Below are 41,185 nucleotides of genomic sequence, written 5' to 3'. Positions count from 1 at the left end.
ATCATGGGGCGCATGTCTGCCAACCCTCAGGACGCGCTGCCGATCCGGCTCACCGTCGACGACAGCGATTCCCCCTCTGATGTCGTGGACGCGCTCTTCCTCGGGCGCTTCACGACGGGCGAGCAGCCGTACTCGCGCACCCGCACCCTGGACCGCGTCAAGTCCGGTTCGACCCTGATGCCGCCGGGCGCCCGGGTGCTGCGCACCGCCCGCGGCGACGACCGCAGCGCCGTCCTGGCGGAGGGCGACGGCTGGACGCTGCTGGTGTCCCGCTGGAACCGGGGCGCGGACGTGACGGTCACCGCGGTCGACGCGGAGCTGGCCGACCGGATCCTCGCCGCCGCGACGGACGGCGCCCAGGACGAACCGGAGCCGCAGCCGGAGAACGTCACCATGGGGTTCTGGTACCTGTCGCCCCGGCGCGGCCCGCACCGCACGACCCGGCAGATCGCGGCGGGCGCCTGGGACGAGGTCCGGCCCAACTACACGGCGCCGGTGGCGGACGCGCTGGACGGCCTGATGAAGGTCACGCCCGACGACATCGCGGGCCGCCTGCTGCTCCTGCACGGCCCGCCGGGCACGGGCAAGACGTCCGCGCTGCGCACACTGGCCCGGTCGTGGCGTGACTGGTGCCAGGTGGACTGCGTCCTGGACCCGGAGCGGCTGTTCGGTGACATCGGCTATCTCATGGACATCGCGATCGGCGAGGACGACGGCACGGAGAAGGGCCGGTGGCGGCTCCTGCTGCTGGAGGACTGCGACGAACTGATCCGCGGCGAGGCGAAGCACGCGGCGGGGCAGGCACTGTCGCGGCTCCTGAACCTGACGGACGGTCTGCTGGGGCAGGGCCGGAACGTCCTCGTGGGGGTCACGACCAACGAGGACCTGGAGCGCCTGCACCCCGCCGTGGTCCGCCCGGGCCGCTGCCTGGCCCGTGTGGAGGTCGGCCCGCTGACGCGGTCGGAGGCGGTGGCGTGGCTGGGCCGCGAGGACGGCATCGGCCGCGAGGGCGCGACGCTGGCGGAGCTGTACGCCCTCCGCCGCGGCACCAGCCCCACCACCCTCCCCGCGTCCCGCCGTGAATCCGCGGGCCTGTACTTGTAACCGGCCCGGGGCGCCGCCTGCCCGGGGCGCCGCCGACCTGCCCCGTGTGCGTCAGGGGCCGTAGACGGCTCGCAGGGCTTCTGTCGCGGCGGATCGGGCCTCCGCGTGGGTGAGGCCCAGGCGGCGGGCCTCCGCCGCGAACGCCGCCGCGGCCGCCGCGGCGCGGCGCTCCGCGGCGGAACCGGCGGCGGCGACGAACGTCCCGGCGCGGCCACGTGTCTCGATCACCCCGTCGGTCTCCAGCGCGCGGTACGCCTTGGCGACGGTGTTGGCCGCGAGGCCCAGATCCTGGGCGAGTCCGCGGACGGTGGGCAGCTTGTGGCCGACGGGCAGCCGGCCGCTCCGGGCCTGCTCGGCGATCTGGGCGCGCAGTTGCTCGTACGGCGCCGCCGCCGATTCCTGGTCGAGGACGATCTTCAAGGTCACGTGGCGATTGTCCCGCACCGGGGGAAAAGAAGAGGCGAGCCGTGGGCGGCCCGCGTAGCGTGCCCGTACATGACAGTGATCGTTCGTGACGTCCGCCCCGAGGACGCCCCGGCCGTGGCGGCGGTGCGGCAGGCGTCCGTGCCGTACCTGGTGAGCACGGCCGAGTCCCTGCTGTACGGCCTGGAGAACGCCAACCCGGCGCAGAGGTACCGGCTGCTGGTGGCCGAGCTGGACGGTGAGGTGATCGGCACGGCGCACGTCGGGATCGCCTACGACAGCCGTGACCCGGGCCAGTCGGCCACCACCCCGCACGTCCACCCGGACCACCGGGGCCGGGGCGCCGGCGGGCTGCTGCTGCGGGCGGCCGAGGAGCACCTGGCGGCGCACGGCGCGACGGCCGTGTACGCGATGGCGGCGGACCGCCCGGAGGTCCGCGCGTTCGCGGAGCGGCGCGGCTACCGGCCGGCCCGCTCGGCGCACTTCCAGCGGCTGGACCTGGTGAACGCCCCGCTGCCCGAGCTGCCGGACCCGCTGCCGGACGGGGTGGAGCTGCGCACGGCCGCGGACTTCGCGGCCGATCCGCGCCCGCTGTTCCTCGCGGACGCGGAGGTGACGGCGGACGAGCCGTCGGACATCGCCACGGAGCTCGCCGACTTCGACGACTGGCTGCGGCACACCTGGCGCAACCCGCTGGCGGACCACGAGCTGACGTCCGTGGTCCTGGTGGACGGGGAGGTCGCGGCGTTCACGATCGCGGAGGTGGACGGGCGGACGCGCTACGTCACGGGCATGACGGGCACGGTGCGCGCCCACCGGAGCCGCGGCCTGGCGAAGCTGGCCAAGACGGACTCGCTGCGCCGGGCCCGCGCGGCCGGCTACACGGACGCGTTCACGAACAACGACGCCGGCAACGGCCCGATGCTCGCGGTCAACGAGTGGTTCGGCTACGAGAGGTGCGCGACGGAGGTGACGTATGTCAGGGCGCTCGGTTGAGGTCGTCCTGCTGAAGGCGGGGCGCACGAAGATCCGGTACGCGGCGGAGGTCGTCTCCGACGACGGTACGGTGCTGACGGTCCGCGCGGCGTGGGCGGGCGAAGGGGTCCGGGACTTCGGGTTCGTACGCTTCGAGCCGGGCGATGTGTTCACGGAGCACTACTGGCGGGACCGGTGGTACTCGGTGAAGGAGGTCCGGGCGGCCGACGGCACCCTGAAGGGCTGGTACTGCGACATCACACGGCCCGCGACGGTCACACCCGGCGAGGTGGTGGTCGAGGACCTGGACCTCGACCTGTGGGTGTCGGCGGACCGGAGCCTCGTACTCCGCCTGGACGAGGACGAGTTCGCAGCGAGCGGCCTCACGACCCGCGACCCGCAGGCAGCGACCCGGGCCCGCGAGGCCCTGGACACACTGGAGCTGCGGGCCCGTCAGGGCAGCGACCTGCGGTAGCGGACACGGTCGTAGGGGCCTTCGGCACGCCGCTCCACGACGTCGTCCGGTGGTGCGGCACCGGCGTTTTCTGAGGGGGCTCTTAGCCGTTCCTTAAGCCGACCATAAAGATCGGCTTCTGGGGCTCTGAGCAGGCGATTTCATGGGGGCGACGGGCTAGTTTGCTGATCGTCGGGCCGGTCGGGCCATCGGTGCTGTCGGGGGGCCGCGCCGGTTTGTCCGTCCGCCGCCCGTCGCCGCCCCGGGCCGTTCCCCCGGGGCCGAACCCCCCACACCCGCGTTCCGCGAAGGAGATCCCTCCCCATGTCTGCTTCTGCTTCCCGTACCGCGGCCGCGACCGCGGCTCTCGCGTTTGCCGCCGTTCCGGTGCTGCTGGTCGGGCCGGGTGCCGCGCCCGCCGTCGCGCACGGTTCGATGACGGACCCGGTCAGCCGGGTGGCCGCGTGCCACGCCGAAGGGCCCGAGAACCCCCGGTCGGAGGCGTGCAAGGCGGCCGTCGCGGCCGGCGGCACGCAGGCGTTCTACGACTGGAACGAGGTCAACATCGGGGACGCCGCGGGCCGCCACCGCGAGATCGTCCCGGACGGCGAGCTGTGCAGCGCGGGCCGCGACAAGTACAAGGGCCTCGACCTGCCGCGCGCCGACTGGCCCGCCAGTCCGCTGAGCGCGGGCGGTCACACGTTCCGCTACAAGGCGACGGCCCCGCACCGCGGTTCGTTCGAGCTGTACCTCACCAAGGACGGCTACGACCCGTCCAAGCCGCTGACATGGGCGGACCTGGAGGAGAAGCCGTTCGCCACGGCCAAGGACCCGAAGCTGGAGAACGGCGCGTACGTCATCCGGGGCACCGTCCCGGAGAGGTCGGGCCGGCACCTCGTCTACTCGATCTGGCAGCGCTCCGATTCCCCCGAGGCGTTCTACACCTGCTCCGACGTCGTGTTCGGCGGGGCCGCGGCCGACCCGGGGCCGACGGCGTCCGCGCCCACCGACCAGCAGATCGCCGACAACGCCGACAAGTCGACCGTGGACCACGGCGGCCACGGCGGTGACAGCCACGGCGGTGACGCCCGGCCGTCGACCGCGCCGAGCAGTGCGGCGCCCGGCACGACGGCCGGCACGACGCCCGGCAACGCGCCCGAGCTCAAGAGCGCCGGCGCGCCCTCGCCCGTGGCGGCCGACCCGAGCCCCGGCGGCACGCCGGACCTCGCCGCCACCGGTGGCTCCGGCAGCACCCCGTACCTGGCCGTCGGCGGTGCCGTCGTGCTGGCGGCGGGCGCCGCGCTGCTGTTCGGAGCCGCCCGCCGCCGGATGTCCTCCTGAACCGTCAGCCCAGGACGGACGCGCACGTCGTCGGGGTGGCCCGCGCCGGGTCGAGGGCGTTGGCCACCTCGTGGAACGCGATCCGGCTGAACAGCCCTATCGCCACGTGCTCGGAGAAGTCGACGGGGCAGAGGTCCTGGAGGAGTACGTTCCGGACACCGGGCCCGTCGAGGAAGTTCGACCGGTAGGGCGTGGCCACCTGGTCGTACTTGGTGGCGATGACGGTGTAGCGGACGCCGGGGACGGTGTCGCCGCCCTCGTTGAGCTTCTGGAGAAAGGCGGAGCCGGGCACCTGGTCGGCCAGGCCGGGCGTCTTCTCGTCGATGAGGTCGGCCACGCCGGGGAAGTGCGGCAGCAGCCTGGTGAGCCCCATCAGGGAGGCGCCGTGGTTGTCGGGCGCGAGGCCGACGAGGGCGTTCACCTTGTCGGCGCCGCCGAGGAACTTGAGGTAGTGACGGGGCATCATGCCGCCCTGCGAGTGGCCGACGATGTCGACCTCGGCGGCGCCGGTCGAGGCCAGGACCTTGTCGACGTACGCGTCGAGTTGCTCCGCCGACTTGGCGATCGGCCCGAGGCCGTGGAAGAACGGCACGCCGGGGAGCTGCCCGTAGTCGAGCGAGAAGACGCAGTAGCCGCGCCGCACCAGGTAGGGGGCGAGGCCGAGCCAGTTGTCGACGGAGTTGCCGAAGGTGCCGTGCACCAGGACGACGGGGCGCGGGTGCGCGGCGGACGGCTTGCAGCCGTAGTCGTTCCAGCCCGAACCGGGCGCGCTGTCGGCGCTCGCCGCGCCGGAGGGGAGCAGGATCGCGGCGGCCGTCAGGAGCAGGACGGTGAGCGCTCTGAGGGCGCGGCGGATCCGTATACGTGGGGGCAGCATCGAGTGGTCTCCTCGCGGCTCAAGAAACAGGGCGATGGCGGTACGCCCCAGCGGCCCGGACCACTGATGGGGGTCGCACGGCACCCGGCGTGGGGCGCCGTGTGTCGTGCTTCGGCCAAGTTACGTACGAGTAGCGGTAAGAGGGAAGTTACGCGTCGGTAAAACTTGCCCCGGTGCCGCCGCGGCCGCTATGCGGCGAGGGAGCCGGGGATGATCACGCCGGGCCCGAACCGTGCCCGCGCCCGGTCCGCGACCTCCTCCAGGCGGCGGGCCTTCTCGTCGGCCGGGTCGAGGGAGAGCTGGTGCGCGGCCTGCTCGGCCCGCATCAGGCCCTCGGCGCGCAGCGCGAGGCCGCGCACGCGGGCGCGCTGCAGTCCGAGCCCGTCGTAGAGGGCGTACGCGACGGAGGTGAGCGCCGCCGAGTGCGCGGTCGGCTCCGGCAGGGTGCGCTCGCGGGTGGTGGTGGTCCGGTCGGCGTACCGGACGGTGAGGGTGAGCGCGCGGCACACCTGGGCTTCGCCGCGCATCCGCGCGCCCAGTTCCTCGGCCAGCGAGAGCAGCGCGCGGCGGTGCCGGTCGCGGTCCAGTTCGTCGCGCGGGAAGGCGCGTTCGGCGGCGACGGAGCGTGCGGCGCCGTTCGGGACGACCGGGGTGCGGTCAATGCCCCGCGCCCTCTCCCACAGTTCGCGCCCGGCGCGTGCGCCGACGATCCGCTGGAGCACGGCGAGCGGGGCGTCCGCGACCCGCCCGACCGTGTCGAGGCCGTACGCGCGGAGGGTACGGGCGGTGGTGCGGCCCACGCCGTCGAGCGCGTCGACCGGCCGGTCGCGCAGGAACACGGCCGGGTCGTCGCCCACCACCCGTGTCGTGCCGGGCCCGGCCTCACGCGCGGCCATGCGGGCCAGCATCGGGTTGGGCCCGGCGCCGATGACGCAGTCCACGCCGTACAGGGCGAGCGCCCGGACCCGGATCAGCGCGGCCAGTTCGGCGGGGCCGCGCCCGAAGTACCGTACGGCGCCGCGCAGATCGACGAGTGCGGCGTCCGGCGGTTCGGCCTGCACGACCGGCGTGAACTGGCCCAGCAGCGCGAGCAGGTGCGGCAGCATCGCCTCGGCACCGCCCCCGGCGCCCACACCCGCGGCCCCGCCCGCGGCCCCGCCGCCCGCGCCCGCGCCCCCGGCGACATCGGCGGCCGGTGCCGGCGGCTTGAAGCGTACGTAGAGGATCATGCGCACCTCACCCCGCGCTTCCCTGGCTCTGGTGCCATAGCTTGCGCCCCGGTGCGGCGGCATCGCCCGCCGGGCGCAGGTCGGCCCAGGGGTGCATCTCGTACCCGGTGGGCATCGTGATGCGGCGGTCGGTGCCGGAGGCGGGGCCGGCGGCAGGACCCGTGGCGGCCGGGCCGGGTTCCGCCAGGCGGGCGGCGACCGCGTCGAGGCCGCCCTGGTGGCGCAGTTCGACGAGTTCGGCGAGGTTCCAGGCGGCCGAGCCGACCACGCTGAGGCTGCGCGGGCCGCGCCGCTGGACCACCCCGCGCACCAGCAGCAGCCAGGAGTGGAAGACCGTGTGGGCGCAGCGCTCGTGGCTGTCGTCGAAGAACGCCAGGTCGACCAGGCCCGTGCCGTCGTCCAGGGTCGTGAAGATGACCCGCTTGCCGGAGCGGATGGGCGGGGTCTGGGTGGCCGCCTTGGCGCCCGCGACCAGCACGGTCTGGCCGTGCTTGGCGGTGCGCAGCCGCTGGGCGGTGACGACGCCGAGCTCCTCCAGGAAGGCCTGGTGGTCGGTCATCAGGTTCCGGGACGCGTCCATGGACAGAACGCCCAGCTCGGCGCTGAGCCGTTCGGCGTCGGTTAGGTCGGGCAGCCCGAGCGGCGCGGACCTGCGGCCGCCGGCGAGCGGCAGCTGGTCGCCGTACGAGCCGGTGCCGCGCTGCATACGGCGGAGTTCGGCGATGTGGAGCAGCAGGTCGCGGCGGTTGGCGCCGAACGCGTCGAGTCCGCCGACCTGGGCGAGCCGTTCGGCGACGGGCCGGCTGGGGCGGGCCCGCTCCCAGAAGTCCAGCAGGGACGCGTACGGCTGCCCGGCCTCGATACGGGCGGCCTCGGCCTCGCTGATCCCGTGGACGTCGGACAGCGCAAGCCGCAATCCCCATGTACGGGACGAACCAGACACACGATCAGACACCAGTTCGATACGGTGTGCGGTCCCCGACCGGTTCACATCCAGCGGCAGCACCGGAACGCCCTGCCGCCGCGCGTCCGCCAGCAGCAGCCGCTTCGGGTACATGCCCGGGTCGTGGGTGAGCAGCCCGGCGTAGAAGGCCGCCGGGTGATGGGCCTTCAGCCACGCCGACTGGTAGGTCGGCACGGCGAACGCGACCGCGTGCGCCTTGCAGAAGCCGTACGAGCCGAACGCCTCGACGATCTCCCAGGTGTGCGCCACGACCTCGTCCGCGTACCCCTTCCGCCGCGCCTGCCGCGCGAACCACACCTTGATGCGCCCCTGCGACTCGGGGTCGGAGAGCCCGCGCCGTACCGCGTCAGCCTCCTCGCGGCCGCAGCCGGTCATGATGTCCAGGATCTTGATGATCTGCTCGTGGAAGACCACGACCCCGTACGTCTCCGCCAGCGCCTCCTCCAGGTCCGGGTGCGGGTAGCGGACGGGTGCGCGGCCGTGCCGGGCGGCGATGAACGGGCGGACCATGTCGGCCGCGACCGGGCCCGGCCGGAACAGCGAGATGTCGACGACCAGGTCGTGGAAGGTCGACGGCTGGAGCCGGCCGATCAGATCGCGCTGGCCCGGCGACTCGATCTGGAAGCAGCCGAGCGTCTCGGTGGACCGGATGAGCCGGTACGTCGCCGGGTCGCCCGGCCTGACCCGCGCGGGGTCGTCGATGTCGATCCGCTCCCCCGTCGTGCGCGCGATCTCCGCGACCGCGTGCGCCATCGCGGACTGCATACGGACGCCGAGGACGTCGAGCTTGAGCAGCCCGAGCTCCTCCACGTCGTCCTTGTCGAACTGGGACATGGGGAAGCTCTCGCCGCTGGTGGGCACCACGGGGGTGCGGGAGAGCAGGGACGCGTCCGAGAGCAGGACGCCGCACGGGTGCATGGCGACGCCGCGCGGCAGCGCGTCCAGCGCCTCGACCAGCTCCCACAGCTTCCCGTGCCTCTCGCGCTCGCCCGCCAGGTGGCGCAGCTCGGGCAGCTCGTCCAGGGCGGCGCGGGCGTCGCGGGCGCGGATGTGCGGGAAGGCCTTGGCGATGCGGTCGATGTCGGCCGGGTCCATGGACAGGGCGGCGCCCACGTCCCGTACGGCGTGGCGGACGCGGTAGGTCTCGGGCATGGCGACGGCGGCGACCCGCTCGGGCCCGAACCGGTCGAGGATCGCGCGGTAGACCTCCAGGCGGCGGGCGGACTCCACGTCGATGTCGATGTCGGGCAGCGCGGGCCGCCGCACCGAAAGGAACCGCTCCATCAGCAGGTCCTGTTCGACCGGGTCGGCGTGGGCGATGCCGAGCAGGTGGTTGATGAGGGAGCCGGCGCCCGAGCCGCGCGCGGCGACCCGGATGCCCATGTCCCGTACGTCGTCGACGACCTGGGCGACGGTGAGGAAGTACGTGGCGAACCCGAGCCGTTCGACGGTGCGCAGCTCGTCCTCCAGGCGGGCCCAGTACTCCCGCTTCCGGTCGTGGCGGCGCAGCACCATCCCGGCGGCGCAGCGGGAGCGCAGCACGCGTTCGGCGGTGCGGCGGTGGGCGCCGACGAGGTGGGGTTCGGGGAAGTGGACGGTGCCGATGCCGAGGTCGTCCTCGGGGTCGACGAGGCAGGCCGCGGCCGTCTCCTCCGTGAGGGTGAGCAGCCGGTGCGCGGAGTCGCGGCGCAGCCCGGCGGCCTCCGCGACGCGCTCGGCGACGCCGGCCATGGCGGCGGGGTCCTTGAGCCAGCGCTCGCCGCTGTCGAGGCCGCGGCGCGGGTCGACGGGCACGAGGCGGCGGGCCGCGTCGAGGACGTCGGCCACCGGCCCCTGGCCGGGGTCGGCGTACCGTACGGCATTGCTGAGGACGGGGCGTACGCGCTGGTCGGCGGCGAAGCCGAGGGTGCGGGCGGCCTGCCGGAGCGAGCCGGGCCCGGTGCCGGTGCGGCCGTGGTGGACGACCTCCAGGCGCAGCGCGTCGCCGTACACCTCGCGCCAGGGGGCGAGGAGCCGGGCGGCGCGGTCGGGGCGGCCCGCGGCGAGTGCGCGGCCGACGTCGGAGTCGGGGCCGAGCAGGACGGTCAGGTCGTCGCCGTGGTTGTCGGCCCAGGGCAGCAGGACGGGGGCGCCGGTCGCGGTGGCGGCCGAGGTCCCGGCCGCCGCGTGGGCGGCGCTGATCAGCCGGCACAGGGCGGCCCAGCCGCGCCGGGAGCGGGCCAGGAAGACCGCGCGGGGCGCGGACTCGTCGACGAAGGCGCCGCCGCGCACGGGGGTGCGGCGCCGCTCGGTGGGGGCGGCGGGCTCCGGTGCGGCACGGTCGCCGAGCGCGAGGCCGGCGCCGAACAGGGGCCGTACGCCTTCCTTGGCGCAGGCCTGGGCGAACCGTACGGCTCCGGCGACGGTGTCGCGGTCGGTCAGCGCGACCGCGTCCATGCCCCGTTCGGCGGCACGGGCGACCAGCCGCTCCGGGTGCGAGGCCCCGTATCGCAGGGAAAAGCCCGAAACGGTGTGCAGATGCGTGAACCCGGGCACCCGCACCTCCTGGATCGATCCGAACCTCACCTCCCCCTCCACCACCATAGACCAAGTTTCGAACGTCTGTACGACATCATGGGTGTCCGCCATTCGGACCCGCCCCACCTGCGAAAACGGGCCGCGACCCGGAGCGTGGGGGCATGACGCTCGCCTCCGAGGTGCGAAGCGCCGTCACGCCCAGGGCCGCGCTGCTGGTCGTCGGCGTCCTCGCGCTCCAGCTCCTGTTCATCGCCTCCTACGTGGGCGCCCTGCACGACCCCACGCCCAGGAACGTCCCCTTCGGGGTCGCCGCACCCGGCCCCGGCGGGGAGCAGGCCGCCGAGCGGCTGAACCGGCTGCCCGGCGACCCGCTCGACGCGCGGGCGGTGACCGACGAGGCGGACGCCAGGAAGCAGATCCTCGAACGGAAGATCTACGGGGCCCTCGTACTCAACCCCGAGGGCACCACCGACACCCTGCTCGTCGCCTCCGGCAGCGGAACGGTCCTCGCCTCCGCCCTGGAGCGGATCGTCACGGCGGCGGAGCTGCCCCAGCGCCGCACGGTCCGCACCCTCGACGTGGCCCCGGCGTCCGGCGACGACTTCAACGGGCTGTCCGCGTTCTACCTCGTCGTGGGCTGGTCCGTGGGCGGCTATCTGCTCGCCTCGGTCCTGGCGATCAGCGCGGGCGCCCGGCCCATGAACATCCAGCGCGCGACCATCCGGCTGGCCGTCCTCGCGCTCTCGGCGATCCTCGGCGGCCTGGGCGGCGCGCTCATCGTCGGGCCCGTACTCGGCGCGCTGCCCGGCAGCGTGGCGGCCCTGTGGGGCCTGGGCGCGCTGGTGGTCTTCGCGGTCGGCGCGCTCACCCTCGCCCTCCAGGCGCTGACCGGGATCGTCGGGATCGGCCTGGCCATCCTGATCATCGTGGTCGCGGGCAACCCGAGCGCGGGCGGTGCCTTCCCGTACCCGATGCTGCCCGACTTCTGGCGGGCGATCGGCCCTGCCATGCCGCCGGGCGCGGGCACCTGGGCGGCGCGCTCGATCGCGTACTTCAAGGGCAACGCGATCTCGGGCTCGCTCCAGGTGCTGTCGATCTGGGCGGCAGCCGGCGCGGTGGTCACCCTGGTGGTGTCGTCGCTGCGCCGCGACAACGGCACGCCGGGCAAGCCGATCGGCACCTGACGCGGCGGGGCCCGCACGGTGAACCATCGCACCGTACGGGCCCCGCGCTCCGAACCGCCTGTCAGCCGATCTGCGCCCCGTACGCCTCCAGGGCCTCCGTCACCGGCTGGAAGAACGTCGTACCGCCGGAGGTGCAGTCACCGCTGCCGCCGGAGGTGAGACCGACGGCCGCGTCGCCCGAGAAGAGCGAGCCGCCGCTGTCGCCGGGCTCCGCGCAGACCGTGGTCTGGATGAGGCCCTCGACGATCTGGCCGTTGCCGTAGTTGACGGTCGCGTCGAGGCCGGTGACCTCGCCCTCGTGCACCTGCGTGGTGGAGCCGCTGCGGGTCACCCGCATGCCGACGGTCGCATCGGCGGCCTGGGTGATCTCCTGGGAGCCGCCGTCGTACAGGTTGACCGCGCTCGGGTGCTCGACGTCCTTGTCGTACTTGACCAGCGCGAAGTCGTTGCCGGGGAACTGCGAGTCGACCATCGTGCCGACGGGCTCGCCGCCCCGTGTGTCCGACCACGAGGAGCCGGTGTCGCCGCAGTGGCCGGCCGTGATGAAGTGCGGCTCGCCGTCCTTGACGACGTTGAAGCCGAGGGAGCAGCGGCCGCCGCCGCTGTGGATGGCGTCGCCACCGGCGACGAACGGCGTGAACGTGCCGGCGGCCCGCTTGAGCTCCGCCTTGCCGCCGAGCCCCTTCACGACCTGGTCGAGCTTCTCCCAGGACGCGCCCTTGACAGTGCTGTCGGCGGTGACGACGACCTTGTTCGTGACGGGGTCCACGGCCCACGACGTGCCCGGGATGGTCGCCCGGGTCTTCAGCGTCTGCCGCGCCGACTTCAGTTCGGCGAGTGAGTGCTCGACGACCCGTGCGGTGCCGCCCGCCTGACGGACGGTCGCGGCGGCGCCCTCGTCGACGACGGTGACCACGAGGGTGCGGGACTCCGCGTCGTAGTAGGCGCCGGCGGTGTCACCGTCGGTGAGCTTCGCGTCGAGCGAGGAGGCCAGCTTTCCGGCCGCGTCGGCGGACAGGACCCGGGCCTCGAACTGCGGTACGTCGTCGCTGGCGTTCGCAGTCTGGAAGGTGACCGCCGCTCCCAGCAACGCCACAACGGCGCCACCGGAGACGGCCGCACGCTTCCTGGATATACGTCGGTGCTTCAACATCGACCTCCTGTGGGGGCCGTGCCGGGCGCGTGGGGTGCCCTGGCACGGAGGATGGGCCGACCACTATTCCGATACCAACGGGTAGCACACAAGGTCGACTTCAGGACGCGCACACGATGCGCACACCGCGCCCCCGGCGCACCGGGCTACCCCCGGTCACCAGTGGTCGGTTCCGACTGCGAACACCGCGTGCGACGGGGCCCTCGGCGGGGTGTGAGGACTAGTCCTGTCCGGTTCCTTCTCCGTTTCCCTCCGGTTCCTGATGGGACATCATCAAACGAGGCGGCGAAGGAGGCGGGATTCGTGCGAGGGCGGGTGCGCACGGCGGACGGCCGGCATCTGATGGTGGAACGCCTGGGCGACCCGCGCGGCAGCCCCGTGTTCCTGCTGCACGGAACGCCCGGCAGCAGACTCGGCCCGGCGCCGCGCGGGATGGTGCTGTATCAGCGCGGTATGCAGCTCATCGCGTACGACCGCCCCGGGTACGGCGGTTCGGACCGGCTGCCGGGCCGCACCGTCGCGGACGTGGTCCACGACGTGACCGCCATCGCCGACGCGCTCGGCCTGGAGCGGTTCGCCGTGGTGGGCCGCTCGGGCGGCGCCCCGCACGCCCTGGCCTGCGCGGCGCTCCTGCCGAAGCGGGTCACCCGGACGGCCACGCTCGTCACGCTTGCGCCCCGGGACGCGGACGGGCTCGACTGGTTCGAGGGCATGACCGCGCACAACGTCCGCGAGTACGAGGCCGCGACGGTGGACCCGGACGGGGTCGCCGCACGCCTCACGCCCCGTGCGGAGGCGATCCGGAAGAACCCGGTCCAGCTTCTGGAGGACCTCCACCGCGAACTGACGCTCCCGGACCGGCTGGTCGTCAAGGACGCGGGCGTCCGCTCCATGCTGCTCCGCAACTACCAGGAGGCGCTGCGGACGTCCCCGTACGGCTGGATCGACGACGCGCTGGCGTTCTGCGGCCCGTGGGGGTTCGACCCGGCGGACATCCCCGGGGAGGTCCTGCTCTGGCACGGCGAACAGGACGTGTTCTCCCCGCCCGGCCACTCCCGCTGGCTGGCGCGGCGCATTCCCCGCGCCCGCGCGGTCCTTGAACCGGCCGCCGCCCACTTCGACGCGTTGCACGCGTTGCCGAGCGTCCTGACGTGGCTGCTGGCCGCGGCCTGAAGAGGAGTCCGGGCGGCAGTTCTTTCCCCTACCCCGCCCCTTCCCGAATCGGGGGCTCCGCCCCCGAACCCCCGCTCCTCAAACTCCCCCAAGCTCTTCGAGCAGGGGGTACCCCCACAGGCGCGACAACGGGGTCTGGGGCGGAGCCCCGGTTCGGGAAGGGGCGGGATAGGGGACAGAACCGGTACCGGATGCCGTCACACCGCCAGCGGCTCCAGGTCGCGGTGGACGCGGCGTTCGTCGCGGGCGAGGCGGGTCAGGGCGTGGTCGTCGCCCAGGAGCCGGGACAGCTCGCCGGCCGTCTCCGCACGCAGCCGCCCCGCCTCCCCCTTCCGCCCCAGCGCCCCCAGCGTGACCGACATGTTGGACGCCACCGCCAGCACCTCCGGGTGGTGCGCGCCCAGCACCTCCCGCAGCGCCCCCACCGCACGCCGCTCGATGTCCAGCGCCTCCTCCAGCTCCCCCAGGTCCGCCTTGGCGTTCGCCAGGTTCACCGTGCAGAACAGCGCGTGCGGATGCCGCTCCCCCAGCACCGCCCGCATCGTCCCGAGCGCCCCCCGCAGGAGCTGCTCGGCGACCTCCGGCGCGCCGCAGCCCCACTGGTAGATGCCCAGGTTGTTGATGGCGGCCAGGGTGTACGGGTGCCGTTCGCCCGGCACCTTCGTGTACTGGTCGACGACCTCCTGCGCCAGGTCCCGCGCCGCGACCGGCTCCCCGGCCGCGTACAGGTCGGCGGCGAGGTTCAGGTCGCAGGCCAGCGAGTCGGGGTTGGCCGACGTGTACTTGGCCCGGTACCGGTTGCGGGTCGCCGTCGTCAGGCGCCGCGCGTCCTCCATGAGCCCGGCGCGCCGCAGCGACACGGCGAGGCTCTTGCCCGCCGCCAGCGTGCCCGGGAACGTACGCCCCAGGGTCTCCTTGTACGCGGCGTACGTACGGCTCAGCAGCGCCACCGAGTCCTCGTACCGCCCCACCTCCCGCAGGTCACGGGCGAGCGACGTCGCCGACGACAGGGTGTACGGGTGGTCGGGTCCCAGCACCTCCGTACGCCGGTCGAAGACGTCCTGGTCGATCTCGCGCGCCCGCGCGTACTGCCCGACCATGCGCAGGTTGAGCGCCAGGTTGTTGGCGGCGGCCAGGGTGCGCGGGTGGGACTCGTGGAAGATCTGCTGGAAGCCCTCGTGGGCCTCGGTCGCCAGCTCCATGGCCCTGCCGTACTGGCCGAGGGTGCCCAGGTCCATGGCGAGGCCGCTGGTCGTCATGTACGTGTGCGGGTGCGAGGGGCCCAGCACGGCCTTCTGCCGTTCCAGGGTGACCTCGTCGAGCTCCTTCGCCTCCACGTAACGGCCCTGCGACCGCAGGATGTTGGAGAGGTGGAAGCGCAGGTAGAGGTACTGGAGGTCGTTGTCGCCGAGCATGTCGCGCCAGGCGTCGCGCAGTTCCGTGGCGAGCGTCCACGCGGACTTCCAGTCGCCGCGCTTCCACAGGTACCGCACCCGGTCGATGAGGAGCCGCCGGGTCTCGGGCTCGTCGCAGAACCGGGCCTCCGATGTCGCCAGGTGCGGCCAGATCGTGGCGAAGGCGGGCCAGGTCGACGGGTTGTCGATCGGCTCGTCGTCGTCGGGCCTGGCCCCGGCGAGCACCCGGTGGACGGCGTGCCGTGCCTCGTTCTTCTCCTCGTCGGTGAGCTGGGCCCGGATGACGGCCTGCACGAGCCGGTGGACCTGGATGGAGTTGGACACCTGGTCGACCTTGGCCAGCGCGAACCGCCCGATCTCCCGGATGACCCGGCCCAGCACCAGCTTCTCCTGGAGCGACGGGTCGTACGGTTTGAGCGCCTCGATCATCTCCTTGCTGTACAGGAGGTTGGCGTGGATCGGCTCGGGCGCGAAGAACGCGCAGAGCTGGAGCAGCCGCACCGCCGCCGGTGAGCGTTCCTTGAGCCGTTCGATCGACACGTTCCAGGTCGCCGCCACCGGTTCCGGGTAGCCGGCCGGCTGGTTGAGTGCGAGTGTGCTGGCGGCGGCCTCCTCCAGCTGCTCCAGGTACGCGGAGACCGGGGTCGCCGTCTCCGCGATCCACGCCGCCGCCTGCTCGACGGCGAGCGGCAGGTCGCCGACGGCCTCCGCGACCCGGTCGGCGTCCTCGGCGCTGAGCCCGCGTGCGCGCCGCTGGAGGTGTTCGACGGACTCCTCGCGGAGGAACACGTCGATGGGCAGGGCGTCGCCGTGGCTGGACCAGGCCTGGTTGCGGGAGGTGACGAGGATGTGGCCGCCGCTCGGGAAGTACCGTTTGAGCTGGTCCGGGTCGTCGGCGTTGTCGAAGACGAGCAGCCACCGGTTGGACGGCACACCGCGCCGCAGCAGGTCGACGGCCTCCTGCGAGGCGGTCGCCATGTCCTCGCCGACCTGCGCGCCGAGCCGTACGGCCAGCTCGGCGAGCCCGGCGACGACGTCGTCGGGGCGTTCGGCGGAGATCCACCACACGAGGTCGTAGTCGGCCATGAAGCGGTGCACGTACTCGAGGGCGACCTGCGTCTTGCCGACGCCGCCGAGCCCGTACAGGGTCTGCGGCTGCGGCAGGACCACGGCCATGCCGACGCCGAGCTGGTCGCGCATCCGCTCCAGGACGACGGAGCGGCCGGTGAAGCCGGGGTTGCGGGGCGGAGCGTTCCAGATCTTGGGGACGGTCCCGGGGAACCGCGGCCCGGGCGAGGCCACGGCGTCCGCGTGTTTCACGGGCCGGTCGAGTGCGCGGAGCAGCACACCGGTGGCGTGGACCTCGTCGAGCCGGAACAGGTCGACGGGGTTGCGGTCGATGTACGGGGCGGTGAGGCGTACGTCCCCGACGCGCAGCGGCAGCAGGTGGCGGCGCCCGCCGCCGGGTTCCTCGGCGGCGGCCCGCCGCCAGAACTCGACGGCCCGCGCCGACTTGAGGTAGGCGCTGGAGAGCAGCACCACGGTGCGGGCGGCGTTGTCGGCGGCCGCGTACGGATCGGACCCGCCGGACGCCCCGCCGGACGCCCCGCCGGACGCGCCGCCGGACGCGCCCGGGGCCGTCCCCGGGGCCGTTTCCGGGTCGGCCGACACATCGCGGGGGACGACGCGGAATCCGGCGCGGGTGAGGACCGACTCGATCCAGTCGGCCCACATGCGGTTCTCCGCGACGTAGGACAGGAAGAGGTCGGTGGGCAGGGCGGGGCGGCGCCGGGTGAACGCGTCGCGGATGCGCAGCCGCACCTCCTCCTCGACCGTGGGCATGGCCGTGACCTGGTGGTCGGTGACGACGGCGGTGAGCCGTTCGAAGGCGGACAGCAGCGAGTTCGCGATGCCCGCGTCGTCCCCGAAGGTGGCGAGGGTCTCCTCGTACGCGTAGTAGGGCCGGTACGGGATCTCGACGGCGCCCCAGTAGGCGGCGAGCTCGTCGCCGGTGAGCCCGGTGGGGAAGCCGTCGAACTTGAGCCGGGCCAGGGCCCGCCCGGCGTCGGCCTTCTCCTTCTCGCCCTCGTCGATGCGCATGGGGACGGGGAAGACGCGGATGCCCCGGCCGCCGTAGCGCTCGTCGATCTGGCGGGCGACGGCGGCGGCGCCGTCCATGGACTGGTCGCTGAGCGTGAAGCAGTCGACGAGCACGTCCGGGAGGTGGACGGTGCAGATGTCCGCGATGTCGCTGAGGCCGGTGCGGCTGTCGATGAGGACGTAGTCGTAGTTCGCCTTCATGTCGTCGCGCAGGGCGTCGAAGAAGTGGCCGCCACCGAGCCGGTCGTAGAAGTTGTCCCAGTCGAAGGTGGAGACGGTGGCCGAGTATTCGCGGTTCTGTCTTCCCGCGGAGACGAAGTCGAGGGTGCCGCCCGCGGGGAACTCCCAGCCGAGGAGTTCGGGGGTGAGGGAGACGGCGTGCGGCTGGACGCGGGCGTAGTCGCGGTGCCAGTCGTCGGGCCGCTGGACGGGGTTGGTGGCGGCCCAGGCGTACTCGGTGATGAGGTCGATGACGCCGGTGGTGGCGCCGAGTGTGGACGGGTCGAGGAACGGGTGGAAGAACCGGTGCAGGCCGGGTGCCTCCAGGTCCCAGTCGACGGCGAGCACCCGCTTGCCGTTGGCGGCGAGAATCCAGGCCGTGTTGGCCAGGGCCATCGTCCGTCCCGTACCCCCCTTGTAGGAGTAGAAGGTGACGATGCGTCCATCACGACGGGCGGTCATCCGGGTCCTCCGCATCGGGCGCGCTGTCGGGCGTCTCGGGCATGGCGTGCGTGGTGCCGAACTCTTGGGGCAGCGGGCCGCGCAGCCGGGGCCGTTCGGTGGGGCGGCTGCCGGCGGGGGCCGGCGGGTAGACGGCGGCGTGGCGCAGGTACTGCTGGGCGGCGGCCTCGACGACCTGGGGCAGGAGCTGGCCGAACGCCTCCATGCTGGGGACGCCCCGTGCGGCGGCGCGGCCGGCGGCGCGGCCCTGTCCCATCTTGACGGGCATGGTCTCTTCGAGTTTCGCGGAGAGTTCGGTTTCGGCCGCGCGGCTCTGCTGGTCCACGCGGTTCCAGGGGACGACGACGCTCACCCAGGGCCGGTGCTCGGCGTCGAAGGCGGCGAGCCGGCGGCGGCGTTCCTCGTCCTGGAGGGCCCAGCGGTCCACGAGCAGGATCTCGGGCCGGGACGGGGGCGCCTTCGCGTCGAGGGGGACGGTGTCGTGGTCGAAGGACGCGACGCTCACCTGGTAGTTGAGGGACCGGACGAGGTCCTCGGCGACGTAGGCGAGGGGCCGGGCCGCCTCGGGGTGGTAGGGGTTCCAGTCCTGCGGCATGTCGCCGTAGTAGGCGGGGTCGCGGCCTTCGGGGAGGTCGTGGTGGGTGGGGGCGGCGACGGTGACCTGGAAGGGGCGGGGGCCGCCGCCGGGGGGTCCGAAGGCGCTGGGTACCTGCCGGTAGTCGACGGGGCGGCCGGGCGCGACGCGCGTGGTGTCGGCGACGGAGACGATGCGTTTGGCGAGTTCGTAGACGGCCCGCTCGTACTCCTCCTCGAATATGCGGAGTTTGATCAGCCCGTAGAGGCCGTCGGTGACATAGCGGTCGCCGAAGGCCCGGTGGTTGAACTGGAGGCGTTCGGCGGGGCCGGGGAGCTGTTCCGGCGGGACGGGCAGCCACAGGGCGGGGACAATGGCGTCGGCGGCGTGGGCGTGCTTGGCGGTGTGGAGGATCGCGCGCTGGGCGAAGGCGTACCACTCCTTGCCGCACATCACGCTGGCGAAGTAGCGGCGCGAGAAGAGGGGGACGAAGACCCTGCAGGTGGCGAGGACTTCGGCGAGCCGCTCCGACCAGCCCTCGCCGGAGCGTATCTCCCGGTCCATGAACCCGGCGGGCGCCCCGGCGGGTAAGTCGGTCATGGCCATCACATGGCCGCACAGGTCGCGGAAGAGCCGCTCGACCCACATGTCCGGGTCGGGACCGCCGGCCGCGTAGCGCGGTGTGTGCGCATAGCTGAGGAAGAAGTACGGCCGATGGTCCGCCGCTCTCTGCTGTGGTGACGCGTGCACACGACCCCCGTCCTGCTGTGAACACGAACACCCGTATCAGGGATGTGGGTAAGGAAGGATACGAGCTCATTCATCATTACGGACCGGAGTGCGCACAACGCCTCTGGTGCCCGGTCATTCACCGGCCCTTTTCGGTCAACGTCGGTACGGGGCCTCTTTCGCGTCCTTGCGCAGTCCGGAGAGGAGCAGTTTGCCGTCGACGGTGAGTTCCGGGGCGTTCTCCAGCAGGTCCAGGGCCCGGTCGAGGGGCTCCGCGTGGCCGGGTTCGTACGCCGCGAGGGCCACGCGCTCGTATGTCTCGGCGAGCAGGGTGGACAGCGGGACGGGTGTGGCGTGCCAAGGCGACGGGTGGGTCCAGGCGCCGTCCAGGGCGTACAGGTCCGTGATGTCGAGCAGGGCGCGGAGCCGGGCGCGGCGGTGGCCGCGCAGGAGGGCGCGGGCGAGGTCCTCGGGGGAGCCGTCGTACGGGACGCCGAGGGCGCCGGGGCCGTGGCGTCCGACGGAGGGCTCGGTTCCGGTGAGCGGCGTGAGGGTGGTGAGGTACTGCTCGGGGCCCCGGATCCCGGCGCGGCGCAGCAGGGCGAGGGCGCGGGTGATCCGGCCGGTCCAGTCGGCGGAGCGGGGCGCGTCGAGGGGGCCGGTGGCGGGGGTCGCGTAGCAGTCGCGCCACGGGTCGTGGCAGTCGATGGCGAGACCGCCGACGCGCCGGACGGGGAACCAGCCGGCGCCGGGTTCGGCGGGCGCGGCGATGTGCCGCTCGGTGCCGTCCGCGTTCCGTACGAGGAGGCCGCCGGCGCCGGTGGCCCGCAGCTCCAGGGGCCCGGGGGTCTCGACGCGGAGGGTGCCGAGCGTGGGCAGGTTCAGGAAGCGGCCGTTCCAGGTGAGCCGTACGGGGGTGTCGAGGCCGGCCCGTACGGCGGCGGCGACGACGTACCGGGCCAGCTGCCGTGCCGGGTCGAGTCCGTCGGGGCGGTGGGCGCGGAGGGCGTCGAGGGCGGCGAGGAGCCAGGTGCGGGTGTACGGGTGGGCGAGGACGTCGTCGAGGGCGTCGGGCCGCTCGCGTTCGACGCGCCCGGCGAGCTCCCACGCCTCGGCCCAGCCGCCGTCGCCGCCGCGTTCCGCGCTCTCGCTGACCTCGCTGACCTCGCTGATCTCGTTGATCTCGCTGTTGAGCCGGGCGAGGAGGAAGCGGGTCAGCTCGCCCTGCTCGGCGGCGAGCGCGGCCGGGTCGGTGACGGCGGGCGACGCGAGGGCTGCGGCGGTGCGGTCCTCGACGCCGCGTACGAGCGCTTCGAGGTCGGCGCAGTACACGGACGGGTTGTCGAAGCCGGTCTCGGGCCGGTAGCGGTGCGTGTAGAGGCCGCCTCCGCAGGAGCGGACGACGGGGCAGGTGCGGCAGGTGGCGCTGACGCCGTCGATACCGCGCTGCCGGGCCTGGACGCCGGGGTGTGCGGCGACGTCGTCGAGGGTGTGGCGGAACACGTCGAAGCCGGTGGCGGCGGCCCCTTCGTAGGCGCTCTTGAGCGAGTCGACCTGTTCGAGGCTGCCGTCGGTCTCGATGACGACGAGGTCGGTGGGCGCCAGGCCGAGGGACTCGGTGAGGCTGGGCCCGCCGGCCAGCGTGGACAGGACGGACTCGAAGAGCCGTACGGGCAGGGGCCGGCCCTGGCCGTTCCAGCGGTCGAAGGCGGCGAGGATCCACTCGGCGTACGCGGTGGGCGCGGCGCCGGGCGGCCGGGGCGGCGGGTGCTCCCAGGTGGCGTGCGGCAGCAGGAAGTCGATCCGGGGAGGGTCGAGCGCGGTGAGCGCGTCGTACACGGCGACCGGGTCGTTGGCGAGGTCGATGGTGCAGAGCAGGCCGAGGTCGAGGTGGCGGTAGCGCTCGCTGTGCAGCAGGTCGAGTGCGCGCAGCACGAGGGGGTGGCTGCTGCGGCCGTCGGCGAAGCGGCGGTGCCGGTCGTTGGCGGCGCGGTCGCCGTCGAGGGAGATGCCGACGCGGACCCCGTACGTGTCGAAGACGTCGAGGTGGCGGGCGGAGAGCTGGACGCCGTTGGTGTGGATCCGCAGGTCGAGGGCGGTGACCGGGGCGAGGGCCCGGGTGAGTTCCGCGCAGATGCGGCGCAGCCGTGCGGGGCCCGCCAGCAGGGGCTCCCCTCCGTGCAGGATCACTGACACGGAGGGCAGGGAGTGGGCCGAGGCGTGTTCGGCCAGTCGCCGGGCCGTCCAGGTGAGGGCCTCGTCGGTGAGGACCTTCGGGCGGGTGCGCCAGGTCTGGTCGGCGTGTTCGTAGACGTAGCAGTGATCGCAGGCGAGATCACAGCGGCTGTGGACTTTGAGGACGATCTCGCGGAAGGGGACCAGGGGTCCGGTCATTCCGCCAGTCTAGAGCGCGGAGTTGAACGTGGCGGAGCGCTGTTCACGGGCGGCGCTCTCCGCGGGCAGGACGCGGCTGAGCCTCTTCGCGGCGTCCGCGCCGCGCGCATCGAGCTCGGCGAGGGGGACGCGGTTCTTCTTCGCGGCGAAGGTCACGGAGGTCTGAGCGCTCACGGCGGCCGTCCTTGAGGGATATGAGTCGATCCATGGAGATCGGCGGGAAACCGCACCGTTGCGGTGTCGGCGGCACGACTTTACTCTCGTGGCCACCTGCAGCAAATCAAGCGCATGCGGACGAAACAAAAGCGTTGCGCCAGTATTCCCCGATCGACCCGGAACAAGCCATTCCATCGAACGAGTGACGACAAAACCGCAGACGGGGGTGCGCATGACCGGGTATCACGGCCCGCTCCAGAGCATGGTCTTCCGCAACGCGGACCTGCCGGCGCTGTTCCACCGCGCGGACGAACTGGCGGTCGCCCGCCAGCGGGAGGCCGTGCAGGCCACGCGCCTCCAGCTGCTCCTGCTGGTGCTCGGCGCCTGCCTGGCGGCGCTGCCCGGGACCTGGCGGATCGGCGGGGCGTTCCAGCCGGCGGGCGCGCTGAGCGCGCTGGCGTACGCGGGTGTGCTGGTGGTCACCTACCGTGCCTCGCGGCGGCGCCCGAAGTCCCAGTGGCAGCTGAACCGTTCGGCGGCGGAGTTCATCAAGTCGATGTCGTGGCGTTACGCGGTGCACGGGGCGCCGTTCGACTCGGCTTCCCCGGATGTCGACGGCGCTTATCTTTCCCGGCTTGAGGAAGGCCTGGCGGAATTACGGAAAGTGGGCTGGGCGGATCCGCGCGAGGCGGAGAAGGCGTCCGGTTCGGAACTCATCACCCCGGCCATGCGGATGCTGCGCGAGAAGCCGTTCCGGGTGCGTAAGGAGACGTACGTACGGGACCGGCTGATCGAGCAGCGGAACTGGTACCACCGCCGCCAGGTGGTGTCGCGCCGGGCGACGGCCCTGTGGTCCGCGACCACGGCGGCGCTCACCCTGCTGGCCCTGCTGCTGGGCGCGCTGCGCGCGTTCTCGGTGGGCGGGTCGCCGGCCGCGGCCGGGCTGTTGTCGGCCGCGGCGGCCGCGTCGGTCGCCTGGAGCGAGATCCGCCGCCACCAGCCGCTGATCGCGGCGCACTCGTTGGTGGAGGAGGACCTGGCGGCGATGCACACGGCGATGGAGACGGTCGTCACGGAATCCCAGTGGCCCACGGCCGTGTACGAGACGGAGCGCGTCGTCTCCCCCCAGCACACCGACTGGCTGGTCCAGCACCGCCGGTAGGGCGTGTCTCAGGGGCGCTTCACCCCCGCGCGCCAGATCACCGTCACCGGTTTCCCGAGCGCCCGGGCGTACTCGACGATGTCGGCCGTGCCGCCCAGCCCCCGGGACGGCGCCCCGTCCCACACGGCCAGCAGGCGGTCGCAGTTGTCCGCGATGTACGCGCCCGCCGCGTAGTACGCCTCGTCCGTCGCGTGCGCGTACGGGAGCCGCACCTCCCGCGTCGCCCGGTCCTTCAGGGCGCGGTAGCGGGCCAGTTCGGCCGCGTCCGCGAAGCCGTCCTCGTAGTCGCCGCTCGGCACGACGACCGTCAGCTCGGCGCCGCTCGCGAGCGCGATGTCCGCGAAGAGCGTGTCCGCGCCGACGGCCAGGCTGGACAGCGCCTCCAGGGGCGCACCGCCCCGGTGTCCGTCGAACACGGCGGTCATGGCGGCGCGCACATGAGTGTGGAGCTCGTCCGGGATGTGCCGGTGGCCCGTCACTCCGATGCGCTTCATCCGCCCCGCCCCCGCCCCCGGTGCCCCGTGCTCGTTCGGACCCCCGCCCGCCGGCCGAGGCGATGCGGGCGGGGGCTCGTGTCGTTCCCGTCAGCGCGTCGGTGTCAGTAGACGCTGACGCGGTAGGCCTTCAGGGCCTCCGTGACCGGCTGGTAGAACGTCGTCCCGCCGGTGCGGCAGTCGCCGCTGCCGCCGGAGGTGAGTCCGACGGCGAGACTGCCGGAGTAGAGCGGTCCGCCGCTGTCGCCCGGTTCGGCGCACACGTTGGTCTTTATCATGCCGCGCACGATGTCCCCGCCGCCGTAGTTGACCGTGGCGTTGAGGCCGGTGACGGTGCCGCTGTGGGTGCCCGTGGTGGAGCCGGTGCGGGTGACGGGCATGCCGATGTACGCGTCGGTGGCACCGGTGATGTCGGTGCTGCCGGCCGTCCCCGGGTGGGACAGCGAGGTGTTGTCGTAGCGGACGATGCCGTAGTCGTTGCGCGGGAAGCTGGAGCCGACCGTGGGCCCGATGGCCGTGCTGCGGGACGAGTTGACGTACCAGGTGCCGGCGCCCTCGGTGCAGTGTCCGGCCGTGAGCAGGTAGTACGTACTGCCGCTCCGTACGTTGAAGCCGGCGGAGCACCGCCAGCTGTCGGCGTAGATGGCGTCGCCGCCGGACAGGAGCTTGGAGAAGGTCCCCGAGGTGCGTTCGACACGCAGGGCGCCGGCGTTGGGTCCTGCGGCGCGCTTGATACGGGCCAGTTCGGCGCGTGAGACGGTCGAGTCGGCGGTGACGACCAGGGTGTTGGTCGCGGTGTCGACGTGCCAGGCGGTGCCGGGCACGTCGGCCGCGAGGACGGCGTCGCCCGCGGCGGACAGCTGGTCGGCGGTGAAGGTGCCCGCCGCGTCCGCGTTGGCGTGCGTGGCGGGGACGGTGAACGCGGCGGCCGCCGCCAGGACGGCGGTGGCGGCGGCGACCAGACGGCTCCGTCTGGCGATGCCGCTGCGCGGGGTGGTGCGCTTGATCCTCACTTCGCTTCCTCCCGAGGGGAATCGGGGGCCCGGCCGTGGGGTCCGGGCCCGTGAGGCGCAGCCGGGACGGATCGCGTCCCGGCAAGCGCTGCTCGGGAAGTATTGGTGCGCTCAACTCGCCACGCAAGAGGGCGTGTCAGCCCGCGAGGACCTGCCGCTCCCCCGCCGTGATCGCGACCGGCAGGGTGTTGCCGGGCGGCGGCAGCGGGCAGATGAAGTGCGCCGCGAACGCGCAGGGCGGCAGCAGCGCCCGGTTGAAGTCGACCGTGACGGTGCCGTCGGGGGCGGGCGGGGCGGGGCGCAGGAACCGGAAGCGGTAGCTGTCCTGGCCGCTGGTGGCGTCGGCGAAGACGGCCCACAGCGACCCGTCGTCCTCTGCGACGGACTGGAGCGCGTACGCGGTGCCGTCCAGGGTGAAGGTGAGCTCGCCGGACAGGTGCAGTCCCCGCTCGCGTCCGTCGGCGTTCTCGACGCGGACGCTGCGCGGGTCCTCGTACGGGTGGAACGTGCCGCGCACCACCCAGCGCGGGTCGTACGGCGTGGCCTGGATGCCCGTGAAGAAGCGGCGTGCGGGGGCGTCCGGGTCGAAGTCGCGTACCGCCCAGAGCCCCTCACGGCGCATCACCACGAGCCGCCGCTCCCCGGCCGAGGCCCGGGACTCGGGGACGGGCACGTGGTCGGCGGCCAGCCGGATGTCACCGATGAACGGCCGGCCGTCGACGCTGATGCCGTCCTCGGGGGCGGCGGTCAGCAGCACCGCGTCGCCGTCCTCGCGCCAGGTGCCGGGTACGGAGGGGAGGCGGCCGTCGGGGTGGTCGGCGAGCCAGTGGGTCCCGGTGAGGGAGAGCGGGCCGTACGGGGAGGCGACCTGGGCGGTGCGTCGCTCGTGCCAGCGCTGCCAGTCGTGCTGCGGATCGTGCTGCGGGTCGGGGTCGGTGCTCGTCCTGGGCGTACTGCTCATACCGGACACCGTACGACGTCAGCAGCCGTCACACGGGCAGCAGCAGTCGCAGGGCCCGCAGTCGCAGTTGCACTTGTGGCAGCAGCCCTCCCGCTTCTTGCGCGACCAGGGCCCCTCGTACTCGTCGGCGCAGCACAGCTTGCAGGTGCAGCACAGGCCGACGAAGGCGCCGCACCCGGCCCAGAAGCCGCGCGGCGGCTTGCGCCCGTCCGGGTAGCGACCGCCCCGGGGCGGAATCCCGCCGGGACCGCCAGGACCACCGGGACCTCCCGGGCCACCGAAGCCCCCGTGACCTCCCGGGCCGCCGTGGCCGCCGTGGCCGCCGAAGCCGGGCCCGCCGGGGCCGCCCGGCTGTCCGCCCCCGTACGGGTTGGCGGAGCCGTACGGTCCGTAGCCCTGGCCGCCGCCCTCGTACGGGTTGCCGTGCGGCGTGCCGTACGGCCCGGGCGTCCCGGGCGTCCCGGGCGTCCCGGAAGCGGCGCCGTACCCCGGGTGCGAGCAGCTCGTCGTGCCGAACGCCCGGTCCACGGAGCGCCGCAGCTCGTGCGCGAGCAGCCGGTGCAGCAGCCGGTCGTCGACGAACTCGGCGTCCCGCAGCGCGAGCCGGACGCCGTGCACCGCGTCGTCGGCGAGCCGCCGGGCCTCCGCGAGCGACGTGCCGGTCGCGGCGAGCGGGTTCCAGGCGCCGGACGCGGCGTCGGCGTCCAGGTCCTCGATGGCGTCCAGCAGATGCGCGAGCCGCCCGAAGAGCCGGCCGGCCTCGGCCAGCGGCGCCGCGTTGTGCGGCTTGCCCGCCAGGACGGCGGTGTGCGCGAAGGCGGCCGCGGTGGCCGTCTCGGTCGGCTCGGTGACGGTCAGCAGCGGCGTGCCGGGCCCGGCCAGCGCCTCGATGCCGGCCTGGCGGTCCACGGCGTCGAGTAGGACGGCGGTGTCGAAGCCGAGCTCCCGTCCGGTGCGTGCGCCCGCCGCGCCCCAGCGGTGCGCGACCCGGCGGGCCGCGGCGGCGACCGGGCGGCGGGCCAGCAGCCCGTCCCGGTCGGTGACGTGGTCCCGTACCTTCGCCGACGCCAGCACGAGCGAGACGGCCGCGGCGAGCCGGGCGCCCTCGCCGCGGGCGACGGGCGCGGTGCGCAGGGCGCGCAGCGGGCAGGGGCCCGCGGTGCGCCGGGCGTCGGCGGTGCGCTCTGTCTGAGCCTCCGTCAGGACGGAGACGATGAGCCCGTCGTAGTTGGTGGCGACCCGGGCGAACTGCCCGTGGTCGGCCCGCAGGGCCAGGCAGAGGCCGCAGAGATGGGCCGTCCACTCGGCCTTGAGGCCTTCTGTGAGCCTGTGTGCGCAAGGCCTGACGATTCCGAACATGCCGCTCCCCCGTGTGCGTTCTCGCGCGCCAGGTGGGCATGGTAGCGGCGGGGGCCGTTCACCCGTACGTCCCCTCCCCTCACCCATACGGTCCGAATGTCATATTTGAGTGACAATGCGGGGTGCTCATGGCCCCTACGCAGGCAGAACTCTGACGAATCGCCATATCCACTGCACCAGTCCCGTCACGAATCGCTCGCGCGGCGACTATCCACTTGGCGCGCAATCCGCATCATGGACGACCATAGGGGTGCGGAACCACACGTGACCGCGTTGAAAGGAGGCGTCGATGGGATCGGTGCGCAAGGCCAGTGCATGGCTGGGACTCGTCGAGGACAACGACGAGCGCTACTACGACGACGAGTACGCCGAGGGTGCTGAGAACGGCGACGCCTGGGTCACCGACCCCCGGGTGCGGGTCGCCTCCGAGACCGCCCAGGAGGAGGGCCGCCGGATCGCCACGGTGTCCCCGGACGGCTTCCGGGACGCCCGTGCCATCGGCGAGCTGTTCCGCGACGGCGTCCCGGTCATCATGAACCTCACGTCCATGGAGCCCGACGACGCCAAGCGTGTGGTCGACTTCGCGGCCGGTCTGACGTTCGGGCTCCGCGGCTCGATCGAGCGTGTGGCCACCCGGGTCTTCCTGCTGACGCCCGCGGACACGCAGATCGTCAACGGGGAGCCCGGGGGCCGCGACCAGGACGGCTTCTTCAACCAGAGCTGAGGGCAGGGCCGCTCACCGGCGAAGCCCGGGTCACCGGAAGGCGTCGAGCCCGGTGAGCGCCTTGCCCAGCACCAGCTGGTGCATCTCGACCGTTCCCTCGTAGGTGAGCACCGATTCGAGGTTGGTCGCGTGCCGCATCACGGGGTATTCGAGGGAGATCCCGTTCGCGCCGAGGATCGTGCGCGCGGTGCGGCAGATCTCGATGGCCTCCCGTACGTTGTTCAGCTTGCCGAAGCTCACCTGCTCCGGGCGCAGCCGCCCCGCGTCCATCCGCCGCCCGAGGTGATGGGCCAGCAGGACACCCTTGTGCAGTTCGACGGCCATGTCGGCGAGCTTGGCCTGCGTGAGCTGGAAGCCGCCGATGGGCCGGCCGAACTGCTCCCGGGTGCGCGCGTAGTCGAGCGCCGCTTCGAAGGAGGAGCGCGCCGCGCCCATGGCGCCCCACACGATGCCGTACCGGGCGTGCGACAGACAGCTCAGCGGTCCCTTGAGCCCGGTCACGCCCGGCAGCACCGCGTCCGCGGGCAGCCGTACGTCGTCCATGACCAGCTCGCTGGTGACACTGGCCCGCAGCGACCACTTGTGCTTGATCTCCGGCGCCGAGAACCCCGGTGTGCCGGTCGGTACGGCGAACCCGCGCATGCCCTCGTCGGTCTGCGCCCAGACGACGGCGACTCCGGCGACCGAGCCGTTGGTGATCCACATCTTGCGGCCGTTGAGGACCCAGCCGGTGCCGTCCTTCTTGGCGTGGGTGCGCAGGCCGGCCGGGTCGGAGCCGTGGTCGGGCTCGGTGAGGCCGAAGCAGCCGATGGTCTCGCCCGCCGCCATGGACGGCAGCCAGCGCTGCTTCTGCTCCTCGGAGCCGTACTTCCAGATCGCGTACATGGCGAGGGAGCCCTGTACGGAGACGAGGGAGCGGATGCCGGAGTCGGCGGCCTCCAGCTCCATGCAGGCGAGCCCGTACTGGACCGCGCCGGCGCCCGCGCAGCCGTAGCCCTCCAGGGACATGCCGAGCGCGCCGATGGAGCCGAGTTCGCGGGCGAGTTCGCGGATGACGGGCAGCTCGCCCTTCTCGTACCACTCGGCGATGTGCGGCAGGACGCGGTCGGCGGCCCAGGTGCGGACGGTGTCGCGGACGGCGAGGTCCTCGGGCGTGAGCAGGTCGTCGATGCCGAGGGGGTCCTCGCGGTCGAACGGCGGGAGCTTCGAGGGTGCGGACATACGGGCCTCCGGCGGCTGGCCAACCTCAGGAAACGGGCAGGGTGAAACTACCGTTGGTAGTCACAGCGGCGCCGACGTTACGGCTCAGTGTGCCGCGCGTCCAGATCCCGCATGCTCCGCCGGTGCGCGCCGCACCGGCACGCGCGCCTCACACACCTCGCGCGGCGGCTGCGGGAGGTCGCGCGCCACGGGGGCGGGTGCGGTGTCGCGGGCGGTGAGGGGCGGGGACGCCTGGGCGGGGAGGCCGGGGCGCTGGTGCTCCTCCTGGTGCTTCAGCTCCTCCGGCGCGCAGTCCGCCGCACCGTCCGTCGCTTCCTCCGCCGCGCGGTCCGTCGCGCGGTCCGCCGCGCAGTCCGCCGCGTCCGCCGGGGACTCCATCACGCGCGGCAGCCGCAGGGCCATGGCGGCCCCGGTGAGCAGCAGCGCGGCGCTGACGAGCAGGGTGACGTGGAGGCCGTGCACGAAGGCGTGCCGCGCGGCCGTGTGGAGGGCGTCGCCCGCGGCGCCGCCGAGCCGGGCGGCCACCTGGTACGCCTCGGTCAGCGAGTTGGCGGCGGCGGCCGACGCGGGCGCGGGGACGCCGGGCACACCGGCGAGCCCGGGGGCGTAGGCGGCGTTCATGACGCTGCCGAGCAGGGCGATGCCCATGCCGGCGCCGAGCTGGTAGGAGGTCTCGCCGATCGCGGCGGCGCCGCCCGCGCTGTCCGCGGGCGCTTCGCTGAGCATCGACTCGTACGCGCCGAACAGCGTCGTCTGGAGACCGAAGCCGAGCAGGACGAAGCCGACGGTGAGCAGCAGCGGCCGGTCGTTCTGGCCCATGAGGAGGAGCAGCAGCACGGACCCCGCGGTGAGCACGAACCCGCCGCCGACCATGCGGCGCGGGCCGAGCCGGGCGAGGACGTACGAGCCGGCGGCGCCGGCGGCCATCGCGGCGAAGGTGAGCGGCAGCAGCCGCAGCCCGGTCTCCAGCGGCGTGAGGCCGAGGACGAGCTGGAGGTACTGGACGGCGATGAGTTCCAGGCCGACCAGCGCCAGCATCGCGAGGACGATGCAGCCGACGGAGGTGGTGAAGGCGGCCCGCGAGAACATCCGCATGTCGATCAGCGGGTGCGGGCGGCGCCTCTGCCGCCGTACGAAGAGGACGAGCAGGGTGGCGCCGACGAGCAGCGGGACGAGCGTCGGGAAGCTGAGGAAGGCGGCGCCCGCGCCGGTCCGCTTGACGCCGAGGACGACGCCGAGGACACCGGCGGCGGCCATCAGGGCGCCGACGACGTCCCACGGCCCGTCGCCGCTGCCGCGCGACTCCGGGAGCAGCCAGCGGGCCGCCGGGAGGATCAGCGCCATCAGCGGGATGTTGATGAGGAAGACGGAGCCCCACCAGAAGTGCTCGACGAGGAATCCGCCGAGTACGGGTCCGGTGGCGGCGCCGACCGCGGCGACCGCGGTCCAGATGCCGATGGCCGTGGCCCGTTCGCGCCGGTCGGGGAAGACCGCGCGGAGGATCGACAGCGTGGCCGGCATGATCATGGCGCCGCCGACGCCGAGCAGCGCGCGGGCCGCGATCAGGACGGCGGGCGTGTCGGCGAAGGCCGCGACCGCGGACGCCACACCGAAGAGGGCGTAGCCGCCCAGGAGTATCCGGCGGCGCCCGACGCGGTCGCCGAGCGTGCCGAAGAGGATCAGCAGCGAGGCGCACACGAGCGGGTAGGCGTCGACGATCCACAGCAGTCCGGTGGCGCTGGGCCGCAGGTCCTCGCTGACCGCGGGGACGGCGACGTGGAGGACGGTCGCGTCGAGCGCGACGAGCAGCAGACTCACGCACAGGACGACCAGGACGACCCAGCGGTTGGCACCGCCTCCGGGGACACGCGGACGCGCTCCGGACGTGGTCGTTCCCGTCATGTACGTACCTCCCGTGGAACTCTCGCGCTCGGCGGGCGCCACCGGGAGGGGACGTTCCGCGGGGCGGCCCGGCATCGGGGCGAGCGAGACGTCAGCCTACGTGACGTGGGGAGGGTGGTGCGTGGCCCAGCTCTCACCGCGACACGCCGAGAGGTGTGGCGTGCGCCACGCCGGGCGGCACCCGCGACACGCCGCGCGGCGCGCGGAGCCGGAGGGGCGACACGCGCGGGACGGCGCGGAGCCGCACCGGCGGGGGGCGTGAATTCACCGGCGCGCGCCGGTGCGCCGCATTTCCTCGGTCCGCATTCCCCCTTACGGAAGCAGCCCTTACGGCATTCGGGCGGCACACCGGCAGGTTTTTTTGATAAGCGCCGAATAAACAGGCGTCGAGACCCACTCCACATCACATCGTCATCACAAAGAGACCTGATCGGCCTGGCCTGGCGCTCACTCGCTGTAACGTCGATTGGGTGCGTACCGACATCTTTGCCCGGCTGGACCGGGAGCCGGAACCGCCGAAGATTGAGATCCCGCGGATGAGCCGCACCCGTCTCGCCCTCTTCGGCGGGACGTCCGTGTTCTATCTCGCCATCGTCGTGGCCGTACTGGCCTCGACGTGGCTGGTGCTCATCGACTGGAAGGTCATGCTGTTCCGGCCCTATCAGCAGTGGCCGGAACTTCACGCTCCGCTGGACTACTTCGTGGTGCTCGGCCAGCGCGGTCCGACCGCGGTGATGGTGGCGGCGTGGCTCGGCTGGCGCTCGTGGCGCCAGCACACGCTGCGGCCGCTGCTGGTGCTGGGTACGGCGCTGCTGCTGCTGAACGTGACGGTGGGCGCCGTCAAGATCGGCCTGGGCCGGCTCGGCCCGCACTACGCGACGCAGATCGGCTCCGCCGAGCTCTTCGCGGGCGGCGATATATTCCCTTCCGGACATACCGCCAATGCCGTGGTCACCTGGGGCATTCTCTCCTATCTCGCCACGACACCGCGGGCCCGCCGCCATCTGTCGGCGCTCTCCGCCGTGGTGGCCCTGGGCGTCGGTCTCACCACGGTCTACCTGGGCACGCACTGGCTGAGCGACGTCCTGCTCGGCTGGGCCGCCGGGCTGCTGATCCTGCTGGGGCTGCCCTGGTGCGAGCCGCTGATCGCCCGCGCCGAGGCACTGATCCTCGGCGTACGGGACCGTGTGCGCGACCGGCTCCGGGAGGGGCTGCGGCCGGTGCCCGCCGGGCCCGTGGCGACGCCCGCGGCCTCGGCCGCCGGGCTGCTGCCCGCCATACAGCCGCAGCGGCAGGCCGCCGACGCCCTGGACGAGCCGGTGCGGGAGCCCGCGGCCGGGCCCGTGGGCGCCACCTCCGCCGGTGCGGGGGCCGGGGCGCAGGCCGGTGCGGCCGGGGGCCACGTGCCGAGCATCCGTACGACGCTGTCGCAGCCCCGGGCGCACCACGCGGCGCTGCGCTCCGAGCGGACGCCGGTCACGCCGGCGGGCAGCCGCCGCCCGCCGCGCTCCCGCCCGCTGACGGGCGGCTGATCCGCCGGCAGGCGGTACGTACACGCAGGGCAAGGGCCCCGGCCACGACATGGCCGGGGCCCTTGCTCATCACGGGCGGGCTCGTCCCGGGCCGGCTCATCCCACCCAGCAGCGGATGACGGTGCTGTCGCGGACCTCGAAGTTGATCCGGCCGACCAGGAACTCCAGCGTGATGATGGAGCCGGGCGGCAGTGACCGTACGGTCGTCCAGCCGCGGGAGCGGGCCAGCCGCTCGGCGTCGCGTTCGTCGAGGCCGACGTACGCCTCGGGGTTGTCATCGGGCTGTGCGGGGGGTGACGCGGGTATCGGTCCCATGCCCCCACGGTAGGTGCCCTTACAGGGGATCGGCCATGTTCCCGTACGCGGTGTGTCACATCTGTGTCACAGGAACTCGACACGCGACAACGGTGCGTTTTTTCACCCGTCCGGGTCCCCGAAACACCGTTCCCGGCATTTTCCGGAGGGTCGTTCGGAGGCTATTCCAGGGGTGCCGGAATTTCTTCTCGCACGACGTCACGCGCAAGGCGCCGGGCACGGCTGATTCACGGGCTCTCCACAGAATTCCCGCATTTCCGGTCGGCGTGAACACACGGGATCCGCAGGGGCGGCCGCGAGCATCGTGGGGCGGAGAAGCGGCCGAAACGGAGGGGCGCAGATGGGGACCGATACCGTTCGGGCGGCCGTCGGGACGGTGCCGGAGCGGCCGCGCCGGCCGACCGCGGCGGCGGTCGACTGGTTGACGACCACCGACCACAAGAAGATCGGCCATCTCTATCTGATCACGTCGTTCGGGTTCTTTCTGATCGCCGGGTTGATGGCCCTGCTGATGCGCGCGGAACTGGCGCGGCCCGGACTTCAGCTGATCGGCAACGACCAGTTCAACCAGATGTTCACGATGCACGGCACGATCATGCTGCTGCTCTTCGCGACACCGACGTTCGCGGGGTTCGCCAACGAGATCATGCCGCTGCAGATCGGCGCCCCCGATGTGGCGTTCCCCCGGCTGAACATGCTCGCCTATTGGCTGTTCCTGTTCGGCGGGCTGATCGTGCTGGGGTCACTGCTGCTGCCGACGGGGGCCGCGAGCTTCGGCTGGTTCGCGTACGCGCCGCTGAACTCGATGGTCCACTCCCCCGGGGTCGGCGCCGACCTGTGGATCATGGGGCTGGCGCTGTCCGGGTTCGGCACGATCCTGGGTGCCGTGAACTTCCTGACCACCATCATCGGGATGCGGGCGCCGGGCATGACGATGTTCCGGCTGCCGGTCTTCACCTGGAACGTGCTGTTCACCTCGATCCTGGTGCTGATGGCGTTCCCGGTGCTGGCGGCGGCGCTGCTGGTGCTGGAGTCGGACCGGCGGTTCGGCTCGGTGGTGTTCGCTCCCGAGGCGGGCGGGGCGCTGCTGTGGCAGCACCTGTTCTGGTTCTTCGGGCACCCGGAGGTGTACATCATCGCCCTGCCGTTCTTCGGCATCATCACGGAGATCATCCCGGTGTTCTCGCGGAAGCCGATCTTCGGCTATCTGACGCTGGTCGCCGCGACCATGACCATCACGGCCCTGTCGGTGGTGGTGTGGGCGCACCACATGTTCGCGACCGGCGCGGTCCTGCTGCCGTTCTTCTCCTTCCTCTCGTTCCTCATCGCCGTGCCGACCGGTGTGAAGTTCTTCAACTGGACGGGCACCATGCTGAAGGGCTCGCTCAGCTTCGAGACGCCGATGCTGTGGGCGGTGGGCTTCCTGGTGTCGTTTCTCTTCGGCGGGCTCACCGGCGTGCTGCTGGCGTCGCCGCCGCTGGACTTCCACGTCACGGACACGTACTTCGTGGTGGGCCACTTCCACTACGTGGTCTTCGGCACGGTCGTCTTCGCGACGTTCGCGGGGCTGTACTTCTGGTGGCCGAAGTTCACCGGAAAGATGCTGGACGAACGGCTCGGCGCGATCCACTTCTGGACGCTGTTCGCCGGCTTCCACCTCACCTTCCTGGTGCACCACTGGCTGGGCGCCGAAGGCATGCCGCGCCGGTACGCGGACTACCTGGCGGCGGACGGCTTCACGGCGCTCAACACGGCGTCCACGATCGGCTCGTTCCTGCTGGGCGCGTCCACGCTGCCGTTCCTGTACAACGTCTGGCGGACCACCAGGTACGGGCAGCGGATCGACGTGGACGACCCGTGGGGGTTCGGGCGCTCCCTGGAGTGGGCGACGTCGTGCCCGCCGCCCCGGCACAACTTCCTGGAGATGCCGCTCATCCGGTCGGAGTCGCCGGCGTTCGATCTGCACCACCCGGACTTCGCGGCGTACCAGCGGCCGGAGCGGACGGACCGGAGCGAGCGGACCGCTCAAGAGCCCGGGACAGCCGGTCGCGGACCGTCCTGATGTGGTCGTCGAGCACCGCGGGCTCGACCACCTCGAACTCCAGGCCCATCAGCACGACATGGATGACGAGGACGTCCAGGCTGCTCGCGCCCGTGTGCAGCAGGCACGTGGTGTCGCTCTCGGCCTCCAGCACCCCGTCCGACGGGCCGATCAGCTCCGCCGCCTCGGCGGCCGTCGTGTGCAGCCGGATCACGGCCCGCGCGGTGTACGCCGCCGTGGACACGCCCCGGGCGACGTACGCGGCCAGGTCCTCGGCCGGCGGGGTCTCCCCCAAGGTCTCGACTGCGCTCGACCAGGGGGTACCCCCAGCGCAGCGCGGCCCGTGCGGCGGGGTCGGCGTGATCCGGTCGGCGCGGAAGGTGCGCCAGCCGTCCCGGTCCACGTCCCAGGCGACCAGGTACCAGCGGCGCTCGGTGCACACCAGACGGTGCGGCTCGACGGTGCGGCGGCTCTCGGAGCCGTTGTGGTCCTGGTACCGGAAACGCAGCCGTTCGCTGTCGTGGCAGGCGTTGGCCAGCTCGGTCAGGACGGCCGGGTCGACCTGCTGGTCGGCGTGCGGGGCGGCGCGCAGCATCGGCACGGTGAACGTGGTGAGGGCGCTGACGCGGCGCCGCAGCCGGTCGGGCAGGACCTGCTCCAGCTTCGCGAGGGCCTGTACGGAGGTCTCGCCGATGCCCTCGACGCCGCGCCCCGCCGCGGTGCGCAGGCCCACGGCGACCGCGACGGCCTCCTCGTCGTCCAGGAGCAGCGGCGGCAGCCGGGCGCCGGCGCCGAGCTGGCAGCCGCCGCCGGTGCCGGGCGTGGCGTGCACCGGGTAGCCGAACTCCCGGAGCCGCTCGACGTCCCGGCGTACCGTGCGGGGCGTGACACCGAGCCGTTCGGCCAGCGCGGGGCCGGACGAGTCACGGTGTGCCTGGAGGAGTGACAGCAGGCGCAGGAGTCGTGCCGAGGTCTCCAACATGCGCCCGAGTCTGCCGGCCGTCGCGGACGGGTACGGTCCGCGACGGCCNGGCCGCCGGGGCGGGCTCAGGACATCGCCAGGGCTTACGGCGTGACGCGGACGCAGAGGTCGTTGTCGGTGGTGTAGCAAGGGGCGGCGCGGTAGCCGTCGCCCTGGTGCTCCGGGTACACGAACACGTTCTTGCGGTCCCACACGTCGTCGAGGATCCGGGACACGCGGATGGCGTCCGCGCCCTCGGCGGGGCGCAGCCACAGCTCCCACAGCTGCTGCTTGTCCAGCGGCGGCTTCGCGACCAGGTCGTACGGGAGCGTGAACGTGAAGGTGTCCTTCTCGCCGTCGGCCGGCACACGGTGGACCGTGCCGCCGAGGCGCGCCTCGGCCGTGGCGCCGGCGCCGAGCTCCGTCCCGTACAGCGTGCCCTCGACCGTGCAGCAGGCCTCCCCGAAGGTGAGGTCGCCGGCCTCGGCGTGCGGGCCGCGGACCCAGCTGCGCACGGCGAGCCGGCCGTCGGCCGTCGGGTACGGGACGCGCGCCGTGACCGGTCCGGTGGCCTCCGGGACCCGGTCCACGACGGCCCGGACGTCCCGGACGCCCGGCTCGACGGGGAGGTCCCCGACGTACGCGTCCCAGCGGCCCTCGGCGAGCTCGACCGTGCTGGGCAGGGCGGCCCGCGAGTGGCCACCGCCGGCGGGGGTGAGCGGCAGCCGCACCTCGTCGACCGGGTCCGCGCCGCGCCGGCGCAGCACGAGCACCAGTTCGCCCGGGAGGTCGACGGCGATGTCGAAGGTGATGCCGCCCGCCGAGTCCGCGACGCAGTCGGCGCGCGGGGCGCCCTGGGGGGCGGCCGTGGATCCGGTCATGCGCGCTTCCCCTTCCGGAGGACGTCGGCGGCCTGGTAGCGGGCGGTGTAGGCGGCGTCGAGCACGGCGCCGCGGGCGCGGTGCAGGAGGTCGTGGGTACGGCCCCGGGCACGGGCCGAGCCGGGGCCGCGCGCGACGAGCTCGGTGAAGATCGCCTCGTGGCGCTCGGCGATCCGGGCCGGGTCGAACCGCTCGGACGCCGCGAGCGCGGCCTGCCCGGTACGGCGCCGCAGGTCGTCGTCCTGGATGAGGGTGAGCAGCGCGTCCGCGACGGCGTCGACGTCGCCGACGGGCACGAGCCGTCCGTCGACGCCGTCGTCGATGATCTCGCGGGGGCCGTGCGGGCAGTCCGTGGACACCACCGGGAGACCGCAGCGCATCGCCTCGACGATGGTCATGCCGAAGGACTCCAGGCGGGAGGTGACGGCGGCGACGGAGCCCTTGACCCACTCGGGTTCGAGGGGGTTGGCGGGGCCCATCAGGTAGACGTGGTTGTGCAGTCCGTGCTGCTCGATCAGGGCGCGCAGGGCGTTCTTCTCGTTGCCGGTGGCGTCGCCGGAGCCGTAGATCCGCAGCCGCCAGTCGGGGCGGGCGGCGACGACCTTCGCGAAGGCCTCGACCAGCAGGTCGTACCGCTTGACCTTGGTGAGCCGGCCGGCCGCGACGACCCATTTGGCGGTGGAGTCGGCGGGCTCGACAGTGGGCTTCGGCACGCTGTTGTGGACGGCGTCGATGCGTACGCCCGGCAGCTTCAGCTTGGTGCGGTACGAGCGGGCGTCGGCCTCCGTGACGGTGGTGACGGCGTCGAGGAGGGGGTAGCGGAAGCCGATCTCGCGGCGCAGCCGGTAGCCGTGGCTGTCGAGCGTGAGGTGCTCCTGGCCGACGCGGACGAGGCCGCGCGGGGCCTGGCGGGCGATGTGCACGTTGAGGCCGGGGCGGGTGCCGACGACGACGTCCGCGTCGAGGGACCTCAGGTGGGCGGCGATACGGGCGTCGGTGAGGCGGCTGTACTGCTTCCAGCGGCCGTCGCCGCGCGGGAACACCTTCGCCGGGCGCTTGTAGTCGGGGTCGGTGCCGTCGTACGTGGGGCTGCCGCGGCGCAGGTCGACGAGGTGCTTCATGGTGATGCCCGCGGGGGCGCCGAGGGTGGGTTCCTCGCGGTGGCGGAAGACGGACACGATCTCGACGTCGTGGCGGGCGGCGAGCGCCTGGGCGAGGTTGAACGTCGTACGGATCGTGCCGCCGATCCCGTACGCGTTGTGGAGCAGGAAAGAAATGCGCATCGCGTCGCCGCGTCCCCCTGGTCGAAAGGTCGTCAAGGGTGGACTGTACTTGGCTCTCACGGCCGGTAGCCGAGCTGGGGCACGGTGGCGCAGTTCGTGTTCATGTCGCCCTGGGTGACCCAGCCGCGCCCGTCCTGCCAGCGGGCCACGGACAGGCAGGTGCGGCTGGTCTCCGGCGGCTCGGGGAGGTGCCGGAACCGTACGGGGAGGAGGAGGCCGTCGGCGGTGTACGGCTCGTCGCGGTTGAGGAACCGCTCGACGCACGCGCGCGTGAGGCCGTTGCCGTCGCCGGCCAGGCAGGAGCGGGCGGCGTCGGTGAACCACATGGCGGCGGCCCAGCCTTCGAGCTGCCACTGGGAGCGGAGGGTGACGCCCTCGCGGTGGGTGTCCATGGCGGCGCGGAACGCGCGGACGGCCGGGTGCGACGTCTCGTCGTAGTTGCGGCTGGAGCCGGTCACCCAGAGGGCGTTGCGGCAGCGGGGTGCGGCGCGGTAGTCGCGGGGGACGGCCGAGTTCCAGTTCTGGACGTTGGTGACCTTGGCGGTGACGGTGGCGCCGACCGCGTCCATCGCCTCGCACAGGCGGGCGTTGCCGTGGCTGTCGAGGGCGTCGAAGACCAGGTCGGCGCCCTGCGCACGGAGGTCGGCCGCGACGGCGCGGAAGTTCGGCAGGACGAAGTCGACCTGTTCGCCGACGACCCGGTAGCCCTCGGCCCGCAGCCCCTCGGTGACGAGCCGGGCGAACGCGGCGGAGGCCGGCTGGTTGTAGGAGACGACGGCCGCGGTGCGAGCGCCGTGCCGCTGCTTGAAGTAGCGGTAGACCTCGGTGCCGCCGTACAGGACGCCGTTCCAGCCGGGCTTGCCGCCGGTGCGGGGCGCGTCGCTGCCGTAGATGCTGTAGAGGTGCGGATACGTCTCGTACGCGGGCGTGATGGGCTGGCCGCCGATGTCGGGGACGCCGGCGGCGGAGACCCGGGAGGCGCCGGCGTAGTCGAGTGAGGTCGTGGCGACGAGCGCGAACACGTCGCGTTCGCCGACGAGTTCGTTGACGCAGTTCTGGTTGCCGACGCCGCTGCCGCCGTCGTCGCAGGTGAGGACCTCGACACGGCGGCCGTCGAGACCGCCGTCGGCGTTGAGCGCGGCGAAGTAGGCGAGGGCACCGTCGCGCGGGCCCGTGAAGACCTCGCCGCCGACGGGGCTGGTGGCGCTGGTGATGATGCCGACCCAGACCGGCGGTCCGGCATCGCCGGTGCCGGTTCCCGCGGTGGGGCGCCGGGGTTCGAAGTCGCTCTCCGGGAGACGGCTGCCGCAGGCGGCGCTCAGGGCGAGCAGGCCCGCGAGCGCCGCCCGGAGGAGGAGGTCAGCAGCCCGGGACGGCCGCGGCATTCCCGCTGAGCTTCACCAGGGCGCACAGGGTGGTCTGGGACACCTTCCAGGTGTCGTCCTCCAGGACGGCCGTGCCCTTCGCCGCGGGCAGCGGCGTGGCGGTGCCGACCATCAGGTCGTAGGTGACCTCCGCCCGGGTGGGTGAGGCGAAGGTGACGTCGGTGACCTTGGCGGAGGTCCGGGAGGCGTTCGGGTCGTCGGCGAAGTTCGTGAAGACCTGGCGCAGCTGCTCCCCGTTCTCCAGGACATCGATGCGGTCGTCCGTGGACGCCTGCGCGTTGAAGAAGGTGGCCCAGTTCTCCTCGATCTCCTGCCGGGCCGCCGCGGGGTCGGCGGGCTGTTCGGCCGGCGGGGTGCCTGTGGGCTGGACGGTGGTCGGTGCGATGGCGGTCGGCGTGGGGACGGGGGGCGTTTCGACCGCGCCGTCGCCGTTGTCGTCGCCGCAGGCCGTGGCCAGCGGGAGGAGGACGAGGATCGCGGCGGCCGCGAGCGCTGCGGTGCGCCGCTTGCGGCCGGGGTTCTTGTGGACCATCTGGCTCACCATCGGGCTCTGTTCCTTCGCGAGCAGGGGGCATTCACGGGCATAGTGCAAACAATCATGACGTATCGCCAGCGGAGGATCCGGGATGCCGCGACTGCTGTGGTGGGGCGGGATCGCCGCTCTGGCGGGGGGTGCGGTGCTGTGCGTCGTCGGCTGGTACGGCGTGTCGGGCGAGCGGTTCGCGGAACGGCAGCTCGCCTATCTGGCGTCGTCGACGGTGCCGGGGGCGGCGCTGCTGGTGGCGGGCGCGGTGTGGGTGGCCGCGTCGGGGGGTGCGGCGCCGCGGGGCGGGCCGGGGAACGGCGACACGGGTGAGCCGGGCCGGGAGGTGGGCGCGGAGCAGGGCGCGGAGGAGGGCACCTTCCGCCCGTCGTCCCAGGACCCACCGGTGCGGGTGCCGGACGGGACGCTCGCGCACCGCCCGGACTGCCCCCTGGTGGCGGGCAAACCGGACGTGGCGCCGGTGGGCGACGCGAAGCTCGAACCGTGCCCGGTGTGCGCACCGGACCTTGAGGGCGGGGCCGGAGGCGGAACCGGGGGCGGGAGTGGTGGCGGGCCGTGAGCTCGTTGACGTACGAACTCGTCCTCGCCGGTCTGGCGATCGGCAGCGCGGCGGCGCTCACCGGGATCGGCCTGATCGTCACGTACCGGGCGACGGGTGTGCTGAACCTGGCGCACGGCGCGGTCGCGATGGTCTGCGCGTACGTCCTGCGCCATCTGGTGGTCGAGTGGGGCTGGCCGCTCGCCGCGGCGGCGTGCGTGACGCTGCTGGTGGTGGCGCCGGGCATCGGGCTGGTGCTCGACCGGGTGGTGTTCCGGCCTGCGGCGGTGCTCGGCGCGGACCCGGCGCAGAACCTGGTGGCGTCGATCGGCGTGTTCGTGCTGCTGGTGGGCGGCGCCACGCTGGTGTGGGGCGGCGGGGCGCGGGCGGACGTGCCGGTGCTGCTGGGCAGGGACCCGTGGGCGCAGCTCGCGGTGGCGGTGTCCGTGGCGTGCGCGGTGGGCGCCGTGACGCGGTGGACGCGGCTGGGGCGGGAGCTGCGGGCGGTGGTGGACAACCGGGAGCTCGCGGCGCTGGGCGGGATCGCGGCGGACCGGGTGGCGGCGGTCGGGTGGGCGTTCGGGTCGTTCACGGCGGGCCTGACCGGGGTGCTGCTGGCACCGTACGTACGGCTCGATCCGTTCGGGCTGCCGCTGCTGGTCGTCGAGGTGATCGCGGTGGCGGTGGCGGCACGGATGCGGAGCCTGCCGGTGGCGGTGCTGACGGCGCTGGCGATCGGCGTGGGCCAGGCCCAGCTGACGCGCTTTCACCCGCCGGGGTGGGCGGGGCCGCTGGTGCAGGCGGTGGGCGCGAACCTGTTCGTGGTGGCGCTGCTCGTGGCGGCGCTGGCGCTGCCGGCCGTGGCGGCGGGCGCGCGGGACGTGCTGGCGCGGGGCGCGACGGCGGGGGCGCGGGTGCCGCCGGGGCTGTGGCTGGCGGTGGCGGTGCTGCTGGCGCTGCCGCTGGGCTTCGCGGGCTCGGACCTGAGGACGTCGGTGCAGGTGCCCGCGCTGGCGGTGATCCTGCTGTCGCTGGTGGTGGTGACGGGGCGGGGCGGTCAGATCTCGCTGGGGCAGGCGGCGTACGCGGGGCTCGGCGCGCTGTTCACCGCCCTGCTGGCTGCCGGGCGCATGCCGGGGCTGCCGCGCCTTCCGGAGCTGGCGGCACTGCCGGTGGCGGTGCTGCTGGTGGCGCCGCTGGGCCTGCTGACGGGATGGCCGGCGATCCGGCGGCGGGGGCTCGCGCTGGCGCTGGTGACGCTGGCGGTGGGCGTGGCGGTGAGCCGGTTCGTCCTGGCGCAGCCGTACGCGACGGCGGGTCTTGCGGCCGCCCGCCCGGACGGGTTCACGGCGGACCGCCGCTACTACGTCCTGGAGCTGCTGATCCTGGCGGGCGCGCTGGCGGCGGTGGCGGCGCTGCGCCGGGG

General features: G+C 73.3%; 31 protein-coding genes and 2 pseudogenes. 12 read left to right on the top strand and 21 right to left on the bottom strand.

From position 1 onward, the window contains the following. Positions 1–12 precede the first annotated feature (12 nt). On the top strand, positions 13–1,104 hold the full coding sequence (locus HTZ82_RS22320) for a DUF5925 domain-containing protein (RefSeq protein ID WP_175411230.1): 1,092 nt from the start codon (positions 13–15) through the stop codon (positions 1,102–1,104). A 51-nt stretch (positions 1,105–1,155) separates the two neighbouring features. Here HTZ82_RS22320 and HTZ82_RS22315 read toward each other — a convergent pair whose 3' ends face one another. Next, complete coding sequence (locus HTZ82_RS22315; protein ID WP_175411229.1) at positions 1,156–1,530, bottom strand: GntR family transcriptional regulator; 375 nt, start codon at positions 1,528–1,530, stop codon at positions 1,156–1,158. 69 nt (positions 1,531–1,599) lie between these two features. Between HTZ82_RS22315 and HTZ82_RS22310 the strand changes: the two genes are divergently transcribed. From HTZ82_RS22310 to HTZ82_RS22300, 3 genes are all read left to right on the top strand, one after another. Further along, on the top strand, positions 1,600–2,523 hold the full coding sequence (locus HTZ82_RS22310) for a GNAT family N-acetyltransferase (RefSeq protein ID WP_175411228.1): 924 nt from the start codon (positions 1,600–1,602) through the stop codon (positions 2,521–2,523). Continuing rightward, on the top strand, positions 2,504–2,977 hold the full coding sequence (locus tag HTZ82_RS22305) for a DUF402 domain-containing protein (RefSeq protein ID WP_175411227.1): 474 nt from the start codon (positions 2,504–2,506) through the stop codon (positions 2,975–2,977). Before HTZ82_RS22310 ends, HTZ82_RS22305 begins: the two co-directional genes overlap by 20 nt. A 303-nt stretch (positions 2,978–3,280) precedes the next feature. Continuing rightward, on the top strand, positions 3,281–4,297 hold the full coding sequence (locus HTZ82_RS22300; protein WP_175411226.1) for a lytic polysaccharide monooxygenase: 1,017 nt from the start codon (positions 3,281–3,283) through the stop codon (positions 4,295–4,297). Positions 4,298–4,301: 4 nt separating this feature from the next. Here HTZ82_RS22300 and HTZ82_RS22295 read toward each other — a convergent pair whose 3' ends face one another. The 3 genes from HTZ82_RS22295 to HTZ82_RS22285 form a co-directional block, all read right to left on the bottom strand. Beyond that, entirely contained in the window at positions 4,302–5,174 is an 873-nt protein-coding gene (locus HTZ82_RS22295; protein WP_175411225.1) for a triacylglycerol lipase, read from the bottom strand. Positions 5,175–5,362: 188 nt separating this feature from the next. After that, positions 5,363–6,280, bottom strand: coding sequence for a hypothetical protein (locus HTZ82_RS22290; RefSeq protein ID WP_254712035.1), 918 nt, complete (start codon positions 6,278–6,280; stop codon positions 5,363–5,365). A gap of 130 nt (positions 6,281–6,410) precedes the next feature. Continuing rightward, on the bottom strand, positions 6,411–9,902 hold the full coding sequence (locus HTZ82_RS22285; protein WP_175411234.1) for a DNA polymerase III subunit alpha: 3,492 nt from the start codon (positions 9,900–9,902) through the stop codon (positions 6,411–6,413). Positions 9,903–10,045: 143 nt separating this feature from the next. On the opposite strand from HTZ82_RS22285, the gene HTZ82_RS22280 reads away from it, so the two are divergent. Beyond that, positions 10,046–11,068 carry a DUF3533 domain-containing protein gene (locus tag HTZ82_RS22280; RefSeq protein ID WP_175411223.1) on the top strand — a complete coding sequence of 341 codons (1,023 nt, stop codon included), beginning with the start codon at positions 10,046–10,048 and terminating at the stop codon, positions 11,066–11,068. Between the two features lie 61 nt (positions 11,069–11,129). Here HTZ82_RS22280 and HTZ82_RS22275 read toward each other — a convergent pair whose 3' ends face one another. Further along, positions 11,130–12,218, bottom strand: a complete 1,089-nt coding sequence (locus tag HTZ82_RS22275) for a S1 family peptidase (protein ID WP_175411233.1) — start codon at positions 12,216–12,218, stop codon at positions 11,130–11,132. Positions 12,219–12,524: 306 nt separating this feature from the next. Between HTZ82_RS22275 and HTZ82_RS22270 the strand changes: the two genes are divergently transcribed. Next, a complete protein-coding gene (locus tag HTZ82_RS22270; RefSeq protein ID WP_175411222.1) occupies positions 12,525–13,394 on the top strand; it encodes an alpha/beta fold hydrolase in 870 nt (289 codons plus the stop codon). Positions 13,395–13,591: 197 nt separating this feature from the next. Here the strand turns inward: HTZ82_RS22270 and fxsT are convergent, their stop codons facing one another. The 4 genes from fxsT to fxsA form a co-directional block, all read right to left on the bottom strand. Beyond that, a complete protein-coding gene (fxsT, locus tag HTZ82_RS22265) occupies positions 13,592–17,590 on the bottom strand; it encodes an FxSxx-COOH system tetratricopeptide repeat protein (RefSeq protein ID WP_175411221.1) in 3,999 nt (1,332 codons plus the stop codon). Continuing rightward, a complete protein-coding gene (gene fsxC / locus HTZ82_RS22260; RefSeq protein WP_175411220.1) occupies positions 17,574–18,914 on the bottom strand; it encodes an FxsC protein in 1,341 nt (446 codons plus the stop codon). Before fsxC ends, fxsT begins: the two co-directional genes overlap by 17 nt. A 135-nt stretch (positions 18,915–19,049) precedes the next feature. Then, a complete protein-coding gene (fxsB, locus tag HTZ82_RS22255) occupies positions 19,050–21,287 on the bottom strand; it encodes a radical SAM/SPASM protein FxsB, inactivated metallohydrolase extension form (protein ID WP_175411219.1) in 2,238 nt (745 codons plus the stop codon). Positions 21,288–21,296: 9 nt separating this feature from the next. After that, positions 21,297–21,461, bottom strand: a complete 165-nt coding sequence (gene fxsA / locus HTZ82_RS22250; protein ID WP_175411218.1) for an FxSxx-COOH cyclophane-containing RiPP peptide — start codon at positions 21,459–21,461, stop codon at positions 21,297–21,299. Positions 21,462–21,705: 244 nt separating this feature from the next. On the opposite strand from fxsA, the gene HTZ82_RS22245 reads away from it, so the two are divergent. Further along, positions 21,706–22,605 (top strand): DUF4231 domain-containing protein, encoded by a 900-nt coding sequence (locus HTZ82_RS22245; protein ID WP_175411232.1) that lies wholly within the window; start codon positions 21,706–21,708, stop codon positions 22,603–22,605. Between the two features lie 8 nt (positions 22,606–22,613). Here the strand turns inward: HTZ82_RS22245 and HTZ82_RS22240 are convergent, their stop codons facing one another. The 4 genes from HTZ82_RS22240 to HTZ82_RS22225 form a co-directional block, all read right to left on the bottom strand. Further along, positions 22,614–23,099 carry a hypothetical protein gene (locus tag HTZ82_RS22240; RefSeq protein WP_175411217.1) on the bottom strand — a complete coding sequence of 162 codons (486 nt, stop codon included), beginning with the start codon at positions 23,097–23,099 and terminating at the stop codon, positions 22,614–22,616. 104 nt (positions 23,100–23,203) lie between these two features. Continuing rightward, on the bottom strand, positions 23,204–24,112 hold the full coding sequence (locus HTZ82_RS22235; protein WP_175411216.1) for a S1 family peptidase: 909 nt from the start codon (positions 24,110–24,112) through the stop codon (positions 23,204–23,206). A 136-nt stretch (positions 24,113–24,248) separates the two neighbouring features. Continuing rightward, on the bottom strand, positions 24,249–25,073 hold the full coding sequence (locus tag HTZ82_RS22230) for a DUF1684 domain-containing protein (protein ID WP_175411215.1): 825 nt from the start codon (positions 25,071–25,073) through the stop codon (positions 24,249–24,251). A gap of 18 nt (positions 25,074–25,091) precedes the next feature. Continuing rightward, positions 25,092–26,432, bottom strand: a complete 1,341-nt coding sequence (locus HTZ82_RS22225; RefSeq protein WP_175411214.1) for a DUF5685 family protein — start codon at positions 26,430–26,432, stop codon at positions 25,092–25,094. A gap of 289 nt (positions 26,433–26,721) precedes the next feature. Here HTZ82_RS22225 and HTZ82_RS22220 point away from each other — a divergent pair, with 289 nt between their 5' ends. Then, on the top strand, positions 26,722–27,156 hold the full coding sequence (locus HTZ82_RS22220; RefSeq protein WP_175411213.1) for a cell division protein SepF: 435 nt from the start codon (positions 26,722–26,724) through the stop codon (positions 27,154–27,156). A 30-nt stretch (positions 27,157–27,186) separates the two neighbouring features. Here HTZ82_RS22220 and HTZ82_RS22215 read toward each other — a convergent pair whose 3' ends face one another. Then, positions 27,187–28,377 carry an acyl-CoA dehydrogenase family protein gene (locus tag HTZ82_RS22215; RefSeq protein WP_175411212.1) on the bottom strand — a complete coding sequence of 397 codons (1,191 nt, stop codon included), beginning with the start codon at positions 28,375–28,377 and terminating at the stop codon, positions 27,187–27,189. 84 nt (positions 28,378–28,461) lie between these two features. Beyond that, positions 28,462–30,279 carry an MFS transporter gene (locus HTZ82_RS22210; protein ID WP_175411211.1) on the bottom strand — a complete coding sequence of 606 codons (1,818 nt, stop codon included), beginning with the start codon at positions 30,277–30,279 and terminating at the stop codon, positions 28,462–28,464. A 470-nt stretch (positions 30,280–30,749) separates the two neighbouring features. Here HTZ82_RS22210 and HTZ82_RS22205 point away from each other — a divergent pair, with 470 nt between their 5' ends. Further along, positions 30,750–31,811: a phosphatase PAP2 family protein gene (locus HTZ82_RS22205; RefSeq protein WP_175411210.1), complete on the top strand. Its 1,062-nt coding sequence runs from the start codon at positions 30,750–30,752 to the stop codon at positions 31,809–31,811. A gap of 96 nt (positions 31,812–31,907) precedes the next feature. Here the strand turns inward: HTZ82_RS22205 and HTZ82_RS22200 are convergent, their stop codons facing one another. Then, positions 31,908–32,126 carry a proteinase inhibitor I78 gene (locus HTZ82_RS22200; RefSeq protein WP_175411209.1) on the bottom strand — a complete coding sequence of 73 codons (219 nt, stop codon included), beginning with the start codon at positions 32,124–32,126 and terminating at the stop codon, positions 31,908–31,910. A 340-nt stretch (positions 32,127–32,466) separates the two neighbouring features. Between HTZ82_RS22200 and ctaD the strand changes: the two are divergent. Next, positions 32,467–34,047: pseudogene (ctaD, locus tag HTZ82_RS22195) on the top strand (cytochrome c oxidase subunit I); the annotation flags it as partial. A gap of 10 nt (positions 34,048–34,057) precedes the next feature. On the opposite strand, the gene HTZ82_RS22190 reads toward ctaD, so the two are convergent. From HTZ82_RS22190 to HTZ82_RS22170, 5 genes are all read right to left on the bottom strand, one after another. Further along, positions 34,058–35,149, bottom strand: coding sequence for a YafY family protein (locus HTZ82_RS22190; RefSeq protein ID WP_254712033.1), 1,092 nt, complete (start codon positions 35,147–35,149; stop codon positions 34,058–34,060). 83 nt (positions 35,150–35,232) lie between these two features. Then, complete coding sequence (locus HTZ82_RS22185; RefSeq protein WP_175411207.1) at positions 35,233–36,009, bottom strand: hypothetical protein; 777 nt, start codon at positions 36,007–36,009, stop codon at positions 35,233–35,235. Further along, positions 36,006–37,292, bottom strand: coding sequence for a glycosyltransferase family 4 protein (locus HTZ82_RS22180; protein WP_175411231.1), 1,287 nt, complete (start codon positions 37,290–37,292; stop codon positions 36,006–36,008). Before HTZ82_RS22180 ends, HTZ82_RS22185 begins: the two co-directional genes overlap by 4 nt. Before the next feature lie 56 nt (positions 37,293–37,348). Beyond that, positions 37,349–38,677 (bottom strand): ABC transporter substrate-binding protein, encoded by a 1,329-nt coding sequence (locus HTZ82_RS22175; RefSeq protein ID WP_175411206.1) that lies wholly within the window; start codon positions 38,675–38,677, stop codon positions 37,349–37,351. Then, the gene (locus HTZ82_RS22170) at positions 38,652–39,221 is read right to left on the bottom strand and encodes a hypothetical protein (protein WP_175411205.1); all 570 of its coding nucleotides are present in this window, start codon (positions 39,219–39,221) and stop codon (positions 38,652–38,654) included. The genes HTZ82_RS22175 and HTZ82_RS22170 overlap by 26 nt, the downstream gene beginning before the upstream one ends. 82 nt (positions 39,222–39,303) lie before the next feature. On the opposite strand from HTZ82_RS22170, the gene HTZ82_RS22165 reads away from it, so the two are divergent. Both HTZ82_RS22165 and HTZ82_RS22160 read left to right on the top strand, forming a co-directional pair. Beyond that, positions 39,304–39,780, top strand: a complete 477-nt coding sequence (locus tag HTZ82_RS22165) for a hypothetical protein (RefSeq protein WP_175411204.1) — start codon at positions 39,304–39,306, stop codon at positions 39,778–39,780. Beyond that, a pseudogene (locus HTZ82_RS22160) lies at positions 39,777–41,185 on the top strand (ABC transporter permease); the annotation flags it as partial. The gene HTZ82_RS22165 and the pseudogene HTZ82_RS22160, both read left to right, overlap by 4 nt.

The sequence above is a fragment of the Streptomyces sp. TRM64462 genome, assembly GCF_013362995.1.
Taxonomy (GTDB): domain Bacteria; phylum Actinomycetota; class Actinomycetes; order Streptomycetales; family Streptomycetaceae; genus Streptomyces.
The sequence above is the reverse complement of the archived record's forward strand: the minus strand, read 5'-3'. Positions and strand labels throughout refer to the sequence as shown.

Coding starts and splice junctions, on each gene's coding strand:
- HTZ82_RS22170 (WP_175411205.1), bottom strand. CDS start 39,221: ATGGTGAGCCAGATGGTCCACAAGAACCCCGGCCGCAAGCGGCGCACC.
- HTZ82_RS22220 (WP_175411213.1), top strand. CDS start 26,722: ATGGGATCGGTGCGCAAGGCCAGTGCATGGCTGGGACTCGTCGAGGAC.
- HTZ82_RS22300 (WP_175411226.1), top strand. CDS start 3,281: ATGTCTGCTTCTGCTTCCCGTACCGCGGCCGCGACCGCGGCTCTCGCG.
- HTZ82_RS22295 (WP_175411225.1), bottom strand. CDS start 5,174: ATGCTGCCCCCACGTATACGGATCCGCCGCGCCCTCAGAGCGCTCACC.
- HTZ82_RS22175 (WP_175411206.1), bottom strand. CDS start 38,677: ATGCCGCGGCCGTCCCGGGCTGCTGACCTCCTCCTCCGGGCGGCGCTC.
- HTZ82_RS22310 (WP_175411228.1), top strand. CDS start 1,600: ATGACAGTGATCGTTCGTGACGTCCGCCCCGAGGACGCCCCGGCCGTG.
- HTZ82_RS22240 (WP_175411217.1), bottom strand. CDS start 23,099: ATGAAGCGCATCGGAGTGACGGGCCACCGGCACATCCCGGACGAGCTC.
- HTZ82_RS22215 (WP_175411212.1), bottom strand. CDS start 28,377: ATGTCCGCACCCTCGAAGCTCCCGCCGTTCGACCGCGAGGACCCCCTC.
- HTZ82_RS22180 (WP_175411231.1), bottom strand. CDS start 37,292: ATGCGCATTTCTTTCCTGCTCCACAACGCGTACGGGATCGGCGGCACG.
- HTZ82_RS22165 (WP_175411204.1), top strand. CDS start 39,304: ATGCCGCGACTGCTGTGGTGGGGCGGGATCGCCGCTCTGGCGGGGGGT.
- HTZ82_RS22320 (WP_175411230.1), top strand. CDS start 13: ATGTCTGCCAACCCTCAGGACGCGCTGCCGATCCGGCTCACCGTCGAC.
- HTZ82_RS22185 (WP_175411207.1), bottom strand. CDS start 36,009: ATGACCGGATCCACGGCCGCCCCCCAGGGCGCCCCGCGCGCCGACTGC.
- HTZ82_RS22290 (WP_254712035.1), bottom strand. CDS start 6,280: ATGCTGCCGCACCTGCTCGCGCTGCTGGGCCAGTTCACGCCGGTCGTG.
- HTZ82_RS22190 (WP_254712033.1), bottom strand. CDS start 35,149: ATGTTGGAGACCTCGGCACGACTCCTGCGCCTGCTGTCACTCCTCCAG.
- fxsT (WP_175411221.1), bottom strand. CDS start 17,590: ATGACCGCCCGTCGTGATGGACGCATCGTCACCTTCTACTCCTACAAG.
- HTZ82_RS22245 (WP_175411232.1), top strand. CDS start 21,706: ATGGTCTTCCGCAACGCGGACCTGCCGGCGCTGTTCCACCGCGCGGAC.
- HTZ82_RS22225 (WP_175411214.1), bottom strand. CDS start 26,432: ATGTTCGGAATCGTCAGGCCTTGCGCACACAGGCTCACAGAAGGCCTC.
- HTZ82_RS22230 (WP_175411215.1), bottom strand. CDS start 25,073: ATGAGCAGTACGCCCAGGACGAGCACCGACCCCGACCCGCAGCACGAT.
- HTZ82_RS22280 (WP_175411223.1), top strand. CDS start 10,046: ATGACGCTCGCCTCCGAGGTGCGAAGCGCCGTCACGCCCAGGGCCGCG.
- HTZ82_RS22200 (WP_175411209.1), bottom strand. CDS start 32,126: ATGGGACCGATACCCGCGTCACCCCCCGCACAGCCCGATGACAACCCC.
- HTZ82_RS22210 (WP_175411211.1), bottom strand. CDS start 30,279: ATGACGGGAACGACCACGTCCGGAGCGCGTCCGCGTGTCCCCGGAGGC.
- HTZ82_RS22305 (WP_175411227.1), top strand. CDS start 2,504: ATGTCAGGGCGCTCGGTTGAGGTCGTCCTGCTGAAGGCGGGGCGCACG.
- fxsB (WP_175411219.1), bottom strand. CDS start 21,287: ATGACCGGACCCCTGGTCCCCTTCCGCGAGATCGTCCTCAAAGTCCAC.